Below are 55961 nucleotides of genomic sequence, written 5' to 3' on the forward strand. Positions count from 1 at the left end.
GACCTCGATCTCCAGCCAGTCGCCGTCGTGGCCGATCACGACGGAGGCCGCCGCGCCGGACGCGTGCTTGAGCGTGTTGGTCAGGGCCTCCTGTACGACGCGGTAGGCGGCCAGGTCTACCCCGGGAGACAGCGGGCCGGGCGGCGGCGACAGGGTGACGTCCACCGGTGTCCCGGCGGCCCGGATCCGCTCCACCAGGGTGTCGAGCTGGTCGAGTCCCGGCTGCGGTTCGAGTCCGTCGTCGACGGCGTCGTAACGTCCGCTGTCCGGGCCCGAGAGCAGGCCCATGACATGGCGCAGCTCGGCCAGGGCGGTCCGGCCGCTGGCCTCGATCGCGAGCAGGGCCTCCTCCGACAGCTTCGGGTCCGCCTCCATCACCTTGCGCGCCGCACCGGCCTGGATCACCATCACACTCACATTGTGGGTCACCACGTCGTGCAGCTCCCCGGCGATCCGGGCGCGCTCCGCCTCGACGGCCCTGCGCGTGGCCTCCTCCTGGGTCCGTCGCAGCTCGTCGAGCCGACGCCGGCTCGCCCGGAGACGCCGCTGCCAGAAGTGGACGAGGCTCGCGGAGACCCCGGCGCCGAGCAGTACGACGAAGGGGCCCAGCCAGCTCGGCAGCTGCGGGGTGACGTCCCGGAAGGCGGCCCCGGCCAGTACGGCGGCGAGCAGGAGACCTGCCAGCGCCGGTATCCGGTTACGGCTGTGCGCGACGGCGCTGTAGGCGGCGACGGCGCAGGCCAGCACGGTGATCCAGGTCACGCCCTCGCGTGTGACCAGCGCCGCGGCCAGCACCGTCCAGAAGACGGCGAGGGGATAACGGCGCCTGACCGCCAGCGGCAGTGCCGTCAGTAGCACCAGGAAAATGGACGGCTCGTAGGTCCCGGGAACGAGGGGTTCGGCCGGAGGGGGGACGGGGAGCGGCCCCTCATCGGAAACAGGGAGTGGCTCCGCGCCGGAAACAGGGAGTGGCTCCGCGCCGGGAACAGAAGGCGGAACGGGGAGCGGCTCCGCGCCAGGGACCCGGGGCGGAACAGGGAGTGGCTCCGCGTCGGGAGCCGGGGGCGGAACGGGGCGGACGGTCGTCTCAGGGGGCCAGACGTCGAGGCCCGTGGGCAGGGCGGGGTGCAGCCGCAGGGCTTCGAGCAGGGACTGCGGCCGCTTGTGGTCGCCATGGTCCGCGCCGGGGAAGTTCATCGACGCGACCACCGCGACGACGGCCAGCACGACCGCCAGCAGTACGTCGGCGGCGACCGCCCTCCGGGACGGCCGGACGGGTTCTCCGGCCGGACGCAGCGCGTCTCGCAGGTATCGCCGCCACAACCGCCGTCCATAAGCCGCCACCGGCACATTGTCGCCCCCGAGCGCTTCGCCCCACATCCGCCGTGAAGACCACGGCCTGGTCCCCGGGGAGTACATCGCGGGGATGACGGCACGGCCCGATCGTTCTCCGGAGCCACCGGATGTCGGTGCGACGGCCGACGCGTGCGGACACCGGCCGCGCCTACCTTCGTTCCCGCCAGCGGGCCGTTCACGGGAGCCTTCCGTCAGGGCGGCCCTCTCGACCGAGCAGGACGGACATTCCATGAACCACGTGATCGAACCGGGAAACGCGGCTGGGTGGTACGGCGGTGCCGCCGCCATGGCACCCGCGTCCGGGTACGGCGGGGCGACGCGCCCGAGCGGGGAAAGACCGAGAGCACGCGGCCTGATCCTCCGGGGCGGCCTGGCCGCCGCCGTCGGCCTGCTCGCCCTCGCCGCCTTCGCCTTGCCCGCCTCCGCCTCTCCCGCGTCGGCGTCTTACGCCTCCCCGTCCGCGGCCCCGTCCCCGCAGTCCCCACCTTCCCCGTCGCCCTCGGCCTCTCCGACCTCCACGCCGAACGGCACGTCGTCCCTGCCCCAGCCGACCGGCTCCCACCCGGTCGGCACCACGACCCTGTACCTGAAGGACACCTCCCGCCCCGACCCCTGGGTCCCGGCCGTGAAAGCCCGGGAGCTGATGGTCTCCCTGTGGTACCCGGCCAGGCCGGCGGGCGGGCGGCGGGCGCAGTACATGACGCCGCAGGAGTCGGAGGCCCTCCTCAAGGGGGAGGGGATCGGCACTCTGCCGCTCGACGTCCTCAGCAGGACGCGGACCAACGCCGTCCTCGACGCGAAACCGGCGGGCCGCAAGAACAGCCTGCCCCTGGTGGTGCTCTCCCCGGGCTTCACCAAGTCCCGTAAGACGCTCACGGGCCTCGCCGAGGAACTGGCGAGCCAGGGCTACGTGGTGGTCGGAATCGACCACACGTATGAGGCCCGCGGTACGAGCTTCCCCGGCGGGCGGCTCGCCACCTGTGCCGCGTGCGAGATCGACCACGTGCCGGGCTTCTGGGAGAAGGCGGTGGCCGGACGGGCGGCTGACGTCTCCTTCGTACTCGACGAGCTGACCGGGCGGCACCCGAAGTGGAAGGGCGCCTCCCTGATCGACACGTCCAAGGTCGGAATGTCGGGCCAGTCCCTGGGCGGCGCGAGCTCCATCGCGGCCATGCTGAAGGATGAGCGGATCCGCGCCGGGATCAACACGGACGGCAGCACGTACGCCACCATCCCTCCGGGCGGGCTGGCCCGGCCGTTCATGTTCGTGGGCTCGTCGCCGCACACCCCGGGAGGCGGAAGCCCCTCGTGGGAGCGCGACTGGGAGCTCCTGACCGGCTGGAAGCGCTGGCTCGTGGTGGCCGGGACGCAGCACGCGTCCTTCACCGACCTCGTCCTGCTGGCCGACCAGCTCGGTGTCCCGCGTGACGCCGAGGTGACCGGTGCCCGCTCCCTGGAGATCACCCGCAGGTACGTCCGCGCCTTCTTCGACCAGCACCTGCGCAAGCGGCCGCAACCCCTGCTGGACGGCACCTCGACCCGCTACCCCGAGGTCAAGCACTGCTCGGTGGACGCGAAGACCTGCGCGTAGGCCGTCGCCGGGTACGGCCCGCCCGCTCGGTACCGGCCGGTCCCGCTCGCCCGACACCGGCCGGTACCTCACGATCCCCGGGCACCGGCCGGTACTTCACGATCTCTGAACGCCGGCCGGTTCCCCGCCGTAAACCGGTCTACGGGCGGTGGGCGGTCACCGGCCGAGCAGCCGATCGCGCAGCTGCGTGATCATCTCCTCGTCGGCGCCGAGCAGGTCGGTGGCGTAGTCGCGTACGGAACCGTGGGCGGTGGCCAGGTCGGCCAGGAAAAGCCGCATGACCTCGGCCGGTGCCCGCCCGTAGCCCGGCCAGCGCAAGGTCCGGCCCGGATGGGTGGTGCGCCAGTCGGCCACCAGCCTGTCCGTGGCCAGCTCCGTCAGGGCGAAGTCCTCGACGATCTGGTCCTCGGACACACCGATCAGGGACAGGACGAGGGCGGCCAGGATGCCGGTCCGGTCCTTTCCCGAGGCGCAGTGGAACACGAGTGGGTCGCTGCCGGAGGCGATGACCTCCAGCGACTGCCGTAGCTCCTTGACCCCGTCGAGGGCGACCTCGGCGTACCGGTCGGCGAGGAAGCGCCAGGGATCGACATCCGGATCGATCTCCGCCTGGTCGTAGGGGCGATGTTCGACGCTGAAGTTGTAGTAGGCCATCCCCTCGTTGTGCGGTACTCGGCCCTTCGCCTCGATCTCCACGGGATAACGCAGGTCGATCACGGTGAGAACCCCGAGGGCGAGGAAGCGGTCCCAGTCGTCGCCCGCCAGCTTGGCCAGGGAGTCGGAACGGTACAACCGCCCCCACCGCACAGTACGGCCGTCCTCGGTGGTGTATCCGCCCAGGTCCCGGAAGTTGTGCAGGCGCTCGAATGCGATATGCCTTCTCATGCCCGCCACCTTACGAACCGCCGCCCGTCACCACATGGGCAAGATGGCCGATGACCGGCGATTTCCCGGAAAATGCGGCCCTGTTATGCCAAGCCCACTTTCCAACCGGCACACAGCCGAAACGACGGGCTTCCACCTCGAACCTCAGCCCGGCCGACCTCCGCGCGGATCGTGAACGCAGCGCGGGAACGAGGTGTCGGATTGGGAAGGAGCCTTTCGTTCTCCATGATGGTTTCGTGAGGGATATCTGTCGGTGAACCAGGGAGAGTCGCCGTGTGGATCGTGAACTCGTTGCCATACCTGTCCCCCCGGTCGGAGGGACAGGCGGACGCCTGGTCGGAGGAGGCGGCCCAGGCCGGTCGCGTTGGCACTCAGCGGATTCGCGAGGTCGTCACCTGTGTCCCGCCCGTTGAGGTGGCCTCCGCGCTCGGTCTGAAACCGGATGTCACCGCCGTCGTACGGCGACGGACGATGCTGCTCGACGGTCTGCCGGTCGAGCTGACCGACTCCTGGTATCCCGAACACGTCGCGGCCGGTACGGCGCTCGCCGTGCCGGCGAAGATCAGAGGTGGAGCGGTCACGTTGCTTGCCGGCCTGGGTTATGCCGTGCATGAGGCGAGGGAGGACATCGTCTTTCGCGGCGCCACGGCGGACGAGGCTGCCGGGCTGGAGGTGCCGGAGGGCACTCCGGTGATCGTGCTGTCCCGGACGTGCCTGACCGCTGGCGGGATACCGTTCGAGGCGTCGGTCATGGTGATGGTCGCCGAAGGCCGTCATCTGCGGTACCGGCTGATCGCGGGCTGATCGCGGTCGAGGAAGGTTCGGCCGGTCATCCGCCATCAGGGTGTACAGCTCATGCATGGCGGGCAGGTCGCGGGCCTGCGATGTCGCGTTCGCCATACGGTGCTCCCCCGGACAGGGGCCTTCGGTGGAGCCTCGCGCCTCGATGGTCGATGAGGCATCACGTTTCCATGGCGACGCCAGGACCTGCGCCGTAGCCTGAGGGCGCCGACACTTTCGGAGGGTGGGTCGCATGCACGACGAAGCCACTGTCGGAGCCCGGTTGCGAACATTGCGTCGCTGGCGGCGGATGAGTCTGGCCCAGCTCGCCGGGCAGGCCGGACTGAGTAAGAGTTTCCTCTCGATGGCCGAGCGGGGACAGCGTGCTCTGGACAGACGCTCGCACATCGCCGCGCTCGCCGGGGCGCTTCGTGTCTCCGAGACCGAACTCGTCGGTGGACCGCACCTGAGTGAGGATCCCGTTCAGTCCGCACCGCACACCACGATTCCGGCCATCCGTGAAGCGCTGCTCACGAACACCCTGACCGCACCGGCAGTTGACCACGCACGCCCACTGCCGGATCTGGTAGCCGAAATGACCCGCATCGACCGTAGTGAGGTCAAGTTCGCCGAGGTCGGTGAGCTTCTTCCCAGGGTTATCAACGAGTTGCACGTGCATGCCTGCGCGCCTGCCGATGAACTGGCTCATCGGATCGCGTTGGAGACGCTGATCGAGGCATTTCAGACGGCGACCTTTTCCGCCAAAGACCTGGGATACGCCGACTTGGCGCACATAGCGGCGATGCGCGCCGGGGAGGTGGCGAGCATCCTGGCCGACCCGGTCAGCACGGGTAAGGCGGCCTCCTTGCGGATTCACACCATGCCCGACGCGTCCTGGGCGGTGAGGTACGCCACGGCGAAGAACGCCGCGGAAGCATTGCAGCCGCATGTCCGAAACGATGCCGGGGTCCATGTGCTCGGAATGCTCACCCTGGCTACGGCGCTGACGGCCACGGTGGCGTCGGATCCGGCGAACAGCGATCACTGGTTGGACGAAGCCGCGGAGTTGGCCACCCGAGTTCCGGACACTCCCGGCGAGAACTGGGGGGCGTTCTCGGCGACGAACGTGGCGGTCTGGCGCGTCGGTCTGGCCGTGGAACGCAGTGAGGCCGGTGGAGTCGTCCTCGGTCTGGCCCACCAGGTGGATGAGAGCAGGATCGCCGACAGGCGCGGACGGCACGCCACATTCCTCGCCGACGTCGGCAGGGGACTGGCCCGTGAGGCTCGCATGCGCGAGGAAGCCGTGCGATGGCTTCGCCGCGCCGAAAGCGTCGCTCCGCACAAAATCCGTAATGACACCAAGGCCCGTGAGTCGGTAGCGGTGATGTTGGAACAGGCCAAGTCAGCCTCTCTCGGGCGGGAGCTACGGGGCATGGCCGCCCGTATGGGCATCCCTCACTGACCGCATCCGGCCAATCGGGTGGGTGTTCACAGTGGTGAACTCTCTCCGTGTTTGGATGACTACTTTTCGTGTCCATGGAGACCGATGCCGTCACCGACGCCACCTCCCACCTTGAGCGGCTGCGTGCCGCGCTCCTCGCTCAGGGCTGGACGGCGGAGTTCCGTCATACCGGCGGAAACCCCCTGCTGCATGTGCAGAACCCGGCCGATCCGGCGATGACCGACCAGGTCACCTGTCGGGACGAGATCTTTCGCTGGGTGTGGGGCGGGTTCGTCGGATCGGTCGCCGACACGACGAGGGCGGCCGAACGGATCATGTTCGTGCTCCGGGAGATCGGGTCCTGATCCTCGCCGACACCACTGCAGGCGGACCCGCCCGTCGCGGCGAACGATCGGACGGGTCCTTGACCGGACTCAGGAGGTCCGATCCATGGACGATGGTAGGAGCAGCGTGGCTGAACCGGCGATTCCCGGCTGGCGGGTGATCCTCAGCGACGCGGGACGGCTCTGGGCCTCGCGTGCCGTACCGTTCACCGATGCCGAGATGGGCGTCGGGGCGACACGCACGGTCGACGCCGACAGCTTCGACGACCTGCTGGCCGAGGTGGAGCGGCAGGAGGCGGCGGCCGGGCGGGTGGACACGTGATCCGGCGACGCCCTCCCCGGGGCCCGGGACGCCACCGCGACGGCCTGCCCCGCGCCGCCGTACACCGTCGCCTGTGGGACGGCCCGGCCCGCGCCGAGGCCGAACGCCTCGACCACGCCTGGCCGCGCTGGGCGGTGCTGTACGGCACGGGCAGCCGTCTCTTCTACGCCGTCGCCGCCTGGCCCGCCCCGGAACCCCTGATTCTCCACGACCGTACTCCCGAGGGTCTGGAGGAGCGGATGCGTGCGGCGGAGAACGCGCACGCCACCGGCCCGCTCCCGGCCGCGCCGGAGCGCCAACGGCGGATCGTCCCGGCTCCACACGAACCGGTCCCGTTCCAGCCCGTGCCCGAACCGGTCCCGTTCCGATCCGTGCCCGTCCCGCGTGAGCCGGTCGAGCCCTGACGGCTTCCCCCAAACCGGTACGGCGGCGCCTCTTCCCCGGCGTGCGTCGCCGTACCCCTTCACGTGCCGCCCGGGAGGAGGGCCCGGGCGGCACCCCGTCTCAACCCGCCGTCACCCGGAGCGGAGGTCATGATCGCGGCGAACGTGTGGCGGAACCGCCGGAGCGGACGGTGCTCCGGCCAGGAGGGCGCGTCAGGAGCCCTCGCCGGAGTTCTGGTCGGTGTCGCCGTGGTCTCCATGGCCTCCGTGGCCGCCTCGCGGGCCGTCGAGCAGGCCCGCGCGCTGTGCCTTGAGGACGGCGTCCGCCTCGGCCTGGGTGAGGGTGCCCGCGGAGACGGCCGCCTTGAGTCGCCGGCTCAGAGCTGACTCGGCCTCGGTGGTGCGCTGCTGCCGCAGCGTGTCCAGGGCCGCGGTGACCTTCTCCGCGGTGACGCCGAGCTTGGTCGCCAGGGCCTGGGCCAGTTCCTGCCCGTCTCCTCGCTGCCCTTTTCCGGCCGTACGGATCTCCTCCAGGGCCGCGGTGACCTTCTGCTCGTCGACGCCGAGCAGTTCGGTGAGCTTGGCGGCCATCTGGCCGCGGTCGCCGCCATGCCTGCCATGCCGTCCGTCGGACGGGGCGTCGGTCGAGGTGCCGGGACTGCCGGAGGTGGCCGACGGCGTGGGTGTCGGGTCGGCCCAGGCCACCATCGGGGCGACGAGCCCACCGGCCACGGCGGTACCGATCCCGGCTATGACGGCAAAACGCTTGGTGCGGTTCATGGCGTTCCTTCGGTCGATACGGACGTCGGATCTGCCATCGATGATCATCCGCCCCGATGAGACACTCCTGGCGATGAGCTGAGAATTCGATGAGTAAGCACGCGAGAGCCGACCGTCGCCGTTAGGGAGGATGTCCTCCTGAGCGTGTCGCTCTGCCGCGAGGGCACGGCACCTGTGTGGCAAGGATGAACCTGATGCTCGCTCTGAACAGGCAGGGGTCGATTCCGGCTCCCCCTCGTTGTTGTCGATGCCGTACCTGCGCAGAGCGTCCGGCTATTCCAGCGTGCTCCGAGTGCTCCTGCTTCTCGGCGTAAGGAGGGCGGAGCGTAGCGCGGTTCTTCGTGTGTGAGTGGTCGTCGAATCGACTCGGCGTTGTCGGTCTCGGTGTGGACCGCTCAGGCGACTTTCACGGAATGGTCGCCGAAGTCGGCGACCACGTCCAATGTTCCGCCAAGGGCGACGACGTAGGAGCGCAGTGTGTCAAGGCCGCCGATCTGGCCGTGCTCGATCTGGGACACGCGCGCCTGGGAGATGCCCATGCGTTCGGCGAGGAGCTTCTGGGAGACGCCTAGGCGCTTGCGCATTTCGGCGAGCTGAGTACCGCGTAGCTCTGCCCGCAACTGCTCGCGGCTGGCCTCTCGGGCGGCGACCCGCTCGGGGGAGTCCCAGTCGGGGTCGATCTCACGGATCTTGGTCTTGGTGTCGGACCACTTCACGAACTCGCTCATCACCGTTCCTCCTTGTCCTTCTCGGCACGGTATGCGGCGTAACGTTTCTCTGCCAGAGGGATCGCCGTCCGGTACCACCGATTCCATTCCCCTGCCTTGTCTCCGGCGACCAGCACGATCGCCTCCCGTGTGGGATCAAAGACGAACAACAGGCGGATCTCCGCATCGCCGGGCACCCGGGGTCGTAGCTCTTTGAGGTTGTGCAGGATGCGGGAGTGATGGATTCGATCGACCAGCGGGCGGCCGAGTTTCGGTCCCTGTGAGGCAAGCTCGTCCAGCGCCTCCTCGATCTTCTCTGCTGTGGCGGGGGCGTTCTTGCAGATGTCGAGGAACCAGGTGTTCACTTCGGCGTGCAGCACGATCTCCCAGGCCATGCTGCCAATATAACGGATCCTTATATCATTCTGGCTGGTATGGCGACAGAGGTCCAGCGGGAACACTCGGTATATATGGACCTCGCCAGGCCTCTACGCGGCCCGCGACTTCATTCCCGAGAAGCTCCGGGAACGGATACGTGAGGCGGAGATCGTGCACCCGCGTGTCGGCACGTTCCCTGCCGTGTTGGAGTGTCAACGATCACTGGGTCGGAGGGGTCCCGGTCAGGCGGGGCCGAGGAGGTCCCAGCGGTTGCCGGCGATGTCGAGGAACACGGCGACCCGTCCGTACGGCTCCGCGCGCGGTGAGGTGACGAACTCGACGCCCGCGGCCGTCATTCGCCGGTAGGCGGCGTCGAAGTCGTCCACCCGCAGGAAGAACCCCACCCGCCCGGCGACCTGGTTCCCGACGGCCGTCGCCTGGTGTTCCCCGTCCGCGCGGGCGAGGAGGACGCCCGTCTCGGCGCCCGGCGGACGGACGACGACCCACCGTTTCGGACGGCCGTCGTTCGTCAGGGACGGTGAGTCCTCGGCCAGTTCGAAACCGAGGACGCCGACGAAGAACTCGATGGCCGGGTCGTAGTCGTCCACCACGATCGTGAACAGGTCGATTCGCACGATTCCCGATCATAGGGGCGTCGGTGTCGCGCCCTCGGGACGCGGGAGCCGCATGCCGCGAGACCGGGGGTTCTATGCTGGCGCCCATTCAGGCGGCATCATAATCTGTTTCGTGCAGCTTCTGTGCGCCAAGACGCAGATAATGGCTCATGGGGCTCGGTCTTGGTAGGGAGGCAACGGTGTTGATCCGTTTCCGGGTGGCCAACCACCGGTCCATCCGCAATGAGCATGAGTTGTCGCTGATCGCGACTGAGTTCGACGAGGGGACGGCGCGCGACACCGGTCTCAGACACCGGGGGCGGGAGGTTTCCCTGCAACCCGTGGTGGGGGTGTTCGGCGCCAACGCCTCGGGGAAGTCCAACCTGCTCAGCGCTTTCCGGTTCATGCGTGATGCGGTGGGAACCTCCTTCGCGGACTGGGCCAAGACGCCGGATGTGGTGCCCCGTCAGCCTTTCAAGCTCGACTCCGCGTCTCGTGAGGAGACGACCCTGTTCGAGGTGGATCTCGTGCTGGGGCGGGATCCTGTTCGCTACACATATGGCTTCGAGCTGTCGGATGAGCGGGTGGAGGCGGAGTGGCTTCACGTCTATCCACACGGCCGTCGAAACGTCTGGTTCGACAGGGAGGCGGGCCGTTCCGAGTCGGAGGGAGGGGAGTTCGTCTTCAGGGGAGGGGGGTTCAAAGGGGAGCGGGAAGCCCTCGTCAAGTTGACCCGCCCGAACGCTCTGTTCCTGTCCGTCGGCGCGACTCTCAACGATCCCCAGCTGTCGGCGATACACAGATGGTTCTTCGACACGTGGCCGATGACACCGGAAAGAGAACTCGGCGATCGGGTGGCCTGGACCAGACGGCTTCTGACACACCCGGATCAGGCGGAGGACTATCACCGGTGGATTATGCGGCTGCTGCAGGCGGCCGACCTGGGGGTCAGCCGCTTCGACACCGATCCCAGGAGCGGTGAGATCAGACTGTGGCACCGTACTCCGGACGGAGGCGAGATGCCGTTGGACTTCCACACGGAGGAGTCTTTGGGCACTCACGCGTGGTTCGCCTTCCTGGGGCCCATGCTCACCGTGCTGGACAGGGGATCGGTCCTGCTGGTGGACGAACTGGATTCGAGTCTGCACCCCGCGCTGGCGGCCGAGGTCGTGCGTGTCTTCCAGGATCCCGCCTCCAATCCGCGTGGTGCTCAGTTGATCTTCACCACGCATGACGCGACCCTGCTGGGCAGCGCGGTGCTCGACCGCCCGCTCAATCGCGACCAGGTCTGGATCACGGCGAAGCAGGGCTTGGGGGAAACCGAGCTGTATCCGCTGACAGACGCCAAACCGCGCAAGGAGGAGAGTCTGGAGCGCGGCTACCTGCGTGGTCGTTACGGCGGAGTGCCCCGGTTCGCCGCAGGAAAGATCGTTCGTGAACTCTCCTGGCAGGAATCGGAGGCCACGGCGTGAGCGGGCGGGGAAGAAAGGAGCAGGAGCCGGGGAAACGGCGAAGGCGTGGAGGGCTGGAGGAACGTCCTCTGGTTCGGAGACCCGGCCCGCATTCGCGTGAGGTACGGGTGCTGTATGTGGCCTGCGAGGGAGAATCCACGGAACCCGACTATCTGGACTACCTCAACGAGCGGTTCGGGGATGGCGACGGCCGAGGCAGGCGACCTTTCCGGATCCAGCCGGTCTCCCGTAGAAGCGGCAGGACGCCTTCAGGGATCGTTGAAGCCGCACGCCAGGCCGCAGGTGACGACGAGGCGTGGGCGCTCTTCGATCGTGATCAATGGAACGACATTCCACGGGCGGTCGAGGTTGCGGCCGAGTCCAGAGTTGAGCTTGCGTTCTCGCATCCGTCGTTCGACCTGTGGCTGTTGTTGCACTTCCAGGCGTTCGGAGGGGCGCAGAGCGGCAGTAGCAAGCTCGTGGTCGAGAAGCTACGGCAGGCCAAGGGTGCGGACGCCTTCAAGGACTACGACAGGAAAGGCGACAAGAGCATCAAGGGTGCTCGGCGCGACGCCCTGAAAGAGCGGGAGGGCAGGGCGGTGGAGCATGCTCGAAGCCTGGTGGCCTCCTGTGCCCGGGGGCTCTGCGGTCCTGGCCGGGCGAAGACCGACCCGGTCAACGGAGAAGCCGAACGGGTGTCCCCCCAGGAATGGGCGGCTCGCTCCGGGCATGCCCCGGAGTGCCTGCTCCTCCAGCGTGATCCCTCCACCGACGTATGGCGCCTCCTGGTCACGCTGGGCATTGACGGGCGGAAGACGGGCGCTGCCGAGGAGGCGGTGCCGCGTGATCCTGGTCTCGTGAACAAGGTGGTGCGTGAAGGGCGCCGGTGAGGGCGGCTTCGCCGCGGTGGGGGTGACTTCTCCGAACTCGCTGTGCGGATAGGCGCCCAGGACGCTGCGGGTTACACTTATTGCAGTTATCTTGCAGGAGGTGTTCGTGGCCCGCGCCGGAGTTCTTGCCCATGCCGTCCGTGTCGAAGCCGACAGTGGTGATCGTGAACTGCTGGCCCATCTCGGGGACGTCGCCGAGCACGCGCAACTGGTGCTGCGCGGCCCCGACAGTCGTGACGTCGTGCTGCCCGAGTCGCTTCTTGCTCTCGTACTGGCCGCGGCTCACGACCTCGCGAAGGGCAACGCCGTTCTCGCGCTTCCGATGGAGGCCAGACTGACCCCGAGCGAGGCCGCCCAGGTGCTCGGGCTGTCACGCCCCTTCGTTGCCCGTCTGCTCGATGAGGGAGAGATTCCCTCCCAGCATCTGCCCGGTAGTCGTCATCGCCTGATTCGCCTCACGGATGTCCTGGAGTTCCAGGCTCGCCGTGAGCGGCGCGCGGAAGGTCGGCGCAGGATCATGGAGATCGCCGAAGAGGCTGACCTGCCCTACTGACCTCCCTGGAGACTGGCCGATGGCCCGTGTCTTCATCGTATTTCGTGCCGTGTATGGCCTGTTCTGTAGAGGATTGTTGAAGTGGTTCCGGTTCGGGGTTTGCGGATCACTACGCTGGTCTCTCGTTCAAGATCATGACGGCCGTATGGCCGTACGGGGAGACAGGCACAGCATGGACAAGCAGCACACTCAGCGGCGACGCGTGCTTCTCGCGGGGGCGGGAGCGGGAACGGTCGTCCTCACGGCCGTCGTGGGTGTCGCGGGGGTCGCCACCGCCGCCCCGGTGAAACCGAAACTCGCCGCGCAGCGGCAGCTCGTCGGCGCGGCCAGCGACGAGTTCACCGGCTCCGCCCTCGACACCGCCAAGTGGAAGACGGGCCTGTGGTACGCCAAGTCGGGCGTGGGGGCGTTCACCGACGCGAACGTGGGCGTGGCCGACGGCAACCTGGTGCTCACCGCCAAAAAGGAGGCCTACAACGGTTCTCCGTACACCTTCGGAGCCGTCGAGTCGAAGTTCGACGTGCCCGGTGACAGCTACGTGGAGGTGCGCGCCAAGGTTCTCGACTCCCGGGCGAACGTGCTCAGCGCCATCTGGCTGCAGTCCTCCCCGCTGTCGGTGCAGAACAACCCGAACCCCGAGATCGACATCCACGAGACGTTCAGCTATCGGCGGATGGTGTCCACCCTGCACCGGTGGGTCTGGCCGTACTCGGACAAGTCCCACCTGGTCGACGGTGACAAGCGCTTCGACTTCGGGGTCACGGACACCAGTACCGGTTATCACGTGTACGGCCTGGAGCGCAGGAACGGCAGGCTGCGCTTCTACGCCGACGGCCGGCTCGGCTGGGACGTGGCCGCGCCGGACCCGTCGTACGTCAACATGGCGCGGCACATGGTGCTGAGCCTGGAGGGTCACCTCGGGCAGCCGAACGACGCCTACCTGCCGTCGACGTTCCTGATCGACTACGTCCGGACCTACGGCTACACCGGGGGCGCCGGGGTCAAGGGTGTCCGGCCGTCCGTCCCCACCCCGTCGGCGACGTCGCGCTGATCGCGGCGAACGCGGGCGACCCGTCCCGCAAAAGTGGAGATTTGTTGGGGATTCGTCCAGTATCCCGGGTGTGACCTGGAACGTTGAGGAGTTCGTGAGCGCCGCGGGCGTGACCGTCGAGCAACTGGCCGCCTACGTGGACGGCAGCCAGCGGGGCCTGTCGCCCGTCGTCGGCCGGCGTCCGCCGCGCGAACTGGCCGAGCGGCTCGGGCTCGTACGGTGGATCCGCGAGGGCGGGATGACCTCGGAGACGTACGCGGAGTTCCTGGCGACCTACCTGGACGAGGGCACCAGGTTCCACCACCCCGGCTACCTCGGCCACCAGATCGCCGCCCCCGACTTCCCCGCCGCGCTCGCCGACTTCGTGCACGGCGCCGCCAACAACCCGATGGCCGTCTACGAGATGGGCGCCGCGGCGGCGACCGTCGAGTTCGAGGTCCTGCGCTGGATGCTGGACAAGGCCGGGTACGGCGAGGCCGGCGGCGGCGTGCTCACCCACGGGGGATCGCTGGCCAACCTCACCGCCCTGCTGGCCGCGAGGGCGGCGGTCGCACCCGAGGCGTGGACCGACGGGGTCCCCGGCGACCTCGCCCTGCTGGCGCCGGAGTCGGCGCACTACTCGCTCACCCGTGCCGCCGCGATCCTCGGCCTGGGGGAGCGGGCGGTCATGCCGCTGGACGTCGACCCTCTCGGCCGGATCGACGTCGCGCGGCTGTCGGCCGCCCTGGACCGGGTACGGCGGGCCGGACGGCGGCCGATGGCCCTGGTCGCCGCGGCCTGCGCCACGGGCACCGGGCTCTACGACGACCTGCGGGGGATCGGAGAGTTCTGCGCGGACAACGGCGTCTGGTTTCACGTGGACGGCGCCCACGGGGCCTCGGCACTGCTCGCCGACGGGCACCGGCACCTGATGGACGGGGTCGAGCTGGCCGACTCGCTGATCTGGGACGCGCACAAGATGCTGCGGACCTCCAGTTTGGCGGCGGCCGTACTGACCCGGCGCGAGGGCGACCTGGACGCGGCCTTCCGGCAGCGGGCGAGCTACCTGTTCTACGGTGACCAGGGTTTCGACCTGATCGGCAGGACCGTCGAGTGCAGCAAGGCGGAGCTGGGCCTGAAGATCTTCCTCAACCTGGCCTGGCGGGGCGAGCGCGGCCTGGGCGACCACGTCGCGCGGCGGTACGCCACCGCGCGCCGCCTGTGGGAGCTGGGCTCACGGCGGCCGGGCTTCGACTTCCCCTACGAGCCGGAGAGCAACATCGTCTGCTTCCGGTACGGCACCGGCGACCAGGCCGCGATCAGGGAGCGGCTGACGGCCGACGGTGACTTCCACCTGACCTCCGCCGAGATCGGCGGCGTCCGTCACCTGCGCGTCACCGTGATGGCCCCGGCGACGGACGACAAGACGCTGGAGGCGCTGCTCGACCGGATCGGCGAGCCTGGCCGTATTCGGTCAGTTCTCTAAGATCGTCGGTCGGTCGCCTGATATAGCGTCGAACCCATGACCGAACTCGACAGCCGCCTGCGCGCGGTGTGCGATCTGGCCATCTCCCAGGTCCGGGAGATGGCGGGCAGGCACGAGTACGACGGCCGGATCCAGGATCTCTCACCCGAGGGCGTGCGGGCGGGCCTGGCCGCGCTCGGCGAGGGAGAGCTGCCCGAGGACCCCCACGACGCGGCGCACCTGCAGACCTTCGAGGAGGACGCGCGGGTCCGGTTCGGCGAGCTGGAGCTGTACCGGCGCAGCCCGTTCCTCCACATGGAGAACCTCGACCTGTCCCCCTACGACAGGGAGTACGCTCCCGCCGCCGAGCGGACCGCGGCCAGGAACGCCCACCTCGCCCTCTGGCCCGAGGCCGTGGACCAGGCGGTCACCGTCCTCGACCGGCTCAGCGCCCCCGTCGCCTCCGCGCTGCTCGGCGCCGTACGCGGCCTGTCGGCCGGGGTGCCCGCCGACGCCGACGAGTCCGTGCGCGAGGCGGCGCTGAAGGCCCACGCCCGCCTGGTCGAGCACGTCGAGGAGGCCTCGCGCTCCGGTGACCCGGACGCCTCCCTGGGGGCGGCGGGGCTGGCCAGGCTGATGGGGGCGGGCGACGGGCTCTCCGTCGACCTCGGAGCGCTCGCCCGGCGCGCCGACGCCGAACGCGACCGGCTGCTGGCCAGGCTGGCCGAGTCCTGCGACCGGCTCGGTCACGCGGGCAGGCCGCCGCTGGAGGTCGCCCGCGAGCTGGTCAAGGACCACCCGGGGATCGACGGTGTGCTCGACGCCGCCAGGGTGGGCACCGAGCGGGCGATCGCGTTCACCCGCGAGAAGGACCTGGTCCCCTACCACGACGGCGAGTGCCTGGTCGGGATCGCGCCCGAGTCGCGCAGGTGGGGAACGGCGATGATGAGCTGGGCGGCGCCCGGCGAGCCCGAGGCCCCCTCGTGGTACCACGTCACCCCGCCCGACCCGTCGTGGCCCGAGCGTGACATCGAGGAGTGGCTGGAGCTCTTCAGCGCGACCACGCTTCCGGCGATCAACGTGCACGAGGTCGCCCCCGGGCACTTCTCCCACGGCCGCGCCCTGCGCCACGCCCCCTCGCCGGTGCGCCGCACGCTGATGTCGCTGGCCTTCGCCGAGGGCTGGGCCCACTACGCCGAGGAGCTCTGCGTCGAGGAGGGCTACGCCCCCGAGGACCCGCGCTTCGAGATCGGGGTGTGGCTGGAGGCGTTGATCCGGGTGACCCGGCTGGCCTGCGCCGTCGGCGTTCACAGCGGCGCGATGACCGTCGAGGACGCCACCCGCCGCTTCGAGGCCGACACCCACCTCGCCGGTCCCGCCGCGCTGTCGGAGGCCGCACGGGCCACCTTCGACCCGACCTACGGCCGCTACACCTGGGGAAAGCTGGAGATCCTCGCGCTGCGCGAGCGGGCCAGAGCCGAGTGGGGCGCCGGGTTCACCCTCAAGCGCTTCCACACCGCCATGCTCGACCTGGGCTCCCCGCCCCTCGGCCTGCTCGACGCCGCCCTGCGCGCCTAGCGCTGTGGCCGGGAACGTTCACCGGGGCGAACGCCGTTCATCGGCGCCGATCGGCTCCGCTCCACCGCCCGCCGTACCGGCGCCCGGACGGTCACGAACACGGTGAAGCGATGTGGGCATCGCGCCGGTCGCGTCCGGGCGGCGTGCGTTCGTGGACGGTGGGGTGGAGGTCAGCGGTCGACGGCGGTCGCGCCGCCGTCGACGACCAGGTGGGCGCCCGTGACGAAGGACGCCTCGTCGCCCATCAGGAACCGTACGGCCGCCGCGACCTCCTCCGGGCGGCCGAGCCGGCCGAACGGCGACTTCCGCTCGAAGGACTCCCGGGCCCCGGGGTCGGTGGCCTCGGCGAGCATGGGGGTGTCGATGTAGCCGGGACAGACCGCGTTCACCCGGATCGGCGCCAGCTCGTGCGCCATGGACCGGGTGAGGCCGAGCAGGCCCGCCTTCGACGAGCAGTAGGCGGGGATGAGCGCCTGCCCCACCAGGCCCTCGATCGACGAGACGCCCACGATCGCCGAGCCCTCGTGCCGCCGCAGGTCCTCCAGGAGCGCCCGGGCCAGCAGGGCGCAGGCGCGCAGGTTGACGTCGAGCACGGCGTCCCAGGCCGCCTCGGTGAGGTCGGCGATCGCGGTCGGGGCGACGATCCCGGCCGCGTGCACCAGGCCGCCGATCGAGCCGAGGACGTCACGGGTCCTGGTGATCGCGGCGGCGAAGGCGGAGCCGTCGGTGACGTCGACGCCCACGCCGACCGAGGTCGCGCCGTTCATGGCCGCGAAGGACGCGGTCTTCTTCGCGCCCGCCTCGTCACGGTCCCAGATCGCGACGGGACGTCCGGTCTCGGCCAGGGCCAGCGCGCAGGCCCGTCCTATCCCGGACGCGCCGCCCGTGACGATGACTCCCGTATCCGGCATGACCGACCTCCGTGCTCGTGTCGCGTGGCGTGCCTCACGCGGGCGCGCCGCCAACCGGTCCCGGCGGGGCGCCGTCGGCTGTTTCCGGCGGGGCGCCGTCAACTGCTTTCGGCGGGGCGCCGCCGACCGGTCCCGGCGGGGCGCCGGGGGCCGGGAACGGCGCGACGCGTGAGCCCTCCGGGCCCGGTGGTGCGCGCGTGAGTTCTCCGGCGGCCCGGCGGTGTGACGCCTGAGCCCTCAGGGGAACCGGCGGGCGATCGGGCCCGTGGGAAACCGTCAGGCGGTCTGTCCCCGTTTTTCGGCGGTGCGTAACCGCGCTGACGGGCGCCGATAGACTGAGAAAACCGCTGTGTTTCCTTTGGGGGTCTTGTGTCTGAGTTCGACACGGTCCTCGTCGTCGACTTCGGTGCGCAGTACGCGCAGCTGATCGCGCGACGGGTGCGTGAATGCCACGTCTACTCCGAGATCGTCCCTTCGACGATGCCGGTCGAGGAGATGATGGCCAAGAAGCCCAAGGCCATCATCCTGTCCGGCGGCCCCTCTTCGGTTTACGCCGAGGGTGCCCCCGCCGCTCCCGAGGGCCTGTTCGAGACCGGGGTGCCCACCTTCGGCATCTGCTACGGCTTCCAGGTCATGGCCCAGACGCTCGGTGGCCAGGTGGCCAGGACCGGCGTCGCGGAGTACGGCGGGACCGGGCTCGACGTGACCCAGGAGGGCGTCCTCTTCGCCGGGCTGCCCGCCAGGCAGTCGGTCTGGATGTCCCACGGAGACAGCGTCGCCACCGCTCCCGAGGGCTTCCTCGTCACCGCCATGACCGCCGAGACGCCGGTCGCCGCCTTCGAGCACCCCGAGCGGGGCCTGTACGGCGTGCAGTTCCACCCCGAGGTCCTCCACTCCGACCACGGCCAGGCCGTCCTGAAGCACTTCCTCGACGCGGCGGGCTGCCGCCCCTCCTGGACGATGCTCAACATCGTCGAGGACGCCGTCGAGGCGGTCCGCGCCCAGATCGGCCCCGAGGGGCGCGCCATCTGCGCCCTGTCCGGGGGCGTGGACTCCGCGGTCGCGGCCGCCATGGTGCAGCGGGCCATCGGTGACCGTCTGACCTGTGTGTTCGTCGACCACGGGCTGCTGCGCAAGGGTGAGGCCGAGCAGGTCGAGCGCGACTTCGTGGACGTCACCGGGGTCAAGCTTCGTGTGGTGGACGCCCAGGAGCGCTTCCTCAAGGCGCTCGACGGCGTCACCGACCCGGAGGAGAAGCGCAAGATCATCGGGCGCGAGTTCATCCGGGTCTTCGAGGACGAGCAGCGCGCGATCCTCGCCGACGGCCCGGTCGACTTCCTCGTCCAGGGCACGCTCTACCCCGACGTCGTCGAGTCCGGCGGCGGCACCGGCACCGCCAACATCAAGTCCCACCACAACGTCGGCGGCCTTCCCGACGACCTGCGGTTCACGCTGGTCGAGCCGCTCCGCGCGCTGTTCAAGGACGAGGTCCGCCGCGCGGGCGAGGAGCTCGGCCTGCCCGCCGCGATGGTCTGGCGTCAGCCGTTCCCCGGCCCCGGCCTGGGCATCCGCATCGTCGGTGCGGTCACCCGCGAGCGCCTGGAGATCCTCCGCGACGCGGACGCCATCGCCCGCGAGGAGCTCTCCCGGGCCGGTCTCGACCGTGAGATCTGGCAGTGCCCGGTCGTGCTGCTCGCCGACGTCCGCTCGGTCGGCGTCCAGGGCGACGGCCGCACCTACGGTCACCCGATCGTCCTGCGCCCCGTCTCCAGCGAGGACGCCATGACCGCCGACTGGTCCCGCGTCCCCTACGACGTGCTGGCCCGCATCTCCACCCGGATCACCAACGAGGTCCGCGAGGTCAACCGCGTGGTCCTCGACGTGACCAGCAAGCCCCCGGGCACCATCGAGTGGGAGTAGAACCCCCTGGCACGACACAGCACGACACGGCGCGGCCCCCGGAGAGAACTCCGGGGGCCGCGCCCTTTTCTCCGCCCGCCGTTCTCACCTGCCCCCGCGAAGGCCGAGACACTGCAGGGCGGCGAAGCCGCCGACGACGACCGCCTGCATGACGACCCAGACGGCGCCGGCGACGGTGACCTGCAGACCACCCAGCGCCAGCTCGGCGACGCTCAGCACGGTCCACAGGACGTTGACGGTGATGATCGCGAGGACGGCGGCCCGGTTGACGGCGGCGGGTCTGGCCAGCAGCCAGACCGCGACGCCGTAGACGGCCAGGAACGCGCCGATCCCGCGCTGGAGGGGGACCGGCAGGCCGAGCAGGCCGTTGATCGGCCCCGCGAACAGCAGGTAGACCAGGCCGTTGCCACCGGTGACGACGGCGTCGAGGCGCAGGGCCAGACGCAGGAGTCTGCCGGTTTCCACGGTGGCCGGAGTGGACGCCGGGGTGATGGAGGTCATGTCGGAGGCCTTTCTGGTCCGGAGGGCGGATGGGAGCGGGGGAGAGGGAAGAGCACCCGGCAGGGGAGCGGATGGGAGCCGGAAGAGTGCCCGGCAGGGGAGCGGGAAGAGCGCCCGGCCGGGGAGGAGGGAACCCGGCCGGGCGAGGAGTCCCGCCAGGTCAGGCGGTGGGGACCCGGTCGAGGAAGCCGTGGACGGTCCTGATCCGGCCGTCCTCGGTCAGCACCGCGACGTCGAAGCCGACCACGATCGCCTCTCCGCCTTCCGGCCCCAGGTTCCAGGTGAAGCGGGCCAGGTCGTGGTGGGCGTCGACGTCGTCACCCGGGGTGAAGACCAGTCCGGGGAACTGCTGCTGGACGGCGGCGATGGTCGCGTCGATCGCGTCGCGCCCCGTGACGTCGACGAGGGGGTCGACATAGCGGGCGTCCTCGGTCCAGACGGCGTCGATATCGGCGCGGCGCTCCGCGGCGTCGGTGATGTTCCAGATGGCGATGTATCGCTCGACCAGCTTGGCGGTGTCGCTCATGTCAGGGTCTCCTTGTCGCCTGCAGTGTTTTCCGCTGTCGTTCTCGCAGGTCACAAAGCTACGGAGATCCGCCGACCGAGGAATCGGTCATCCACCAGTACTTCCGCCGCCCGCTATCCGTCATCGCGGGCGGACGGGTGACGAGGCCGGAGCCCGCGAATACCGGCCGTGACGCTCGGTGATGTCGAGAGCACGCAATATCGTGAGCCGTCGTGAGCCCCGGGTCGCCGGAGGAGGGGGGCGCCATGTCGAGGGGGCTGAATTATCGGAGTGCGGTGTGAGCGTTAATCCTGTTTAGGAGGTAATGGGAAGGTAAGTTGGGGCGAGTGGTCACCCCCGCCGTTGTCTCCTCGCCCGCCCGACCCGTAGCCGGTGCGCGACTGGCCTGGCTGGACGCGCTCCGCGGGCTCGCCTCCGTCGCGGTGTTCCTGGAGCACCTGCTGCCCTGGTTCATGCCCGCGCTGCGGCCGTACTGGTTCAACCTCGGCATGTACGGCGTGCTGGTGTTCTTCCTGGTCAGCGGCTACATCATCCCGACATCCCTGGAAGGGCGCGGGGACGTAGGGGCCTTCTGGATCGGCAGGGTGTTCCGGCTCTACCCGATCTACCTGCTGGTCGTGGCGCTCGTCCTGGTCATGGCGTTCTGGCTGCCGGTGCGCGAGCAGGTGCCCCGTGACCTGTCGGCCGTCGCGGGGCACGTCACGATGCTGCTGGACGTTGTCCACGTGGGCGGGGTGGCCGACACGATGTGGACGCTCTCCTACGAGATGGTCTTCTACCTGCTGGTGACCGCGCTGTTCGTGGGCGGCCTGCACCGCAGGAGCGGAGTCTTCGCCGTGGCGTTCGGCGTCGTGGGGATCGGGGCGGGGCTGGTGCTGTCCGCGCCGCCGCTCGGCGGCCCCTGGCCCGCCTACGTGGCGGGGGCGGTCTTCTGCGTGGGCATGGTGTGCCTGGTCACCGGCAGGTTCCGGGCCGCGGCGGCCTACGTCCTGGGCGTGATGGCCGTCGCGCTGACGCTTCTGGCGGGGTTCACGCCGTGGCTGGGGGCGACGATCCTGGCGGTGATGTTCACCGGGACCGCGATCCGCCGATGGGAGCAGGGCGAGGGCGGTCTCGTCCCGGTGGTCGTCGCGACCGCGCTCGTGGCGCTCGCCCCGGTGTGGTCGATCCAGGCGGGCTGGTGGTGGGTCCAGCCCGGCGTGTGGATGACCACGATGGCGCTCGCGGGGGCGACGTTCGCCGGGGCCATGGCCCTGCGCGGACGCCGCCTCCCCCGCTTCCTCGTGTGGCTCGGCCTGATCAGCTACTCGCTCTACCTGCTGCACCACCCGCTGCTGAAGCTCGTGCCCGCCATCGTGGGGGACGTGCGGTTCATGCCGCCGGTGGCGCAGGTGTCGCTGTCGGTGGCCTGTGTCGCCGTGGTGCTGTGCCTGAGCTGGCTGACCTACCGCTACGTCGAGCTACCCATGCAGCGGCTGGGCCGGAGGGTGGCTCAGGGAGCCTCGGCGGGCGACTCGGCCGCGAGGTTCTCGTCCTCGGTGCCCACCGGGTAGATGTCGCCCGGCTGCAGGTCGCCGGCGCCGCGCAGCGAGGAGACCGACACGACGTGGTAGCCCTGCTTCTGCAGCGTGGTGAGCAGCTTGGGCATCACCTTGACGGTCTGCTCGACCCAGTCGTGCATCAGGATGACCCCGTCACGCTTGGCGTTCTTGAGCACCTCGTCGTAGATGGCCTTCTCGTTCCTGGTGGCCCAGTCGCGGGAGCCGCCGTTCCACAGCACGATCGGCATGCCCATCTCCGTCGCGATCGCCTGGACCCTGTCGTCCAGCTCGCCGTACGGCGGCCGCAGCATGGTCGGAGCCTTGCCGGTGGCCTGCTTGGCGATGTCCTGGGTCCGGGTCAGTTCCTCGCGGATCCTGTCATCGCTCAGCTCACGCAGGTGGGCGTGGGTGTAGCTGTGGTTGCCCAGCTCGTGACCCTCGTCCGCCATCCGCTTGGCGAAGGCCGGGCGGGACTTCACGTACTGCCCTTCGAGGAAGAACGTGGCCTTGGACTTGTACTTCTTGAGGGTGTCGAGCAACTTGTCGGCATACCTGCCGGGGCCGTCGTCGAACGTCAGCGCGATGCACTTGACCTTCGTGCAGTCCACTGAGTTGGTCTTGTCCGCTTTCTTGTCGGCACTCCACGCGGCGGTGGGCGCGGACAGCAGGGCCGCAGCGCACGAGGCGGCCAGAAGCAGTCGGGCGGGAGACTTCATGAGGGGAGCTTCCGGGTCGAGTGATTTCAGGAGAAGTTGAATCTTATCGAGGCGATCTGATGCTCTTGGGGGGCATGTGTCACGATGTCCTGTGAAAAGCGAAGATCAATTGCTCCGGTGTGGCCTGAAAGGGGCCGGTGCCGCCGGATGACGCTGCCGGTCAAGAACCGGTATGGAGATCCTCTCTTGGCGCCAGACTGTCAGCATGCGATCACTTTCGGTGGTCATGCTGGAAGGCATGAGGGCCTATTCGTTGAACGACGTTCACGCGACCCGGAAGCGAAAAGACTCCTGGTGGACAGTCTTCCTGGTCGACCCGGTGGCGTGCAGGCTGACGCTTCTCGTCGCCAACCGCACCGACGTCACGCCGAACGGGCTCACCCGTCTTTCGCTGTTCCTCGGACTGGGGTCGGCGACCTGTTTCGCGTTCGGGCAGCTCGTGGCGGGGGCCGCGCTGTTCTACGTGAGCTTCATGGTCGACTGCATGGACGGGAAGATCGCCCGGCTCAAGGCGACGGGAACCCCGTTCGGTCTCTGGCTCGACTACGTGGGCGACCGCGTCCGCGTGGTCTGCTGCGCGACAGGCCTGGCGTTCGGTCAGTACACGGCGACCGGGGACATCTCGTATGTCCTGCTGGGCGCGGGGGTCGCCGTGCTCGACCTGTTCCGCTACGTGAACGCGCCGCAGATGAAGCGCGTCCGCGAGACGGTCAGGGAGAACCGGCCGGAGCGCCCGGCGAAAGAGCGCACCGGCGACTACCGGCCGCCGAGGCCGCGGAGCCTGCGCCGTAGGATCGTCCGCTTCCTGGCCTCCCACCGGGTGCGGAGCCACCTGATCAGCGGGATCGAGTTCCACGCCGCGGTCTTCGTCGTCGGCCCGCTGATCGGAACGGTGGCGCTCGTGCCCATCGCGACCGTGGCGGGGTCGCTGCTCCTGCTGAACGAAATCTTTCTGATCTATCGCATGTGGCTGTTCACCCGGTCCGCGCCCCCGGTGCCGAACCCGGAGAACGCGCAGCACGTACCTGTTTGACCATTTTCTACGGGGGTTCGTTGTCATGCAGTCCGACCGACCGATCTTCGTGATCGGCTGTCCGCGTTCAGGCACCACCATGCTGCAGCTCATGCTGCACTCCCACCCACGCATCGCGGTACCGCCCGAGACACGGTTCGTCGTGCCCGGCTACTACCGCAGGCGCGCCTTCGGCGACCTGCGCGACCAGGGGAACCGGCGCAGACTGGGCCGGTGGATCGTCAGCGACAAGGACACCAAGTTCAAGGAGCTCAGGCTCGACGGGGAGAAGCTGGTCGAGGACATCGTCGCCGGGCCGCCGACCCTGGGCTCGGCGATGGGGATCGCCTTCCGCTCCTACGCCGAGCAGTACAGCAAGTCCCGCTGGGGCGACAAGCGGCCGAGCTACTTCCACCACGTCGACCTGCTGCTGCGGCTCTTCCCCGACGCGCAGTTCGTCCACCTGATCAGGGACGGCCGCGACTGCGTGGCCTCGCTGAAGGAGATGCCCTGGTACACCAAGGACGTCTTCCACGCGGTGACCAACTGGGCCGAGGCGATCGACTACGGCCGCAGGCACGCCAAGTCCCTCCCGGCGGACAGCTACTACGAACTGCGCTACGAGGACCTGACGGCCTACCCGGAGACCGAGCTGAGCAAGCTGTGCGACTTCCTCGGTGAGGACTACGACCCGGCGATGAGCGAGCCGTACCACGTGGGCCGGATGGCGATCCCGCAGCACAAGGTCTGGCACAGCAACACCCACGGCGACGTGACCACCGCCAGGTCCGGTTCCTGGAAGGTCAGGCTGGAGCCGTGGGAGGTCTCGGTCTGCGAGAGCGTGCTGGCGGAGCGGCTGACCGCCAACGGCTACGAGTTGAGCGGCGCCGCCAAGGCCCCCAAGACCCACGTCGAGGCGTGCGCCAGGGCCGCGTCCAAGCGGAGCTGGGCGCGCAGGCGTAAGGAGTTCCGAGACCGTCTCAACCGGTTCCGCGAGCCGAGCCCGCTGGCCGCGCAGCTCACCACCCGGCAGCTGGGCGAGCTGGCGAAGGTCTGAGAACGATGCAGTCGGATCGACCGATCTTCATCGTGGGGTGTCCCCGGTCGGGGACGACGCTGCTGCAGCTCATGCTGCACTCCCACCCACGCATCGCGATTCCCCCGGAGACCCGGTTCATGGTCGCCGCCTACCAGCGGCGGCTGCAGTTCGGCGATCTGAACGATCCGTCGCACAGGCGTGAACTGGCCGAATGGGTGGTCAACCGCCGCCAGTCGCGCTTCCACGAGCTGCGCCTGGACGGAGAGGAAGTGATCAGGCAGATCGTCGCGGGGCCGCCGACGCTCGGCTCGGCGCTGGGCATCGTGCTGCGCTTCTACGCGACCCACCACGGCAAGCCGCGCTGGGGGGACAAGCGGCCCTCCTACTTCCAGAACGTCGACGTGCTGCTGCGGCTCTTCCCCGACGCGCAGTTCGTTCACCTGATCAGGGACGGCCGTGACTGCGTGGCCTCTCTGAAGGAGATGCCCTGGTACAAGGGGAGCGCCTACAGCGCGGTCTCCGCCTGGGCCGAGGCGATCGACTTCGCCAGGCACGGCGCGCCGAAGCTCCCCGAGGGCAGCTACCACGAGCTGCGCTACGAGGACCTGACGACGGAGCCCGAGGCCCATCTGCGCAGGCTGTGCGACTTCGTCGGGGAGGAGTTCGACCCCGCGATGTGCGAGCCGCGGCTGATGGCGGGCGTCGCCGTACCCGAGCACAAGTCCTGGCACGCGCGTACCCACGGCGAGGTGACCACCTCGCGGTCGGGCACGTGGCGCGACAGGCTGGACCCGTGGGAGGTCTCGCTGTGCGAGAGCGTCCTCGGTGACCGGCTGGAGGCCTACGGCTACGAGCTCAGCGGGGCGCCGAAGGCCGAGACCTCCCGGATGGTCGCCTACGAGCGGACCGCGGCCAAACGGAAACTGGCCCGGGTCAAACGGTTCGCCTTCGACCGGCTGGTACGGCTTCGCGAGCCCAACCCGCTGGGCGCCCGGCTGACCTCGGGACAGCTCGTGCTCGCCGGGGTTCCCCTGCCGCGCAACGAGCCGGCCACGGTCACCGGCTGACCCGCCGGGGCGGGGTCAGCGGAGCACCTGCTCGAACAGGGTCTCCCACCGGTCCAGGACCCGGTCCAGCCGGAACGCCTCGACGTGGACGCGAGCGGCGGTGCCCAGCCGCCGCCGCTCCCGCTCCGAGGCCATCAGGCCGGCCAGCGCGGACGCGAGGGCGGGCACGTCGGCCGGGGGCGCCAGCAGTCCGGTCCTTCCGTCGAGGACCAGTGACCGCACCCCGCGGGAGACGTCGAAGGCCACGCACGGCACCCCGTACGACGCGGCCTCGCCCAGCACCAGGGGGAGCCCCTCGTGCTCGCTGGACAGCGCCAGCACCGACCCGGCGAGATACTCGCGCCCCATCTCCGCGGCGGGCACCGCGCCCCGGAACACCACCCGGTCCGCCACCCCGCACGCCCGCGCGTGCGCCCCGAGCCTGCCGAGCTCGGAGCCCTCGCCGATCAGGTGCAGTTCCCAGTCCCCGGCCGGGTGTACGGTGCGGCGGGCCTCGGCGAAGGCCGAGATCAGCCGGTCGAACCGCTTGACCCCCTCCAGCCTGCCGACCCCGAGCACACGGAGGCCCGTCAGCGTGGCGGTCCGTGCCGGCCAGACGGGCAGCGGGTTCGGGATCACCCAGGTGTTGGGGAGCAGCGCGTTCTCGGAGAACAGCCGTGCGTCCTCCTCGCTGAGGAACACCGCCTTCTCCAACTCGCCGTAGTGGCGGCGGACCGAGCCGAGGTGCCAGGACCCGCGCGCGTGCTCGTACGACCCGTGGTACTGACCGATGGGCAGCAGCCGCCGGGGGAGCAGCCCCAGCAGCCGGGACACCACGCCCGGTGAGGTGAGAACCGCGAAACCGGGCCCCAGCTCCCGCAGCAGCCGGCCGAGCCGGCGGCGTTCCCGCAGCCCGTCCGGCCAGGAGAGCCCGCCCACCGGGGTGCGGTGGATCACGTGGTGCCGGTAGCCGGGCCGCTCCACGTAACGGACCGGGGATCCGGCCCGGTGCAGCCCGACCACGTGCACGTCGTATCCCCGTTCGGCCAGGCCTTGAGCCACGGTGTGGGTGACCCGCTGGATTCCGCCGAGCGTGTCGGCGTCCAGACAGGCGAACAGGACGGACCTGCCCTTTCGCCTCCCGATCATCCCCTTCCACCTTCCACTCACCGCGACCGTCCCGCTCCCGCCCCGTTCACCGCGACCGTCCCGTTCCCGCTCCCATTTCCGCTCCCGTTTCCGTTCCCGTTCACCGTGACCATCCCGGCAGCAGTAGCCGGGCCGCCCGCCGCGCGGCGAGTCCGGGCGTCCCGCGCCGCGCCGAAGCCCCGCGGAGCAGCGGGGTTTCGGCGGCGCCGGACCTCGCGGGCCCGAAGAAGGCGTCGACCACCCTCGCGGCAGCGTGCCCTCTCTCGTCCGCGCACCACGTCTCCCGGAAGTCGGCGTATTTCCCGGCGAACGACGCGGCCACGCCGTCGAGGTCGCGCAACGCCCGGATCAGCTCCTCGGTGCGGGTCAGGCAGGGGCCGGGGGCGATCGCGGGCAGGTCGTGGTTGACGCCCCGCTCGACGCGCCGGTACTCGTCCCAGTCGTCGATCAGGAAGAGCATCGGCCTTCCGGTCACCGCGTAGTCGCACATCAGCGACGAGTAGTCGGTCAGCAGCGCGTCCGAGGCCAGCATCAGGTCGTTGACCTCGGGATACGACCCGGCGGGACGGACGAAGTGCCGCAGGTGCTCCGGCACCACGCAGCGTTCGACCGGGTGGGTGCGCAGGATCACCACCCATTCGCCGGCCAGCGCCTCGGCCATCATGGCCAGGTCGGCCCTGACCGACCGCCCGGAGAACTTGGCCCGGTCCCGGTAGGTGGGCGCGTACAGCAGCACCCTGCGGTCCCGGGGGAGCTCCAGCGCGTCGCGTGCCCGCCGTACGGCCTCCTCGTCGCCGTGTACGAGCACGTCGCAGCGGGGCGAGCCGTACCGCAGCACCGGCCCGCCGTACTCGTTGGACGAGACGAAGATCCGCTCGAACTCCGCGCTCGGCATGACGAGCGCGTCCCACCGCGCGACGGCCGCCCGCCAGCGCGCCCGGGGTTCGGCGAAGTCGGCGCGCAGGTCGGGCGCGTCGAAGCCGACGGTCTTGACGCCCTGGCCGTGCCAGGTCTGCAGGTAGCGGGTCCGGGCGGGCTTGGGATAGGCCAGCGGCAGCCCGTGGCTGTCGACCCAGTGACCCGCCCTGGCCATGGTCCACAGGTAGCGCCAGCTCATCCGCCGCACCAGCCGGACGTCGCGGGGGAAGTTCCGCCGGTTTCTCGCGACCGACCAGACCATGTCGAGCGGCGCCCCCCGCCGTCTCAGCTCCTCGTAGACGTAGCGCGGGTTCCCGGTGTATCCGGCGCCCACGTCGGACTCGAAGAGGACCAGGTCCCGGCGGGGCGGGACGACCCTGATCAGCTTCCGGTAGACCCGGAGCTTGAGGCCGGATCTCTCCACCCGCCGGAACAGTCCGGCACGGGCCCTGCCCAGCGTCGGGGCCACCCGGCGGAGCAGGCCCGTGCGCCGCCACCACACCCGCAGGGCCGCCGCCTGCCCCTCGGCTCCGACCGTGACCTCGTGCCAGGGCACGGTGAGCCTGATCGGCTCGGCGGCCGGGTCGACGAGCAGCCGGTCCGAGGTGGTCCGGCCGTCGGGATGGACGATCGAGACCTTCGGGTCGTAGTGGCTGTCATGGCCGGCGCGCCCGTGTCTCACCGCGGCGAGGTCGACGCTCACCTCGCTCAGGTGGCTGCCGTCGTCCAGCGCGCGGGGTGCCAGCTTCATCTGCCGGTCTCCGAACCGGAGGAACGCGCTCCAGCCCGGAGTGGCGGCCAGCACCCCGAACGGATCGTAGGTCCTGATCGTCAGCTTGACCCGTGTCCCCCCGCCTGTTCCCTCATCCGTCCCCCCGCCTGTTTCCTCGCCTGGCACTTCACCTGTCGTTTCGCCTGTTCCCTCGCCTGTCGTGTCGCCGCGCAGGGTCGCCTCGTGGCGCAGCCGCGCCGCGGTGAAGGGCAACTCGGCCATCCGGAGCGAGGTGATCTCCAGCCCCTCCGCCGGGACGGTGCCCCAGTAGGTCCGCCCTCCCTCCCGTACGGCGAAGCGCGGCGCGGCCTTCGGCCCGTTCAACGACCGGGCCGCGACCACGAGGTCCTCGGCCCGGCCGTCGAGGATGAGGTGGCAGCAGACCCGGACCACCGGGTCGGCCCGCTCGAACACCGCCGGATCCAGCTCCGCCAGGTAGGGGCGGACCAGCGAGACGAACTCCTCGACCCACGCCCGGTCACGCGAAGGCAGCGGATCGAGGTAGACCCGCAGGTCCTGCCGGACGAACCGGTGCTGCCGTTCCACCACCAGCCCCGCCAGGCCGTTGTCACGCAGGATGCCGTCGCTCAGCCAGGCGGCCCTGATCCGGTGCCGGGCGTTGTCGATCTCCCTGAGGTTCAGCGAGATCGACGGCCGCGTCCCGTTCTCCTCCGCCGCCCGGTGCCAGAGGTAGACGACCCACGGGACCACGGCGAACCGCCGTGTCGCGCAGTGGAGCTCGGTGGTGAAGACGTGGTCTTCGTAGTGGAGGTCCTCCCTGAACGGTAGCCGCCTGAGCGTCCCGATCCGGTAGAGCTTGTTGGTGCTGAAGGAGTCGAGGAACATCTCGGGTTCCGCGGCGATCCCCTCCACGACCCTGCGCCGGGTGAACAGCTCCGGGTAGTACCGCCGGGTCCTGCCGTTCCACTCGTAGAGCCGGGAGATCTGCCCCGTCACGAAGTCGGCGCCGGTCCGCTCCAGCTCCAGCAGCATGCTCTTGCAGGCGTGCCGGGTCAGCTCGTCGTCACTGTCGAGAAACATGACGTACGGCGCGCGGGCTGCCGCGACCCCGTCGTTCCTGGGGGCTCCGCAACCGCCGCTGTTGACGTCCCGGCGCAGGTAGCGGACCCGGGGATCCTTCCGGCAGAGCTCGCGCGCGACGCGTTCGGTGCCGTCGGTGCCGCCGTCGTCGACGATGATCACTTCGAGGTTCCGCAGCGACTGGCCGAGGACGGACCGCACGGCCCTGGGCAGCCGGGCGGCGTCGTTGTAGGTGATGACGACCACGCTGCAGTCCGGGGCATTGATCACGCTATGTGGTATTCCCGCGACTAAAGGGAATGTCGTCCTACTTATGATCTTATGAAGTTGTTTTTACGGCTTCCCGAGGCGGTGGCTACGCGGTGGCCAGCCGTACGCGCGGAAAACCGCGGAAGGATGCCCGGAGTACGGGCAACAAGAGGTGTCTTGTCCTTCCGGCAAGGGAGTCCCTTGCATGTTCGCTGTTTCCGAGCCCGCCCCGGCCGTCGATTCCGAATGGTTCGGTGTCGTCTTCGACGCGCACTACGAGGAGATCCGCCGCTATATCGGACGGCGCCTCGATCTCGACACCGCCGAGGACCTCGCCGCCGAGACCTTCCTGGTCGCCTTCCGGCGGCGCGACCGGTTCGACGCCGCGCGGGGCGGTGTCCGCCCCTGGCTGTACGGCATCGCCACCAACCTGATCGGCCGCCACCGCAGGGCCGAGTCGCGCCGTTACCGGGCGATGGCCCGGACGGGGCCGCCACCCGACGACGACGGTCATGACCAGCGGGTCGTCGACCGGGTCACGGCGGGGGTGACGGTGGCCGGGCTCTCGAGGGCGCTGGCCGGTCTGTCACAGGGAGAACGGGACGTGGTGCTGCTCGTCGCCTACGGCGGGCTCACCTACGACGAGGTCGCCGAGGCGCTCGGGGTCGCCAACGGGACCGTGGCCTCCCGGCTCAGCCGGGCCAGGGCCAAGCTGCACAGGTCACTGGGAACGGAGGTCCGATGAACGAGTTCAGGCTCATCGACGCGGTGATGCCGGATGTTCCACCCCCCGGCCCCGGCGAGGTCGCCGACGTCAGGCGCCGGATACTGGACGGCCGGCGTCACCGGCGGGCTCCCCTCGGGGTGCTCTCCTCCGGGTGGGGCCGGGGGCTGGTGATCGCGGCCGCCACGGTCGCGGTGATCGGTGTGGCCGTGGTCGTTCCCCACACGGGGGGAGGAACGATCACGACGGTGACGCGTACCGACGCGGAGGTGCTCGACGCCGCCGCCGACCGGCTGGCCCAGCGGCGGGAGAGCGAGGGGCGCTACTGGCGCAGGGAGATGGAACAGGTGTACCGGCAGCGGCTCGGCTCGGAAAGCAGTGGCTATTTCATCGAGAACCGGACCAGGGACGTCCTGTGGGAGGGAGAGGGCCTGCGAAGGGTCACCGAGGTCCGCGACCTCGGGACCCGGCCCCTGACCGACACGGACGCGGAGCGCTGGCGGGAGGTGGGCTCGCCCAGGCTCTGCCGGGCCGACACCGACTGCGCCAACGACATGCCTCCTTCGGGCAAGACCCTGTACAGCCCCGACGCACCCGGGGTTTTCGAGCAGGCGCCCATGAAGCTGGGGGTGAAGGAGATTCGCGAACTGCCGCGAGACACCGAGGAACTGAAGACGAGGTTGCTGTCGTACTGGCCTGCGGTGCAGGCGGAGATGCAGGAGAGGGCGGAGCGCACCTGGGACCAGGAACGGCTTCCCAGCCGGGACAACTGGCTGTGGGGGGTCGGGCAACGGCTTCTCCTGGACGCCCCGACCACTCCGGGCACCCGGGCGGCGCTGTACCGCATGCTCGCCGGGCTGCCGGGTGCCCGCGTCGTCGACGGGATCCGGGACGCCGAGGGCAGGACGGGGGTGGCCGTCCTGTGGGCGGAGAAGGGGAGCGCGGAGTCACAGCTCGTCATCGACCGGGCCACCGGCGAACTGCTGGCGGTCCAGAACGTGCTGCCGACCTTCGTGCCCGGCGCGCCGGAGATCCCCCGGGGGATCGCGTACCACTCCATGCTGGTCAAGAAGGCGGGCTGGACCTCCGACGAACCCGCGGTGCCCAAGGGGTGCGCCCCCCAGACCATCGAGAAGTGCCTGCGCTGAGGTGTGTCCCCTGCAGCGGGACCGGGCCGTGATCTCTCCCTCCGTGTGACGGAGCGTCCGCCGTCCTGTCATGGCCATCCCGTCACGGTCGTCCCGCGACGGTCGTCCCGTCACGAAGACCCATCATGGTCGTTCCGTCATGGAGAAGGGCGTGCCCCGGAGCGGGTCGGCGGCGAGGCGCCGGTCAGCGGCGGGTGGTCGCTCTCCGGCGGCGCAGGGCCCGGCTGATCAGCCAGCCCGCCAGGACGGCCCCGGCCAGGGCGCCCGCCAGCGGGGCCGCACGTCTGAGCAGGGGGATTCCGGCGATCTCCAGGAGGTCGAGGGCTTCCTCGTCGGGAGTTCGGGAGGTCCGCGAGGTGCCCGTGGGGTGGAGGTCGTGTCTGCGGGCGTTCTCGGAGGTGGGGGTCTCGCGGACCGGGGGGACGGCGCTGAGGCGACGGCGCGGCACCGCCCGCCGGAACCGGCTCTCCGCGGGGACCGGCTCGGCCGTCCCCCCGGCCGGGCCCTCCCCGGAGGCCGTACCGGCCGGGGCCGAGGACTCCGCCGAGGACTCCACCGAGGCCGATGCCTCCACGGGGCGCGGGGTCTCCTCCGGGCTCGGGGCCTCCGCCTGAGCCGGGACCTCCGCGTGAGTCGGGGCCTCCGCCTGAGCCGGGGGCTTCGCCGGGCTCTCCGAGGGGGGCGCGGAGGTCTCCGCACCGCTCGCGCCCGGCTCGGCCGTCTCCGGAGAGGGAACCGGCGCGGTGGGGGGCGCTTCCCGGCCGCCTTCCAGCAGGGCGGACAGGTTCGCCGCGAACCTGTCGATCAGTTTGGCGCCGACCTCGTTCATCACGCCCCTGCCGAACTGGGCGGGGCGGCCGGTCACGGTGAAGGAGGTCTCGACGGTCACCCGGGTGCCGGAGTCGCCGGGGCCCTCAGCGCCTCCCTCGGTGCCTCCCTCACTGCCTCCCTCGGTGTCCTTGGGACGCAGCCGCGCCACCACCGTGGCCGAGGCCGTGCCCGGGCCGCGTGACTCCTTGCCGGACGCCCTGAGGGTCAGCGTCCGGGCCTGCTCGTCCACGTCGTCGAAGGTGGCCTCGCCCCGGTAGGTGAGCGTGATCGGTCCGACCTTCACCTTCATCCGCCCGGTCAGCCTGTCGCCCTCGGTCGTCTCAAGAGCCGCCCCGGGCAGGCAGGGAGCGACCCGCTCGGCGTCGAGCAGCGCCGACCACGCCTGCTCGACCGGTACCGGAACCGTGAACTCGTGCTCGAATCGCATCGCCATCGTTGCGCTCCTTGTCGATCCACCACCCGCGCGGCGTCACCACTGCGCGCGGTGGCACTACCAGTCTGCCTGTCCTACCGCCGGATACGCGAGCTTTCCGGACAATCCAGACACTTCACCCTCGTGTCCTGCCGGGGGAACCGTTCCGGGCCGATACGGAGACCCGGCCGGGACGGACCCGGCCGGGTCTTCGGGGAACACGGCTCAGCCGCTCGCCGCCCTGACCGCCCGGTAGGTCAGCACCCTGGCCAGATGGCGGCGGTAGCCGGGGCCGCCGTGCAGGTCGGTCGGGGGTGCGGACTCCTCGTCGGCCTGCTCGCAGGCCTGTCTGAGCGGGTCCGGGGCGCCGTTCGAACCGGAGGGTGCGGGGTTCACGCCGCGCAGGGCGGTCTCGGCCGCCCGTGCCCGCACCGGCGTCGGCCCCATGTTGGTCAGCGCGATCCGCGCCTCCTCGATGGCCCCCTCGCCCAGCCGTACGGCCGCCGCCACGCCCACCGTCGCCCAGGACTGCGCGGTCCGGTGGAATTTCTCGTAGTGGAAGCCCCAGCCGGGGCCGAGCTTGGGCACCCGGACGCCGACCAGCACCTCGCCGGGCTGGAGTGCCGACTCCAGGTAGTCGACGAAGAACTCGGCGGCCGGGATCTCCCGCTCGCCCTCCCGCGACCTGACGACGAACACGCAGTCCAGCGCCAGGGCGACGGCGGGCAGGTCTCCGGCGGGGTCGGCGTGGGCCAGGGACCCGCCGAACGTGCCGCGGTGCCGTACGGCGGGGTCGGCCACGGTGGCGGTGGCCAGCGCGACCAGCGGGATCAGCTCCCTGACCACGCCGGAGCGCATCACCTCGTCATGCGTGGTGAGCGCGCCGACGAACACGTGGTCGCCCCTGTCCTCCACGCCGCGCAGCTCGGGCAGCCGCCCGACGTCCACCAGCGCGGCCGGGTAGGCGAGCCGCAGGCGCAGCAGCGGCAGCAGCGACTGGCCTCCGGCCAGCACCTTGACGTCGTCGCCCGCGGAATCGGCCTCGCCGAGCACACGGCAGGCCTCGTCGAGGGAGGAGGGCCGGATGTAGTCGAACGGCGCGGGGATCATCGGACACCTTCCTCGGAGCCGGAGCCGGAGCCGGAAGCGGGGGCGGAACCGGAGCCGGACGCGGAGCCGGGGGCGGACGCGGCCCCGCCCGGCTCGGGGGAGCCCGGGGAGCCGGGAGGTCGCGCCTCGGCGATCGTCCGCCAGACCCGTTCCGGCGTGCACGGCATCCGCACGTCGTGCACGCCGTACGGGCGCAGCGCGTCCACGATCGCGTTGACGACGGCCGGGGTCGAGGCGATCGTGCCCGCCTCGCCGACGCCCTTGACCCCCAGCGGGTTGCTGGTCGCGGGAGTCTCGGTCCGGTCGGTGACGAACTCCGGCAGGTCGGCGGCGGACGGGATCAGATAGTCCGACATCGTCGTGGTGAGCAGGTTGCCCTCCGCGTCGTGCACCGCTTCCTCGAACAGCGCCTGCCCGATGCCCTGCGCGATGCCGCCGTGCACCTGGCCCTCGACGATCAGCGGGTTCACCACCGAGCCCACGTCGTCGACGGCGACGTAGGACCGGATCCTGGTCTCGCCGGTCTCGGTGTCGACCTCGACCGCGCACAGGTGGGTGCCGTGCGGGAAGGAGAAGTTGTCGGGGTCGAAGGTCGACTCGGCGTCGAGCCGGGGCTCGAAGCCGTCGGGCAGGTCGTGCGCGGCGAAGGCGGCCAGCGCGAGCTCCTGGATGGTCCTTCCCTCCGCGGTCCCGCGCACCTTGAACGAGCCGTCGCTGAACTCGATGTCGTCGGCCGAGGCCTCCAGCATGTGGGCGGCGAGCTCCTTCGCCCTGTCCTTGACCTTCTCGCAGGCGGCCAGTACGGCGACGCCGCCCACGACCAGCGAGCGGGAGCCGTAGGTGTCCATGCCCTTGTGCGAGATCGCGGTGTCGCCGTGCAGTACCGAGACGTCCTCGAACGGCACGCCCAGCGCGTCGGCCGTGATCTGGCTCCAGGACGTCTCGTGCCCCTGGCCGTGCGGGCTCGTCCCGGTGACCACCTCGACCTTGCCGGTCGGCAGCATCCGGACCGTGGCGTGCTCCCAGCCGCCCGCGCCGTAGCTGAGCGAGCCCAGCACGCGCGAGGGCGCCAGCCCGCACATCTCGGTGTAGGTCGACACGCCGATGCCGAGCTGGACCGGGTCGTGCCGGGCCCGCCGCTCCGCCTGCTCGGCCCTGAGCGCGTCGTAGTCGAACAGCGCGAGCGCCCGCTCCGTCGCCGCCTCGTAGTTGCCCGAGTCGTAGGTCAGGCCGCAGATCGTGGTGTAGGGGAACTCGTCATGGGCGATCCAGTTGCGGCGCCGTACCTCGACGGGGTCCAGGTCCAGCTCGTGCGCGAGCGCGTCGACGGCCCGCTCGATGGCGAACGTGGCCTCGGGACGCCCCGCGCCCCGGTAGGCGTCGGTCGGCATCTTGGTCGTGAAGACGCCAGTGCAGGTGAAGTCGTAGGCGTCCATCTTGTAGATGCCGCTGTACATGAACGCCCCCAGCAGCGGAATGCCCGGCGTGACCAGCATCAGGTAGGCGCCCATGTCGGCCAGCAGGTCCACCTGGACGCCCCTGATGCGCCCGTCCCGCTCGGCCGCGACGCGGATCCGCTGGAGCTGGTCGCGGCCGTGGTGCACGGTCAGGTTGCCCTCGGAGCGGGACTCGGTCCACTTCACCGGCCTGCCGAGCCGTCTGGTCAGCAGGAGCGCGAGCACCTCCTCCGCGGTGACCTGGAGCTTGGAGCCGAAGCCGCCGCCCACGTCGGGGGCGATCACCCGCAGCCGGTGCTCGGGGATGCCGGTGGTCATGGCCAGCATCACGCGCAGCACGTGCGGGATCTGGGTCGAGGAGTACAGGGTGAAGGTCTCGCCGTCGGTGGTGGCCACGACCGCCCTGGGCTCCATCGCGGTCGGGATCAGCCGCTGCTGGACGTACTCGCGCTCGATCACCACGGGCGCGTCGTGGAAGGCCGCGTCGATGTCGCCCCCGGCGAACTTCCAGGTGAAGGCCCGGTTGCCCGCCCCGTGGACCTTCGGGGCGCCCTCGGCGAGCGCCTCGGTCATGTCGACCACCGCCTCCAGCGGCTCGTAGTCGACCTCGATCGCCTCCAGGGCGTCGGCGGCGGCGTATCGGTCGGTCGCGACCACGCAGGCGACCGCCTCGCCGACGTAGCGGACCTCGTCCACCGCCATGGGAGGGTGGTCGGGGATGACGATGTCCTCGGTGACCGGCCAGGCGCACGGCAGGCTGCCCTGCTCGCCGGCCAGGTCCCGGCCGCTGTAGGCGGCGACCACGCCGGGCTGGGTCCTCGCGGCCGAGACGTCGGCCCGCGTGATCCGGGCATGCGCCATCGGGCTGCGCAGGAACGCCACGTACAGCATGCCCGGGAGCTGGATGTTGTCGGTCCAGGTGGTCCGCCCCGTGACCAGCCGGGCGTCCTCCTTGCGCGTACGGGCCCTGCCGACCTCGTGACCGTCGGACGGGCGGCCGAGCCTGCCGCTCTCGGCGATCCGCTCGGCGACCAGGCCCGCGTCGAGTTGCTCGGTCATGACGTCGCCGCCTCCTGGCGCGCCTGCCGGCGTGCCATCTCCTGGGCGCCGCGCCGTACGGCCCTGACGATGTTGGAGTATCCCGTGCATCGGCACAGGTTGCCCTCAAGGCCCTGGCGGACGGCCTCCTCGGACGGGTCCGGATCGTCCTTCAGCAGGTCGAGCGCGGCCATGATCATGCCGGGGGTGCAGTATCCGCACTGCAGGGCGTGCTCGGCGTGGAAGGCCTCCTGCATGGGGTGCCACTGCTGCCCGTCGGCCAGGCCCTCGATCGTGACGACCTCGCTTCCGTCCGCCTGTACGGCGAGCACCGAGCAGCTCTTGGCGCTCCTGCCGTCGAGCGTCACGGTGCAGGCGCCGCAGTTGCCGGTGTCGCAGCCGATCGGGGTGCCGGTCTTGCCGAGGCGATCTCGCAGCAGGTGAACGAGGAGGAGACGTGGCTCGACCTCCTGTTCGTAGGTGACTCCGTCCACACTGACGGTGATTCGAGGCATACGTCCTCCCGGTGCACCTGTGACGGCTCGGAAAGGAGCCGACAGAAGTGAACGTACGCCCCTGTCGTGCCCGGTCAAGGCCCCCCTCAAGCCCGTTCCCGCCCCCCGTGCGCGGGCCGTTCCCGGCGTTCGCGCAGGTGGGACGGAGGGCGGAACGACCCTCAGGCCAGCGGGAGGTCCCCGGCCGGATCATCCGGGGTGCGGGGGCCCAGGATGCGGCGGTCGGCCTCGTCGATCCGGACGTCGTTGATGCTCGCCTCGCGCCGCCGCATCAGCCCGTCGTCGGCGAACTCCCACAGCTCGTTGCCGTAGCTGCGCCACCACTGGCCGTCCGCGTCGTGGCACTCGTACTGGAACCGTACGGCGATGCGGTTCCCGCCGAACGTCCACAGGTTCTTGCGGAGCGCGTACCGCAGTTCCCTGGCCCACTTGCGGGTGAGGAACTCCCTGATCTCGTCTCGCCCGACGACGAACTCGTCCCGGTTGCGCCAGACCGAGTCGGGTGTGTAGGCGAGGGAGACCCGCTCGGGATCACGGGTGTTCCAGGCGTCCTCGGCGGCCCGCACCTTGGCTCTGGCCGTCTCCTCGGTGAAGTTCATGATTCCTCCAGGTGTGTCGTCCGGACAGGGTGGCTCCGCGCGGTCTCCGCGACGGCGCCGGCCGGCCCGGTGACCCCGGTGACAGGGACCGGCCGGCCGTCTTCCGCCCACCCGGGTCAGGTGATCCGCACGGATGCCGTGACCGGTGGGTTGAAGGGGGAATACCCGTCGAACGTCCAGCGGAGCGGGCTCGCCCGCCGGACGTGGACGACCCGGTCCACCTCGAACTCCACGAGACGCTGCGCGCCCGGGACGTCGCCCGGATCCCAGTCGACCCGTGCCCGCCCCGACAGGTGCAGCGCGTCGCCGTTCTCCCAGTCGAGGAAGAGCAGGCCGCAGGCGTCGTCCAGCTCCAGGTTCCCGAGCGTCATGAACATGAGGTTGCCGCCGTAGTCCGGCCAGACCAGCCGCCGCTCGTCGACCACCCGCACGAACCCGGGATCGCCGCCCCGGTGCGACACGTCGGCGCCGAGGCCGGGGGCGTGGGTGGCGACGAAGAAGGTGTCGGCGCCCCCGATCCACGCCCGCTGCGCGCCGGTGAGCGCCTCGGTGACCGAGACGTCCCCGGGCGGGCCCCCGTCCTCCCCGGTCTCCCCGGTCTCCCCGGAGAGCTCTCGGGCCTGGATGTACTTCGGGCAGTTGGCGTACGTCTGCTCGGTGCGCACGACCAGCCGCCCGTCCTCCTCGTGGACCGTGCCGTTGACCCGCATCCTGCGCCTGGTCCCGGGCTCGATCGCCAGCATCCCGATCTCTCCCCCGTCCAGCCCGGCCAGCGGGTCGTGCTCGCCGGGCACCGCCGCGACCACCAGCGTCCGCTCGTCCACGGCCTCGGCGAACCCCTCACTCCCCGTCAGCACGGTCGCCCACAGCCGCCCGTCCCGGTCCTCGGCCCCGATCACCAGCATCCGCTGCCGCCGCAGGAACTCGGCGGCGACCGCCGGGATCTCCGGTCTGGTCCTCGCGGAGCCCAGCTCCTTCCCACGCACCCCGGCGCGCCGCTGCACCGCGAGCTCTCCCGGATGTCTCATGGCCGTTCCCCCCCGTTGTCTCCGGCCGTTTCAGAAGAAGCCGCAGGTGGGGGCGTCCGCGGCCGGGGCGGGACGCTCGTCGGCGCCGCTGGGCGCGTAGATCTCCAGCCGGATCCCGTCCGGGTCCTCGAAGAACAGGCCTCCCGACGAGGCGCCCTCGCGGTGCGGCACGATGCCGTCGTGGTGGAGGACGGCCCCGATCCCGCGGATCACGGTCTCGGCCCTGCGGACCGTCTCGATGTCCGGCACCTTGAAGGACAGGTGGTGCAGACCGGGCAGCCCCGTGGCGAAGCGGCCCTCGCTCTGCTGCCAGAGGGTCAGCAGGAGCTCGCCGTCGAGGCCGAGGAAGGCGTGGCGGCGGTCCGCCCGGTGGGACTCGCCGAGGACCTCGAAGCCGAAGACCTTCACGTAGAAGTCCCTGGACCTGTCGAGGTCGGAGACGTTGAGGCCGACATGGCCGGTCTGGAAGGACATCGCCGTTCTCCTCTCACAACTTCTAACGGTTAATTCCGTTAGAAGGCATGTAGCAAATATAACGGCATTCGATGATTTTTCACGTTATAGAAATGTGACGTGAATCACACTTGTCTGATGGTGTCGTGAAGGGCGGCATCCAGGTCGCGGGGGTCGCGGGGGTCGCGGGGGTCGCGGGGGTCGCGGGGGTCGCGGGGGTCGCGGGGGTCGCAGGGGTCACGGAACGGTGCGGCGGCCGGTCGCGGGCGCGGCTCGCCGTGGCGGGGGCGGTCTCGCCGTACGGCGTGACCGGAGGGGAGGGCCGCGCGGGGCGACCGGGAGAGGCGTGGCCGGAGGCGAGGGGCCGGAAGGTCAGTGGGCCTTGTGGCGGAGGTAGTGGCGGGCGGCGCGGGCCCGGTTGCCGCACGAGACCGAGCACCACTCCTGGCGAGGGTGCTCCTTGACGAAATACCGCACGCAGGGCGGGGCCAGGCAGGAACGCAGCCGCTCGCGGTCCGGGCCGGCCAGGAACTCGATCGCGGCCCCCGCCAGCACCGCGCGGACGCGCGCGGACTCCTCCGCCTCGCCCGCGGGGACGTTCGCGGTGACCGGGACGCCGTCGTCGGGCCACTCCAGCCGGGGGGCCATCGGCACGGCCAGCGCCGCGGCGTTGACGAGGCCGAGCGCCGCGGCGAACCCCGGCAGCCGGCCGGCGTCCGCGCGGCTCGCCGGGCCCGGGGCGACGGCCCTGGCGAACAGCGCCCGTACGGCCTGCCGCAGCTCGACCACCTCGCGCCGCAGCTCCTCCGAGGCGGTGAAGTCAGAGGGGAGCCCGAGCTCCGCCGCGTGCGACCGGCACCAGGCGGTCGTGCCCTCGGTGTCCGAGAGCCCGTCGACCGGCCCGGACCGCGTCGCGCGGACCGTGCTCACGAACTCCAGGACCAGCATCTTCGCAGTCTAACGCCTTTCAGGGCCTCCACCCGTGAGAGTCCCGTTCGCTCCGCGACGCCGCCGGGCGTCGCGGAGATCAACGCCTTCTGACCACCTTGCCGAGGATGGCGACCAGCCCCGCCAGGCCCAGGCCGCCCAGGAGGACGGGAAGCATGATCGTCGCTTCGACGTCGGGGACGCTGACGAAGATGATGCCGGAGACGAGGAACAACAGGCCGCTGAACAGGGCCATCCAGTCGGTTCGGTGCCCACGCGCGCGCCGTGCCCGGTCGTTCTCAGGCACCACGCCGTACCTCCACGTCTCCGATGCCCGCCTTGACGTGCAGGACGATGGTCGCGACCTCCCCCTTCGGGGGAACCTCGGGCTCCAGGACCTTGTTGTGCTGGACGTCGGCCCCGCCCTCGACCGAGTGGTCGATCTTGACGTCGCCGAACTTGGTGTATCCGTTGACCTCGACCCTGGCCGTCGGAGGCAGGATCACCTTGATCTGGCCCACCGAGACGGACGCCTCGAAGACGGTCCGGGACCCCGGCGGCAGCGGCAGCTCGCTCAGGTTCAGGGTGCCCTCGCCGACCCCGATCGCGTAGTCGCGGGCGACCTCGGACATGCTGGTCGGCTCCCAGCGGTAGCTGCCGAACCTCCTGGGCATGTCGGTGAACATCGACCCCGCGACCAGGGCGAGCGAGACGACGGTGCCGGCCGCGACCAGGGCGGCGCCCCGGCCGAACCAGGTGGCGACCAGGAGGCCGACGCCGATGGTGATGAGCACGGCGCCGCCGACGACCGTCGGGTTGACCGATCCGGACGTGGACTGGAGCGCCACGACGATTCCTCCGACGATCACGGCTAGGAGCAGGGTGACGCCCCCGACGAACGATCTGGGCCGCTTCGGCCTGGGGACGGTCACGGGTGGCGGCGGGCCGTACCCGGACGGGGGGTAAGGGGTGTGGAGCCCGCGCCTGCGGGGATCCAGGGGCCGGTAGGGGCCGTAGGGCGAGAACGGCTCCCCGGAGGAGTCGAACGTCGTGTTCCCGGCGGGAAACGGGCTCGACGGCGCGCTCCCGGTCCGTGTCGCGGCCGTCGGCGGCCACGGGGGTTCGGGGGCCCGCGGAGGCTCGGGCGCCCGCGGGGGTTCGGGAGAGGTCTGGGGCTCGGGCGCCGAGGGCGGGTCGGGAGGCGCGGCGGCGAACGCTTCGGTCCGCTCTCGCACGCCGGGGTGAGGGTCGGCCTGGGCGTACGGCCGAGCCTGCGCCGCCGGGTGCGGCTCCGTGACCGGATGCGGATGTGTGGCCGGGTACGGCTGCGCGACGGGCGGCTCGCCGGGTGAGGCCGGAACGGCGGTGGAATGGGGCGCGGCCGGGGCCGGGGGCGGAGCCGGCCACTCGGGCTGCGCCTGGGGACCCCGGCGGCCGCGGAGCCGGTCGGGCAGGGAACGGGCCAGGGCGAGCAGGTCGACGCCCCGTGAGTGGGCGGTGAGCAGCGCGATGACGAGCAGCGTGCCGACCACGACGGTGCCGGTGCCGATGCCGTCCGACGACACGTTGACGATCAGGCCGAAGGCGAAGACGCCGGCCAGCAGGGCCAGCACCGTCTCGCTGTCGAAGGTCCTGCGGGTCCACTGCTCCATGTAGCCCGGGCCGCCGTTGGTCTCCCGCATGAGCAGGAACGCCGCTATGTAGAGCATGACGCCGATCCCGGAGCCCAGCACCAGCATGGCGAAGCCGACGCGGAACACCACGGGGTCGATCCCGGAGTAGCGGCCGAGACCCGCGCAGACGCCGGTGAGCATCCGGCCCTCGTCGCTGCGCCCGAGCGTCCTGTTCTCGTCTGGGGGCGAGACGGGCGGCGAGTCGGACAGGGTGCTCGCCGGGTCCTGTGCGTTCCCGGTGTCGTTCATAGTCCTATCGTGGTCCTTGGCGGATCTCGATCGCATCCGGGAGACCCCTGAGTCACCCCGGAGTGATCGGACCGCTCTCAGGGGTTCATCAGGGGAAGGCCTGATGCGACGACAGGTCCCGACGTGTGACGATGCTGATGATATGGCTGACCGGAAGACAATTCGTGACACGGCGCCCGCGCCCTCGGAGGAACGCGCCTTTCCCCGGCTGATGAGGCCGGTCGAGGGGCGCCTCGTCGCCGGGGTCGCCCAGGGCGCCGCGGCCCAGCTCGGGCTCGACCCCGTGGTGCTGCGGCTGGCCTTCGTGCTGCTCACCGTCCTGGACGGGATCGGCGCTGTGGCCTACGCCGCGCTGTGGATGTTCACCCCGCGCGAGCCGTACGAGGGCAAGGAGCCCGCCAGGGACTGGAGCCAGCTCGCCGCCTACGGGGCGATCGGGCTGGCGCTGCTGGCCCTCGGCTGGCTCACCGGCGCCGCGACCGGAGGGATCGGCGCGTGGCCGGTCGCGGTCGGCGGGGTCGGCTCGCTGATCCTGTGGCAGCAGGCCGACCCGGACCGGCGGCAGCGCTGGATGACCCACACGGTCGGCCAGGTGCGCCAGAACCGGGTCCGCACGGTCATCGGCCTGGTGCTCGTCGTCATCGGCGCGATCGGCTTCCTGGCGGCGAACAACGAGCTGGGCAAGGCCCGTCCCGGCATCGTGTTCACGCTGGTGGTCGTGGGAGGCGTCGCGCTCATCGCCGCCCCCTGGCTGGCGGCGCTGTGGAAGGAGCTCCAGCGGGAGCGGCGCGAGCGCATCCGGCAGGAGGAGCGGGCCGAGTTCGCCGCGCACGTCCACGACTCCGTGCTGCACACGCTGACGCTGATCCAGCGCAACGCCCATGACGCGCGCGAGGTGATGCGGCTGGCCCGTTCCCAGGAGCGTGAGCTGCGCAACTGGCTCTACCAGCCCAAACAGGACGCCGACGTGTCGGTGGCCGCGGCTGTGCGGCGGGTGGCCGCCGAGGAGGAGGACGCGCACGGCGTGCCCATCGAGGTCGTCTGCGTGGGCGACTGCCCGCTGACCCCGGAGCTGTCGGCGATGATGCAGGCGGCCAGGCAGGCCATGGTCAACGCGGCGAAATACTCTGAGTCGTCGGTCATCTCCGTCTACGCCGAGGCGGAGCCGGACGAGGTCACCATCTTCGTCCGGGACCGGGGCGTCGGGTTCGACATGGCGGAGGTGCCCGAGGACCGGATGGGCATCCGCCAGTCGATCATCGGCAGGATGGAACGGCACGGTGGCAGCGCCCGGGTGCGGACCGAACCGGGCGAGGGTACCGAGGTAATGTTGACCATGAAGCTGGAGAAGGTCTGAGCGAGCCGGGCATGTGGCACGGCGAGCGGCGGACGCGACCGGCGAGGGAGTTTGCATGAGCACCGTCAGGGTTCTGATCGTCGACGACCACCGGCTCTTCCGCTCGGGCGTGCGCGCCGAGCTGGGTGATTCGGTCGAGGTGGTCGGCGAGGCCGAGGACGTGGAGTCCGCGGTCAAGGCGATCGCCGAGCTGCAGCCGGACGTGGTGCTGCTCGACGTGCACATGCCCGGCGGCGGTGGCCAGGAGGTGTTGCGGCGCGTCCTCGGCTCGGGTTCGCAGGTCCGTTTCCTCGCGCTGTCGGTCTCCGACGCGGCCGAGGACGTCATCGGTGTGATCCGCGGCGGCGCCCGGGGATACGTCACCAAGACCATCAGCGGCCGTGAGCTCACCGACGCGATCCGCCGGGTGGCCGACGGCGACGCGGTCTTCTCACCGAGGCTGGCCGGGTTCGTGCTGGACGCCTTCGCCTCCAGCGAGGCCCCGCCGATCGATCCCGAGCTCGACTCGCTGACCCAGCGCGAGCGCGAGGTGTTGCGTTTGATCGCCCGCGGCTACGCTTACAAGGAGATCGCCAAGGAGTTGTTCATTTCGGTCAAGACCGTGGAGACGCACGTCTCCTCCGTCCTGCGGAAGCTTCAGCTCTCCAACCGTCACGAGCTCTCACGCTGGGCTACTGCACGACGTTTGGTGTGATCTGTACTACAGATAGCTGATCTGTACTACCTGTGGCATATGTGCGAATCTGCGAAGTATGGGGCGCGACGTACCTGCCATGGTGTTCAGCCGGGAGGACCGGCGGCGATATCGCGACAAGATTCGCCGGTCTCTCGACGCTCTCGCGCGGATGCTGCGCGAGCTGACATTCGAGTCCGACCACCCTCGGGCCGGGCTGGAGATCGAACTCAACCTCGTCGACGAACGCGGCGAACCCGCGATGAAGAACGCCGAGGTGCTGGCCGCGATCGCCCGGCCCGACTGGGCGACCGAGCTCGGCCAGTTCAACATCGAGATCAACGTCCTGCCGGAGCCGCTCGAAGGAGAAGGCGCCCTACGGCTGGAACAGGCGGTCAGGGACCGTCTCAACCACGCCGAGGAACGGGCCCACACGGTCGGCGGCCATCTGGTGATGATCGGCATCCTGCCCACGCTGCGGGAGGAGGATGTGCACGAGGGCACGCTGTCCGCCAACTCCCGCTACAAGCTGCTCAACGAACAGATCTTCGCGGCCAGGGGCGAGGACCTGCACCTGTCGATCGAGGGTGACGAGATCCTCGACACCTACGCCGACAGCATCACCCCCGAGGCCGCCTGCACCAGCCTCCAGCTCCATCTCCAGGTCAGTCCCGAGACGTTCGCCGCCAACTGGAACGCCGCCCAGGCCATCGCCGGGCCCCAGGTGGCGCTGGCGGCCAACTCGCCGTTCCTGTTCGGCAGGCGGTTGTGGCACGAGACCAGGATCCCGCTGTTCCAGCAGGCGACCGACACCCGCCCGGCGGAGCTGAAGGCCCAGGGGGTACGGCCGCGCGTGTGGTTCGGCGAGCGGTGGATCACCTCGGTCTTCGACCTGTTCGAGGAGAACGCGCGTTACTTCCCGCCGCTGCTGCCCCTGTGCGACGAGGCCGACCCGCAGGAGGAACTGTCCCGCGGCCTGCCTCCCACACTGGGCGAGCTGACCCTGCACAACGGCACCGTCTACCGGTGGAACCGGCCGGTCTACGCGGTCGTGGACGGCATCCCGCACCTGCGGGTGGAGAACCGGGTGCTGCCCGCGGGTCCCACGGTGGCCGACGTCGCGGCCAACGCGGCGTTCTACTACGGCCTCATGCGGGTGCTGCCCTACGCCGAGCGCCCGGTGTGGACGCGCATGTCCTTCGCCGCCGCCGAGGACAACCTGTACACCGCCGCCCGGCACGGCCTCGGCGCCCGCCTCTACTGGCCGGGACTGGGGGAGGCGTCCGTCTCCGAGCTGATCCTGCGCCGCCTGCTGCCCCTGGCCCACGAGGGACTCGAACTGCGGGGGGTCGGCGCAGAGGTGCGGGACCGGCTGCTCACGATCATCGAGCGGCGGTGCGTGACGGGCAGGAACGGCGCGACGTGGCAGATCGAGGCCGTGGACGCGCTGGCCGGCCTCGACAGGCACGAGGCGCTGCGCCGGATGACCCTGCGTTACATCGAGCACATGCACACCAACCAGCCGGTGCACACCTGGCCGTCCATGTGACGCTCCCGCCCGTACGGCCGGGCCGTGCGGGCGCGGCGGGGGACCGTGCGGAGGGTTCCCTCGCGTCGGGCGCCCTTCGCGAAGGGCCGCGACGGGGCCCGACGCCTGCTGGGGAACACCGGGGCGGTGGGACACATCGTCGTTTTCACCGGGAAACCCGGATACATCGTTGTACCCGCAGGGAAATCCGCCGGGAGACTGATGCCGGGCCACGGTGATCCGCCTACCCTGAGGACCGATGAACCACCAGGGGGGGTGATGTCATGCGGAAGATGGTCCGCGAGATCGGCTGGGCCGTACGGGGTGCCTGCCGCGCGAGCGACCCCGAGCTGTTCTTCCCGCTGGCGCAGTCGGTCGAGCAGGAGGCACGGGCGAAGGCGGTCTGCGAGGGATGTTCGGTGCTGGCCGACTGCCGGGCCTACGCCCTGCGGGCGGGCGAGCCGGAGGGGATCTGGGGCGGTCTCACCGTCCAGGAACGGCGTGGCCTGCGGCTCCCGGCCGGATGGCGGCGGCCGGCCGCGGGATGACCGCCCACCGCGTAGCCTCGACGCGGGCCATGGGAGCCGTCGAGGTGCGAAAGGCGTGACTGTGAGGGCGAAGCGGAGGGCCGGGGACACCGGGGACACCGGGGACGCCTGGGACATCGGGGACACCGGGGGCGCGGTCACGCGGGTACGGCGGAGGGCCGGGGCGAGGGAGGCCGCCGGGACGGCCGAGTGGCGGGTCACGCTCGCGGGCGCGGTGACCGTCCTGGCGGCGGCCAACGTGCTCAACAACCGGATCGCGCCGCGCCTGGCCCCGCTGACCTCCGCCGCCACCACCGGCGCGCTGCTCCTGCTGGCCCGCCGTTCCGGGCTGTCGTGGTCCGAGATGGGGTTCGGCGACCGCGCGCGCGGCCTGCGGATCGGCGGCGCTCTCGCCTCGGCCGTCGCCGCGGTCTACGGCGTGGGCGTCGCCGTCCCGGCCACCCGCCGGTTCTTCCACGACGAGCGGGCACTGGGACTGTCCCGCGCCCGCGTGATCGAGGAGGCCCTGCTCCAGGTCCCGGTCGGCACCGTACTGCTGGAGGAGGTCGGCTTCCGCGGGGTGCTCCACGCCCTGGTCGCCCGCTCCCACGGGAACGTCACGGCCACCGCGCTCTCCTCGGCCCTGTTCGGCCTGTGGCACGTACTGCCCGCGATCGACATGATGGCCGCGAACCCGGCGCTGAGCCGTCTGGCGGCGGGGGAGGCGCCGGGGAACGGGGACGGGAAGCCGTCCGGAAGCGGAGGCCGGGAGAGGCCCGGGATCGGGGACGGGAGAACGTCCACGCGCGAGACCCTGCGGGGGGTGGCCGGCTCGGTGGTCACGACGGGGGTCGCCGGGGTGTTCTTCTGCGAGCTGAGGCGCAGGGGAGGCCTGCTCGCGCCCTCGCTGTTCCACGTGGCGACCAACTCGCTGGGCTACCTGTTCGCGCGCCTGGCCGGGGCGTCCGCCCGGCCGCTCACCGCCGCCGCACCGGGAAACGGCCCCGTGCCGCCAGCTCGATCGTGACGAGCACGGCCACCGCCTCCGCCGCCAGCAGCGCGACCAGCACGACGAGCTGAACCGCCCCGGCCTGGAGGGGGGTCGCCCCGCCCAGCAGCATTCCCACGAAGGCCCCGGGAAGCGTGACCAGCCCCACGGTCGAGGTCTGGTCCAGGGCGGGCACCAGCGCCTGGGCCGCCGCCGGGCGGCAGATCTCCAGGGCCGCGTCCCGCTCGGAGAGGCCCAGCGCGAGCGCCGCCTCGACCTCGCCGTGCCGGTGGGTCAGCTCGTCGACCGCCCGCCGACCGGCGAGCGCCGTGGCCGTCAGGCATCCGCCGAGCAGGATGCCCGCCACCGGGATCAGCGTGATGCCCCGGAGCGGGACGGTGCCGGTGCCGACCAGCAGCGCGAGCACCGGCAGGGTTCCCGCGGCGATGGGAACGGCCGCCCACCGGACCGCGGGCCCGGTGGTGATCCTGCGGCCCGCGGTCAGGCTCGCCACGCCGTACATGACCACGATGAACGCCGCCACCGCCGCGGACCGCTGGACGGCCCACACGATGATCAGCGCGACCGCGCCGAGCTGGACGGTGGCGCGCAGGCAGGCGACGAGTACGGCGCGCTCGTGTCCGAGGTGGCCGAGCCGGGCGACGGCGGCGCCCGCCAGGGCGAGGAGGGCGACGACGGCGGCGGTGAGGGGGGTCAGGCCGATGGTGCTCATGGAAGTAAGGCTTCCCCGGGGACAAGGCTTCCCTTACCGGTGCTTCCGAGATGGTTTGCCGGAACCGGGGTTTTCGCGGCCCCTTCTCGCGCGCCGTTCGCGGGACGGGCAGGCCCGTGCCCGTCCTCCCGGAACCCCTTCGGGAGGACGGGCACATGGCTCGTCCGGATCGGCGGCGGGCGCCGACGGGACGGTCAGTGGGAGTCGCGGTGCTCGGACAGGCCCTCGCGCTGGATCTTCTTCCAGGACTTCGGCTCCTGGAGCTTGCCGGTCGGGGCGGCGCTCCTGGCGTTCGACGCCTGCGGGGCGGAGGCGGGCTTGCCCGAGGTGAACAGCCAGGTCTGGAAGAGCGCGCCGAGGGACCTGCCGGAGACGCGCTCGGCGTAGGCGACGAAGTCCTCGATGGCGGCGTTGCCGTACCGGTGGACCGTGGGCCAGCCCTTCAGGATCGTGAAGAAGGTCTGGTCGCCGACCTCGGCGCGAAGCGCCTGCAGGGCGACCGCGCCGCGGTTGTACACCGCTCCGTGGAACTGGTTCTCCGGTCCGGGGTCACCCGGCTTGACCTGCCAGAACGGGTCGCCGGACGGGTAGAGGGAGTAGATGTAGGCGGCCAGCTCCGCGGTCGTGCCCTCGCCCTCCTTCTCCGACCAGAGCCACTCGGCGTAGCGCGCGAAGCCCTCGTTGAGCCAGATGTTGCGCCAGTTCTTGAGCGACACGTCGCCGCCGAACCACTGGTGCGCCTGCTCGTGCACCACGACGTAGGGGTTGGCCCCGTTGCGGAAGTGGCGCGGGCTGTAGAAGGGCCGGGTCTGGGTCTCCAGCGCGTAGCTGGTGGGCACGTTGGGGACGTAGCCGCCGATCGCGTCGAACGGGTAGGGGCCGAAGACCCCGCTCTCCCAGTCGATGATCTCCGCGGCGCGCCCGACGCTCGCCTTGGCCGCGCCCTCGTCGGCGCCGAGATCCCTGCTGTAGGCGCTGAAGACCGGCAGCCCGCTCTCGCTGGTGTCGGTGACGATCTCGAACTTGCCGACCGCGAGCGTGGCCAGGTAGGTCGTCTGGGGCTTGGCGGAGCGCCAGTTGTAACGGGTCCAGCCCAGGCGGGAGACGGTCGACTGCAGGGTGCCGTTGCTGATGGCCTGGGTGCCGTCGGGGACGAGGACGGAGACGTCGTAGGTCGCCTTGTCGGAGGGGTGGTCGTTGCTCGGGAACCACCACCAGGCGGACTCCGGCTCACCGGCGGCCACACCGCCGTCCGGGGTGCGCAGCCAGGGGTTGTAGCCGTTGACCGACACCTGGGACGGCGTGCCCGAATATTTGACCACCACGGTGATGGGCTGGTTCCTGCGCAGGGGCTGCGACGGGGTGATCTCCAGTTCGTGGGCGCCGGAACGCGTGAAGGAGGCCTTGCGGCTGTTGACGAGGATCTCGGAGGCGGTCAGCGCGAAGTCAAGGTTGAAACGGCTCAGATCCTGGGTCGCGGTGGCCGTGATGGTGGCCGTGCCCTCCAGGTGGTCGTCGGCCGGCTGGTACTTCAGCCGTAAGTCGTAGTGGGCGACGTCGTAGCCGCCGTTGCCGTAGTCGGGGTAGTACGGGTCGCCGACACCGGGCGTCCCCTGTCCCGGGGCGGCGACGGCGGGCACGGTCGTGAGCACGCCTGCGAGGGCGACGGCTGCGGTGGCGAGCACTCTCTTGCGCACGTTTTCTCCGATCCGATGGCCAAACATGCATTACCTACCTGAAGACTAGGTAATGCAGGCAAAGCTTACAAGAGATGTGCGGGATCTTTGTTTCAGGCGGTCAGGACACGCTGGAAGGCTTCGGCGTAGCGGCCCTCACCGAGACCGGCCTCGGCCGCGATCTGGGCGAAACGCCCTCGCACGAAGGCCTCGGGGTTCTCCAGGTGGCTCACCTGGCTGGTGTGGGCGCGCAACGCGCTGATCTTGCGGTCGATGGTGCCGGTGATGTCGACGTAGTGGTCGGGGGTCTGGCCGCCGTTGAGCCAGACCTCCCGGACCGTCCAGGCCTCAAGGCCCTCCTCCAGCAGCAGCGAGGGGAAGGCGTAGGGGTTGCGCGCGTCGGGGTAGACGGCGTCCAGCGTGGCGCCGCCGACCGCCCGGTGGTCGGGATGACTGGGGGCGACGAACCTGTAGTTGCGCTCGGGCGTGTGGGTGATCACCAGGTCGGGCCTGACCTGGCGGATGACCCGCGCGATGTCGCGCCGCAGGTCCAGGCTCGGCACCACGGTCCCGTCCCGGTGGCCCAGGAAGCGGACGTCGGTCACGCCGACGGCCTTGGCCGCGTTGACCTGCTCGGAACGGCGGAGCTCGGCCATGCCGTCGTTGTCGAGCGTGCGGTCGAAGCCCCCCGCGTCGCCGTCGGTGACGACGCAGTACGTCACCTCGGTGCCCTGGTCGGTGAACCGTGCGATCGAGCCCGCCGCGGCGAAGTCGACGTCATCCGGGTGAGCGGTCACCACGAGTACCCGGCTGATCTCGTTCTCGGACAGCATGCGAAGCCCTTCTCTTTCCCACACGTCTTTTTCCGCGCATCGACGAACTCTCATAACCACCGGAGAGTCCACCGGCATTCCTGATTCCCGGCCGTCGTCGGCCCCGGTTGTCGGCGGGTCGCCTTACCCTAGGGACGTGTCGATCCCAGCCGCTTCCCTGACCCACCCGTTGCTCGACGGGCTCAACCCCCAGCAGCGCGAGGCCGTCGTGCACCACGGCAGCCCGCTGCTCATCGTCGCGGGCGCGGGTTCCGGAAAGACGCGGGTCCTGACCCATCGCATCGCCTACCTCCTGGCCGAGCGCGACGTGCAGCCGCAGGAGATTCTGGCGATCACCTTCACCAACAAGGCCGCCAAGGAGATGAAGGAGCGGGTCGACAACCTCATCGGCCCGCGCTCGGCGGCGATGTGGGTGATGACCTTCCACAGCGCGTGCGTGCGGATCCTGCGCCGGGAGGCCAAGCGCCTGGGCTTTCCCGGCGGCTTCTCCATCTACGACCAGGCCGACTCCCAGCGGCTGATGGCGATGGTCTGCAGGGAGATGGACCTCGACCCCAAGCGTTACCCGCCGCGCTCCTTCTCCGCGCAGGTCAGCAACTTCAAGAACGAGCTGATCGACTACGAGACGGCTGCCGGGCAGGCGGGGACCCACCTGGAGCGCACGCTCGCCGAGGCCTACCGCAACTACCAGCGGAGGCTGACCGAGGCGGGCGCGATGGACTTCGACGACCTGATCATGCTGACGGTCACGCTGCTGCAGATCTTCCCCGACGTCGCCGAGCACTACCGGCGCCGCTGGAGGCACGTCATGGTCGACGAGTACCAGGACACCAACCACGCGCAGTACACCCTGATCCGCGAGCTCGTCGGCGCTCCCGAACTGCGCACCGCCGACGGCGAGCTGGTCAGGGAGGGTGCCGTCGCCCCCGCCGAGCTGTGCGTGGTCGGTGACGCCGACCAGTCGATCTACGCCTTCCGGGGCGCGACGATCCGCAACATCCTGGAGTTCGAGCGCGACTACCCCAACGCCAGGACGATCCTGCTGGAGCAGAACTACCGCTCGACCCAGACGATCCTGACCGCGGCCAACGCGGTGATCTCCCGCAACGAGAGCCGCAAGCCGAAGAACCTCTGGTCCGACCAGGGGGCCGGGCCGAAGATCGTCGGCTACGTCGCCGACAACGAGCACGACGAGGCCATGTTCGTCGCGCAGGAGGTCGACAAGCTCACCGACGACGAGGGGGTCGTGCCCGGCCAGGTGGCCGTGTTCTACCGGACCAACGCGGCCTCCCGGGTGTTCGAGGAGATCTTCATCCGGACCGGCCTGCCGTACAAGGTGGTCGGCGGGGTGCGCTTCTACGAGCGCAAGGAGGTCCGCGACCTGCTCGCCTACCTGCGGGTGCTGGCCAACCCGAGCGACGTGGTCTCGCTGCGCCGCATCCTCAACGTGCCCAAGCGCGGCATCGGGGAGCGGGCCGAGGCGATGGTCGAGGCGTTCGCCTCGCGCGAGCGGATCCCGTTCTGGGAGGGGCTCCGCCGGGCGGACGAGGCGCCCGGCATGGCCACCCGGTCGCTCAACGCGATCAAGGAGTTCGTCGCGCTGCTGGACGACCTGATCGCCAAGGCCGGGAGCGTGTCCCCCTCCGAGCTGGCCCAGGAGGTGCTGGAGGCCACCGGTTACCGTGCCGAGCTCGCCGCCTCCGACGACCCGCAGGACGAGAGCCGCCTGGAGAACCTCGACGAGATGGTCTCGGTGGCCTCCGAGTTCGAGGAGGCCAACCCCGAGGGCACGCTGGTGGAGTTCCTGGAGCAGGTCTCGCTGGTGGCCGACGCCGACCAGATCCCGGCCGGCGACGGCGGTCAGGGGGTGGTCACGCTGATGACGCTGCACACGGCCAAGGGGCTGGAGTTCCCGGTGGTCTTCCTCACCGGCATGGAAGACGGCGTGTTCCCGCACATGCGCTCACTGGGCGAGCCCAAGGAGCTGGAGGAGGAGCGTCGCCTGGCCTACGTCGGCATCACTCGGGCCGAGCGGCGCCTCTACATCTCCAGGGCGGCCGTCCGCAGTTCCTGGGGAGCGCCCGCGTTCAACCCGGCCTCCCGGTTCGTCGCGGAGATCCCCGGCGACCTGGTCGACTGGCGCGGCGACCCCGGCAAGAGCGCCTGGGGCGCCGCCACCACGCGCCGCGAGTCCCGGCCCGCCCCGGCCAGGAAGCCCGGCGGCCGGCAGATCCCCAGCCTGAGCCCCGGAGACCGGGTCACCCACGACCAGTTCGGCCTGGGCACGGTCGTGTCGGTGGACGGCCTGGCCGAGAAGACCAAGGTGAAGATCGATTTCGGCAGCGACGGGGAGAAGACCCTGCTGCTGGCCTACGCACCGCTGGAGAAGCTCTGACCCCCTGACACACCACCCCGGTGGGCGGTGGCCCGGCGAGTGGTCGGCTCGCCGGGCCGGGTGGGGCCGTTCCGGGGCGGATCAGTTCTTGAAGAGTTCGATGTAGGCGTCCTTGTTCGCCTCTTCGCCGATCTTCAGCTCGTCGAAGTCGGCCACCTGGGAGGCGGGCGGCGCCTTGATGGCGGACCTCATCCCCCAGTCGCTGTAGCGGCTGTCGTTGAGGTAGGTGATGTCGACGCTGGTCAGTCCCCGTATGGACTGGGTGTACGACGAGATGGCCCGCCGTACGAGCTGGTCGGAGCCGATGTAGAGCTGCCAGGTCACCACGAGCGGGGCGGACTTCGCAGAGGGCTTGGCGCCCAGCAGCGTGCGGACCGTGGGGGAGATCCGGTACAGCTCGCCCAGCGTCATGCTGCCCGAGTGGACGACGGTCCGGGTGCCGTCCCACGTTCCGCCGGGACGCTTGGCCGTCGTGTGGGCCAGGGCCGCCTTCAGCGTCGCGGGCTCCAGGGGGTTGAGCAGCTTCTGCGTCGGGTTGGCCAGGGCGAGCGCGATCTCCTTGCTGCCGCGCAGCCACTTCTTGCCTTCGGGGAGGATGTCGCCGAAGGCGCCGCCCGAGGTGTAGGAGGTGCCCTTCACCGTGATCGTGCGGGAGGGGGCGAACATGTTCTTGGTCTTGCTGTCGTCCACGGGCAGCTGGAACCTGCTGTTCAGGTCCGACGCCGCCACCCCGTTTCCGGCGAACTCCAGCACGCCCTCGCTGTGGGCGAGGATGCCTCGCTGCTGTTTGCCCTCGCCGATGATCTTGGCGTCCTCGGTGAGCCGCACACCGTGGTGCGTCCGGAACTGGCGCTTGAGCGCGGATACGGGGTCGGTCTTGCCGGTCGCTCCGGCGCTCCGGGAAGTCGCCTGCCCACTCGCGGCGTTCGCGGGGGCGGCGGCCACGAGCGCGGGGACGACCAGTGCCGTCACGGCGGCGCCGGCCAGGGCGGCGGTCATTCGCCTCATCGGGGGAGTCCTCCTGATAGGTCCTCGCATCGTCGCGGGGAGATCGTCAGGATTCTTCCGCAAACCAGGGATGCCGCGCTGGCGTCATCTGCCGGTCACCGCGGTCTCACAGGGCATGCCGGCCCCACGGGCCCCGGCCCCATGGACGACGACGCCCGGCGGGCGGTGCCCGCCGGGCGTCGTGGCCGGGGCGGCCGGTCGAGATCGGCCGCCCCGGGATCCCCGGTCGGAGACGGGTCAGTTGCCGCCGAGGAGCGGGATCGGGGTGGTGCTGGTGTCGGCGCCCTTGCCCAGGTCACCCGGCTTGGCGATCTGGTCGGCGGGCGGAGCCTTGACCGTGACCGGCGAGCCCCAGCCGGTGTAGCGGGTGTCGAACGTGACGGTCGAGTCGCCGTTGGCGTAGGTGGTGGTCAGCCGCTGGGCGAGCTGGTCGGAGCCGACGAACAGCTTCCAGTTCAGCACGCTTTTGGCGGTCTTGGCGGACGGCTTGATCATCGTCGTGGCGCGGTACCACGGTGAGATCTTGTAGAGCTCACCCTCGGTGATCTTGCCGGCGTAGAGCCCGGGGCGCTTGGTGGTCGCGTGCGTCAGCAGCGCCTGGAGCGTCGCCGGCTCGGCGGGGCTGATCGGCTGGCTGAGTGTGCCGATCAGGCCGAGGTTGGCGCCGGGGAGGCGGAGCCAGGTCTTGTCCTCGGGGAGGTACTCCCCGAAGTAACCACCGAAGATGTAGCTGACGTTGCCGATGCGGACGACCCGCTCGGGCTTGGCCAGTCCGCGCAGTCCCTTGCTCTCCTCGTCGTCCGAGTCTCCGACGATCGCCTCGATGTCGCTCGCCTTGAGGCGGAGCTTCCCGGTCTGGTCCGACGCCTTGATTCCGACGGCGCCGAACTGGAGCGAGCCCTCACGGCTGGCGAAGACCTGGCTCCCGATGGAGGACTGCACCTTTGTGACGTCGGCGTACTTCACGCCACGCCCGTTGCGGAACTGCTTCTTCAGGGCGCCCACCGGGTCGGCGGCCTGAGGCCGCGCGGTTGCGGCCCCGGGGGCCTGGGCGTGTGCGGTCGACGCCAGTGCGGGAGCGCTCAGCACGGCCGTGGCCACGCATGCGAGACCCGCGATGTATCGCTTCAAGGGGGAATTCCTCCTGATATACCCTCCACCCCGTGTGGGAGGGATCGTGACAGTATTACCAGACAAGATCACACTGAAATCTCATATTCGGGGAGAAAGACCGAATTAAGTGTGGATATTTTGTGCAGACGGTTGCCCGCTGCTTTCTGTGCGAGGCGTCGCGGTATTCGTGACCGGGCGGAAGGTCGTGGGGCGCCGATTCTCGGCGGCCTCCCGCCCGCTGACCGGGGCGCTCGCGTGCTTCGACCGGGCCGTGGGCGTGGTGCGGACCCGGGGGATCTCGCCGGTTTCCCCGGTGTGGACGGGCCGGTGAAGAAGGGGGTCCGGTCGCTGATCTTCCCGGACGCCCGCAGCCACTTCTTGCCCTTGGGGAGGCTGGAGTCGATCACTCCGCAGTTCAGGTGGATGTTCGAGCCGACGGCGAGGTCGCGCGTCGGCTTGCCGCCCCTTTCGAACTGTGCCCTCAGCGCGGCGATCGGATCGGCGGGCCGGGTTTCGGCGCTCGCGGAAACAACGGCCGTGGGTACGGCGGCCACCGGCACGATCAGCGTGACGGCCACCGCGACAATCCGGCCCTTCACCGGGATCTCCCTTCTTGAGATGGAAGATAAGTGACTTTAGGGCACGGGGTGGCAAAGTGTCGAAATGTTTTTATAAGTACGACAAAGGTTGCTTTTGGAAAAAGGAAGAGTGAATTCCCGGGTTTCGGTGGCCGAAACCCGGGGGTGATCAGCTTTCCGAGGCGCCGTGAATCGTGGTGTCGAGAGGGGGCTGCGGATCGGCGTCCTTGCCGCCGAAAATCCGCTCGGCGGGCGAGGCGACGTCGGCGGGGGAGCCCCAGCCGGTGTAGCGGGTGTCGACCACCAGTTTCGCCGCCTTGCCCTTGCCGCCGAGGTCGGCGGCGGTCTCGGTCGTCAGACGGTTCGGCAGGCCGCTGTCGTCGACCCAGAGCCGCCACCTGACCTCCGTACGGCCGGCGTCGCCGACCGGCCTCGACCTCCACAGGCCGCGGAAGGAGGGGGAGATCCCGTACAGCTGGGCCCAGGTGGTCACGCCCCG

General features: G+C 70.5%; 54 protein-coding genes (2 of these 54 cut by a window edge). 26 read left to right on the plus strand and 28 right to left on the minus strand.

Annotated elements, in window-relative coordinates; genetic code table 11:
* Positions 1–1344: the 5' portion of a histidine kinase gene (locus AB0N02_RS03600; RefSeq protein WP_363942200.1), read on the minus strand. It extends 207 nt beyond the left edge of the window; 1344 of the gene's 1551 nt are visible here — the first part of the coding sequence; the start codon lies at positions 1342–1344; its stop codon lies off the left edge, out of view.
* A 241-nt stretch (positions 1345–1585) separates the two neighbouring features.
* Between AB0N02_RS03600 and AB0N02_RS03605 the strand changes: the two genes are divergently transcribed.
* Positions 1586–2947 (plus strand): alpha/beta hydrolase, encoded by a 1362-nt coding sequence (locus AB0N02_RS03605; RefSeq protein WP_363942203.1) that lies wholly within the window; start codon positions 1586–1588, stop codon positions 2945–2947.
* A 156-nt stretch (positions 2948–3103) separates the two neighbouring features.
* Here AB0N02_RS03605 and AB0N02_RS03610 read toward each other — a convergent pair whose 3' ends face one another.
* Positions 3104–3832: a tyrosine-protein phosphatase gene (locus tag AB0N02_RS03610; protein ID WP_363942205.1), complete on the minus strand. Its 729-nt coding sequence runs from the start codon at positions 3830–3832 to the stop codon at positions 3104–3106.
* 282 nt (positions 3833–4114) lie between these two features.
* Between AB0N02_RS03610 and AB0N02_RS03615 the strand changes: the two genes are divergently transcribed.
* The 5 genes from AB0N02_RS03615 to AB0N02_RS03635 all read left to right on the plus strand — a co-directional run bounded on the left by AB0N02_RS03615 (position 4115) and on the right by AB0N02_RS03635 (position 7123).
* Entirely contained in the window at positions 4115–4636 is a 522-nt protein-coding gene (locus AB0N02_RS03615; RefSeq protein WP_363942208.1) for a UTRA domain-containing protein, read from the plus strand.
* A 229-nt stretch (positions 4637–4865) separates the two neighbouring features.
* Complete coding sequence (locus tag AB0N02_RS03620) at positions 4866–6074, plus strand: helix-turn-helix domain-containing protein (RefSeq protein ID WP_363942211.1); 1209 nt, start codon at positions 4866–4868, stop codon at positions 6072–6074.
* Between the two features lie 74 nt (positions 6075–6148).
* Positions 6149–6418 carry a hypothetical protein gene (locus AB0N02_RS03625; protein WP_363942214.1) on the plus strand — a complete coding sequence of 90 codons (270 nt, stop codon included), beginning with the start codon at positions 6149–6151 and terminating at the stop codon, positions 6416–6418.
* Between the two features lie 106 nt (positions 6419–6524).
* Positions 6525–6719, plus strand: coding sequence for a hypothetical protein (locus tag AB0N02_RS03630; RefSeq protein ID WP_363942216.1), 195 nt, complete (start codon positions 6525–6527; stop codon positions 6717–6719).
* Positions 6716–7123, plus strand: a complete 408-nt coding sequence (locus AB0N02_RS03635; protein WP_363942218.1) for a hypothetical protein — start codon at positions 6716–6718, stop codon at positions 7121–7123. The genes AB0N02_RS03630 and AB0N02_RS03635 overlap by 4 nt, the downstream gene beginning before the upstream one ends.
* 192 nt (positions 7124–7315) lie before the next feature.
* Here the strand turns inward: AB0N02_RS03635 and AB0N02_RS03640 are convergent, their stop codons facing one another.
* The 4 genes from AB0N02_RS03640 to AB0N02_RS03655 all read right to left on the minus strand — a co-directional run bounded on the left by AB0N02_RS03640 (position 7316) and on the right by AB0N02_RS03655 (position 9602).
* Positions 7316–7882: a hypothetical protein gene (locus tag AB0N02_RS03640; protein ID WP_363942221.1), complete on the minus strand. Its 567-nt coding sequence runs from the start codon at positions 7880–7882 to the stop codon at positions 7316–7318.
* 395 nt (positions 7883–8277) lie between these two features.
* Entirely contained in the window at positions 8278–8610 is a 333-nt protein-coding gene (locus AB0N02_RS03645; RefSeq protein ID WP_363942222.1) for a helix-turn-helix domain-containing protein, read from the minus strand.
* Positions 8610–8984, minus strand: coding sequence for a type II toxin-antitoxin system RelE/ParE family toxin (locus AB0N02_RS03650; RefSeq protein ID WP_363942225.1), 375 nt, complete (start codon positions 8982–8984; stop codon positions 8610–8612). Before AB0N02_RS03650 ends, AB0N02_RS03645 begins: the two co-directional genes overlap by 1 nt.
* Positions 8985–9209: 225 nt before the next feature.
* Positions 9210–9602 carry a VOC family protein gene (locus tag AB0N02_RS03655; protein ID WP_363942227.1) on the minus strand — a complete coding sequence of 131 codons (393 nt, stop codon included), beginning with the start codon at positions 9600–9602 and terminating at the stop codon, positions 9210–9212.
* A 179-nt stretch (positions 9603–9781) separates the two neighbouring features.
* Here AB0N02_RS03655 and AB0N02_RS03660 point away from each other — a divergent pair, with 179 nt between their 5' ends.
* The 6 genes from AB0N02_RS03660 (at position 9782) to AB0N02_RS03685 (ending at position 16548) form a co-directional block, all read left to right on the plus strand.
* The gene (locus AB0N02_RS03660) at positions 9782–11053 is read left to right on the plus strand and encodes an ATP-binding protein (RefSeq protein WP_363942512.1); all 1272 of its coding nucleotides are present in this window, start codon (positions 9782–9784) and stop codon (positions 11051–11053) included.
* A gap of 107 nt (positions 11054–11160) precedes the next feature.
* Positions 11161–11922, plus strand: a complete 762-nt coding sequence (locus tag AB0N02_RS03665; protein ID WP_363942229.1) for an RloB family protein — start codon at positions 11161–11163, stop codon at positions 11920–11922.
* Between the two features lie 100 nt (positions 11923–12022).
* Complete coding sequence (locus AB0N02_RS03670) at positions 12023–12475, plus strand: excisionase family DNA-binding protein (protein ID WP_363942515.1); 453 nt, start codon at positions 12023–12025, stop codon at positions 12473–12475.
* A gap of 172 nt (positions 12476–12647) precedes the next feature.
* Complete coding sequence (locus AB0N02_RS03675; protein WP_363942231.1) at positions 12648–13526, plus strand: glycoside hydrolase family 16 protein; 879 nt, start codon at positions 12648–12650, stop codon at positions 13524–13526.
* Positions 13527–13596: 70 nt separating this feature from the next.
* The gene (locus AB0N02_RS03680; protein WP_363942233.1) at positions 13597–14991 is read left to right on the plus strand and encodes a pyridoxal-dependent decarboxylase; all 1395 of its coding nucleotides are present in this window, start codon (positions 13597–13599) and stop codon (positions 14989–14991) included.
* A 36-nt stretch (positions 14992–15027) separates the two neighbouring features.
* A complete protein-coding gene (locus AB0N02_RS03685) occupies positions 15028–16548 on the plus strand; it encodes a DUF885 family protein (protein ID WP_363942237.1) in 1521 nt (506 codons plus the stop codon).
* 170 nt (positions 16549–16718) lie between these two features.
* On the opposite strand, the gene AB0N02_RS03690 is transcribed toward AB0N02_RS03685, so the two are convergent.
* Positions 16719–17459 (minus strand): SDR family NAD(P)-dependent oxidoreductase, encoded by a 741-nt coding sequence (locus AB0N02_RS03690; protein ID WP_363942239.1) that lies wholly within the window; start codon positions 17457–17459, stop codon positions 16719–16721.
* A 369-nt stretch (positions 17460–17828) separates the two neighbouring features.
* Here AB0N02_RS03690 and guaA point away from each other — a divergent pair, with 369 nt between their 5' ends.
* The gene (guaA, locus tag AB0N02_RS03695; protein ID WP_363942241.1) at positions 17829–19379 is read left to right on the plus strand and encodes a glutamine-hydrolyzing GMP synthase; all 1551 of its coding nucleotides are present in this window, start codon (positions 17829–17831) and stop codon (positions 19377–19379) included.
* An 84-nt stretch (positions 19380–19463) separates the two neighbouring features.
* Here guaA and AB0N02_RS03700 read toward each other — a convergent pair whose 3' ends face one another.
* Both AB0N02_RS03700 and AB0N02_RS03705 read right to left on the minus strand, forming a co-directional pair.
* Positions 19464–19880: a hypothetical protein gene (locus tag AB0N02_RS03700; RefSeq protein ID WP_363942244.1), complete on the minus strand. Its 417-nt coding sequence runs from the start codon at positions 19878–19880 to the stop codon at positions 19464–19466.
* Positions 19881–20040: 160 nt separating this feature from the next.
* Positions 20041–20406 (minus strand): nuclear transport factor 2 family protein, encoded by a 366-nt coding sequence (locus tag AB0N02_RS03705; protein WP_363942247.1) that lies wholly within the window; start codon positions 20404–20406, stop codon positions 20041–20043.
* A gap of 326 nt (positions 20407–20732) precedes the next feature.
* Here AB0N02_RS03705 and AB0N02_RS03710 point away from each other — a divergent pair, with 326 nt between their 5' ends.
* Positions 20733–21959, plus strand: a complete 1227-nt coding sequence (locus AB0N02_RS03710) for an acyltransferase (RefSeq protein WP_363942250.1) — start codon at positions 20733–20735, stop codon at positions 21957–21959.
* Here AB0N02_RS03710 and AB0N02_RS03715 read toward each other — a convergent pair.
* Positions 21899–22663, minus strand: a complete 765-nt coding sequence (locus tag AB0N02_RS03715; RefSeq protein ID WP_363942252.1) for a polysaccharide deacetylase family protein — start codon at positions 22661–22663, stop codon at positions 21899–21901. The genes AB0N02_RS03710 and AB0N02_RS03715 overlap by 61 nt on opposite strands.
* Before the next feature lie 205 nt (positions 22664–22868).
* On the opposite strand from AB0N02_RS03715, the gene AB0N02_RS03720 reads away from it, so the two are divergent.
* The 3 genes from AB0N02_RS03720 to AB0N02_RS03730 are packed head-to-tail and all read left to right on the plus strand — an operon-like array spanning position 22869 to position 25781.
* On the plus strand, positions 22869–23696 hold the full coding sequence (locus AB0N02_RS03720) for a CDP-alcohol phosphatidyltransferase family protein (RefSeq protein WP_363942254.1): 828 nt from the start codon (positions 22869–22871) through the stop codon (positions 23694–23696).
* Positions 23697–23721: 25 nt separating this feature from the next.
* Positions 23722–24732, plus strand: a complete 1011-nt coding sequence (locus AB0N02_RS03725; protein WP_363942256.1) for a sulfotransferase — start codon at positions 23722–23724, stop codon at positions 24730–24732.
* A gap of 5 nt (positions 24733–24737) precedes the next feature.
* Positions 24738–25781, plus strand: coding sequence for a sulfotransferase (locus AB0N02_RS03730; RefSeq protein ID WP_363942258.1), 1044 nt, complete (start codon positions 24738–24740; stop codon positions 25779–25781).
* 15 nt (positions 25782–25796) lie between these two features.
* Here AB0N02_RS03730 and AB0N02_RS03735 read toward each other — a convergent pair whose 3' ends face one another.
* Both AB0N02_RS03735 and AB0N02_RS03740 read right to left on the minus strand, forming a co-directional pair.
* Complete coding sequence (locus tag AB0N02_RS03735) at positions 25797–26909, minus strand: glycosyltransferase (RefSeq protein WP_363942260.1); 1113 nt, start codon at positions 26907–26909, stop codon at positions 25797–25799.
* Positions 26910–27009: 100 nt separating this feature from the next.
* A complete protein-coding gene (locus tag AB0N02_RS03740) occupies positions 27010–29910 on the minus strand; it encodes a CDP-glycerol glycerophosphotransferase family protein (RefSeq protein WP_363942262.1) in 2901 nt (966 codons plus the stop codon).
* 184 nt (positions 29911–30094) lie between these two features.
* Between AB0N02_RS03740 and AB0N02_RS03745 the strand changes: the two genes are divergently transcribed.
* Complete coding sequence (locus AB0N02_RS03745) at positions 30095–30634, plus strand: RNA polymerase sigma factor (RefSeq protein WP_363942265.1); 540 nt, start codon at positions 30095–30097, stop codon at positions 30632–30634.
* On the plus strand, positions 30631–31761 hold the full coding sequence (locus tag AB0N02_RS03750; protein ID WP_363942266.1) for a CU044_5270 family protein: 1131 nt from the start codon (positions 30631–30633) through the stop codon (positions 31759–31761). Before AB0N02_RS03745 ends, AB0N02_RS03750 begins: the two co-directional genes overlap by 4 nt.
* A gap of 184 nt (positions 31762–31945) precedes the next feature.
* On the opposite strand, the gene AB0N02_RS03755 is transcribed toward AB0N02_RS03750, so the two are convergent.
* The 10 genes from AB0N02_RS03755 to AB0N02_RS03800 form a co-directional block, all read right to left on the minus strand.
* Positions 31946–33025, minus strand: coding sequence for an SRPBCC domain-containing protein (locus AB0N02_RS03755; RefSeq protein WP_363942268.1), 1080 nt, complete (start codon positions 33023–33025; stop codon positions 31946–31948).
* A 204-nt stretch (positions 33026–33229) separates the two neighbouring features.
* Positions 33230–34114: a xanthine dehydrogenase family protein subunit M gene (locus AB0N02_RS03760; protein WP_363942270.1), complete on the minus strand. Its 885-nt coding sequence runs from the start codon at positions 34112–34114 to the stop codon at positions 33230–33232.
* A complete protein-coding gene (locus AB0N02_RS03765) occupies positions 34111–36630 on the minus strand; it encodes a xanthine dehydrogenase family protein molybdopterin-binding subunit (RefSeq protein ID WP_363942272.1) in 2520 nt (839 codons plus the stop codon). Before AB0N02_RS03765 ends, AB0N02_RS03760 begins: the two co-directional genes overlap by 4 nt.
* Entirely contained in the window at positions 36627–37124 is a 498-nt protein-coding gene (locus AB0N02_RS03770; RefSeq protein ID WP_363942273.1) for a (2Fe-2S)-binding protein, read from the minus strand. Before AB0N02_RS03770 ends, AB0N02_RS03765 begins: the two co-directional genes overlap by 4 nt.
* A 161-nt stretch (positions 37125–37285) precedes the next feature.
* Entirely contained in the window at positions 37286–37723 is a 438-nt protein-coding gene (locus AB0N02_RS03775) for a nuclear transport factor 2 family protein (RefSeq protein WP_363942275.1), read from the minus strand.
* Positions 37724–37839: 116 nt separating this feature from the next.
* Positions 37840–38751: a pyridoxamine 5'-phosphate oxidase family protein gene (locus AB0N02_RS03780; protein ID WP_363942278.1), complete on the minus strand. Its 912-nt coding sequence runs from the start codon at positions 38749–38751 to the stop codon at positions 37840–37842.
* 30 nt (positions 38752–38781) lie between these two features.
* The gene (locus AB0N02_RS03785) at positions 38782–39225 is read right to left on the minus strand and encodes a VOC family protein (protein WP_363942281.1); all 444 of its coding nucleotides are present in this window, start codon (positions 39223–39225) and stop codon (positions 38782–38784) included.
* Positions 39226–39576: 351 nt separating this feature from the next.
* On the minus strand, positions 39577–40152 hold the full coding sequence (locus AB0N02_RS03790) for an ABATE domain-containing protein (RefSeq protein WP_363942283.1): 576 nt from the start codon (positions 40150–40152) through the stop codon (positions 39577–39579).
* Positions 40153–40231: 79 nt separating this feature from the next.
* Positions 40232–40438, minus strand: a complete 207-nt coding sequence (locus AB0N02_RS03795; protein ID WP_363942286.1) for a hypothetical protein — start codon at positions 40436–40438, stop codon at positions 40232–40234.
* Positions 40431–42053 (minus strand): PspC domain-containing protein, encoded by a 1623-nt coding sequence (locus AB0N02_RS03800; protein WP_363942289.1) that lies wholly within the window; start codon positions 42051–42053, stop codon positions 40431–40433. The genes AB0N02_RS03795 and AB0N02_RS03800 overlap by 8 nt, the downstream gene beginning before the upstream one ends.
* A 142-nt stretch (positions 42054–42195) precedes the next feature.
* Here AB0N02_RS03800 and AB0N02_RS03805 point away from each other — a divergent pair, with 142 nt between their 5' ends.
* The 5 genes from AB0N02_RS03805 to AB0N02_RS03825 all read left to right on the plus strand — a co-directional run bounded on the left by AB0N02_RS03805 (position 42196) and on the right by AB0N02_RS03825 (position 47165).
* Positions 42196–43410, plus strand: a complete 1215-nt coding sequence (locus AB0N02_RS03805) for a PspC domain-containing protein (RefSeq protein ID WP_363942291.1) — start codon at positions 42196–42198, stop codon at positions 43408–43410.
* A 55-nt stretch (positions 43411–43465) separates the two neighbouring features.
* Positions 43466–44104, plus strand: a complete 639-nt coding sequence (locus AB0N02_RS03810) for a response regulator transcription factor (protein WP_363942293.1) — start codon at positions 43466–43468, stop codon at positions 44102–44104.
* 58 nt (positions 44105–44162) lie between these two features.
* On the plus strand, positions 44163–45632 hold the full coding sequence (locus AB0N02_RS03815) for a glutamate--cysteine ligase (RefSeq protein ID WP_363942295.1): 1470 nt from the start codon (positions 44163–44165) through the stop codon (positions 45630–45632).
* A 263-nt stretch (positions 45633–45895) separates the two neighbouring features.
* Positions 45896–46159 carry a WhiB family transcriptional regulator gene (locus tag AB0N02_RS03820; protein ID WP_363942297.1) on the plus strand — a complete coding sequence of 88 codons (264 nt, stop codon included), beginning with the start codon at positions 45896–45898 and terminating at the stop codon, positions 46157–46159.
* A 55-nt stretch (positions 46160–46214) separates the two neighbouring features.
* Positions 46215–47165, plus strand: a complete 951-nt coding sequence (locus tag AB0N02_RS03825; protein ID WP_363942299.1) for a type II CAAX endopeptidase family protein — start codon at positions 46215–46217, stop codon at positions 47163–47165.
* On the opposite strand, the gene AB0N02_RS03830 is transcribed toward AB0N02_RS03825, so the two are convergent.
* The 3 genes from AB0N02_RS03830 to AB0N02_RS03840 all read right to left on the minus strand — a co-directional run bounded on the left by AB0N02_RS03830 (position 47116) and on the right by AB0N02_RS03840 (position 50368).
* Complete coding sequence (locus tag AB0N02_RS03830) at positions 47116–47859, minus strand: ABC transporter permease (RefSeq protein WP_363942302.1); 744 nt, start codon at positions 47857–47859, stop codon at positions 47116–47118. The genes AB0N02_RS03825 and AB0N02_RS03830 overlap by 50 nt on opposite strands.
* 194 nt (positions 47860–48053) lie before the next feature.
* Positions 48054–49556 carry a M1 family metallopeptidase gene (locus AB0N02_RS03835; RefSeq protein ID WP_363942303.1) on the minus strand — a complete coding sequence of 501 codons (1503 nt, stop codon included), beginning with the start codon at positions 49554–49556 and terminating at the stop codon, positions 48054–48056.
* A gap of 92 nt (positions 49557–49648) precedes the next feature.
* Positions 49649–50368, minus strand: coding sequence for a PIG-L deacetylase family protein (locus AB0N02_RS03840; protein WP_363942305.1), 720 nt, complete (start codon positions 50366–50368; stop codon positions 49649–49651).
* Positions 50369–50537: 169 nt separating this feature from the next.
* Between AB0N02_RS03840 and pcrA the strand changes: the two genes are divergently transcribed.
* Positions 50538–52763 carry a DNA helicase PcrA gene (pcrA, locus tag AB0N02_RS03845; protein ID WP_363942517.1) on the plus strand — a complete coding sequence of 742 codons (2226 nt, stop codon included), beginning with the start codon at positions 50538–50540 and terminating at the stop codon, positions 52761–52763.
* An 81-nt stretch (positions 52764–52844) separates the two neighbouring features.
* On the opposite strand, the gene AB0N02_RS03850 is transcribed toward pcrA, so the two are convergent.
* Together AB0N02_RS03850 and AB0N02_RS03855 are read right to left on the minus strand one after the other, a co-directional pair.
* Complete coding sequence (locus AB0N02_RS03850; protein WP_363942307.1) at positions 52845–53771, minus strand: hypothetical protein; 927 nt, start codon at positions 53769–53771, stop codon at positions 52845–52847.
* 237 nt (positions 53772–54008) lie between these two features.
* Positions 54009–54902, minus strand: a complete 894-nt coding sequence (locus AB0N02_RS03855; RefSeq protein WP_363942309.1) for a hypothetical protein — start codon at positions 54900–54902, stop codon at positions 54009–54011.
* 309 nt (positions 54903–55211) lie between these two features.
* On the opposite strand from AB0N02_RS03855, the gene AB0N02_RS03860 reads away from it, so the two are divergent.
* Entirely contained in the window at positions 55212–55517 is a 306-nt protein-coding gene (locus tag AB0N02_RS03860; protein ID WP_363942311.1) for a hypothetical protein, read from the plus strand.
* A 114-nt stretch (positions 55518–55631) separates the two neighbouring features.
* On the opposite strand, the gene AB0N02_RS03865 is transcribed toward AB0N02_RS03860, so the two are convergent.
* Positions 55632–55961: the 3' end of a hypothetical protein gene (locus tag AB0N02_RS03865; RefSeq protein WP_363942313.1), read on the minus strand. 495 nt of this gene lie beyond the right edge of the window; the window shows 330 of its 825 coding nt (coding positions 496–825); the start codon falls outside the window, past its right edge; the stop codon is at positions 55632–55634.

The sequence above is a fragment of the Streptosporangium sp. NPDC051022 genome (assembly GCF_040683035.1).
Lineage (GTDB): Bacteria > Actinomycetota > Actinomycetes > Streptosporangiales > Streptosporangiaceae > Streptosporangium.

Bases quoted from the DNA above. Each gene is read 5' to 3' on its own strand.
- AB0N02_RS03605 (WP_363942203.1), top strand. From the start codon at position 1,586: ATGAACCACGTGATCGAACCGGGAAACGCGGCTGGGTGGTACGGCGGT.
- AB0N02_RS03610 (WP_363942205.1), bottom strand. From the start codon at position 3,832: ATGAGAAGGCATATCGCATTCGAGCGCCTGCACAACTTCCGGGACCTG.
- AB0N02_RS03620 (WP_363942211.1), top strand. From the start codon at position 4,866: ATGCACGACGAAGCCACTGTCGGAGCCCGGTTGCGAACATTGCGTCGC.
- AB0N02_RS03625 (WP_363942214.1), top strand. From the start codon at position 6,149: ATGGAGACCGATGCCGTCACCGACGCCACCTCCCACCTTGAGCGGCTG.
- AB0N02_RS03640 (WP_363942221.1), bottom strand. From the start codon at position 7,882: ATGAACCGCACCAAGCGTTTTGCCGTCATAGCCGGGATCGGTACCGCC.
- AB0N02_RS03645 (WP_363942222.1), bottom strand. From the start codon at position 8,610: ATGAGCGAGTTCGTGAAGTGGTCCGACACCAAGACCAAGATCCGTGAG.
- AB0N02_RS03650 (WP_363942225.1), bottom strand. From the start codon at position 8,984: ATGGCCTGGGAGATCGTGCTGCACGCCGAAGTGAACACCTGGTTCCTC.
- AB0N02_RS03675 (WP_363942231.1), top strand. From the start codon at position 12,648: ATGGACAAGCAGCACACTCAGCGGCGACGCGTGCTTCTCGCGGGGGCG.
- AB0N02_RS03685 (WP_363942237.1), top strand. From the start codon at position 15,028: ATGACCGAACTCGACAGCCGCCTGCGCGCGGTGTGCGATCTGGCCATC.
- AB0N02_RS03690 (WP_363942239.1), bottom strand. From the start codon at position 17,459: ATGCCGGATACGGGAGTCATCGTCACGGGCGGCGCGTCCGGGATAGGA.
- AB0N02_RS03700 (WP_363942244.1), bottom strand. From the start codon at position 19,880: ATGACCTCCATCACCCCGGCGTCCACTCCGGCCACCGTGGAAACCGGC.
- AB0N02_RS03705 (WP_363942247.1), bottom strand. From the start codon at position 20,406: ATGAGCGACACCGCCAAGCTGGTCGAGCGATACATCGCCATCTGGAAC.
- AB0N02_RS03715 (WP_363942252.1), bottom strand. From the start codon at position 22,663: ATGAAGTCTCCCGCCCGACTGCTTCTGGCCGCCTCGTGCGCTGCGGCC.
- AB0N02_RS03720 (WP_363942254.1), top strand. From the start codon at position 22,869: ATGCGATCACTTTCGGTGGTCATGCTGGAAGGCATGAGGGCCTATTCG.
- AB0N02_RS03725 (WP_363942256.1), top strand. From the start codon at position 23,722: ATGCAGTCCGACCGACCGATCTTCGTGATCGGCTGTCCGCGTTCAGGC.
- AB0N02_RS03730 (WP_363942258.1), top strand. From the start codon at position 24,738: ATGCAGTCGGATCGACCGATCTTCATCGTGGGGTGTCCCCGGTCGGGG.
- AB0N02_RS03735 (WP_363942260.1), bottom strand. From the start codon at position 26,909: ATGATCGGGAGGCGAAAGGGCAGGTCCGTCCTGTTCGCCTGTCTGGAC.
- AB0N02_RS03745 (WP_363942265.1), top strand. From the start codon at position 30,095: ATGTTCGCTGTTTCCGAGCCCGCCCCGGCCGTCGATTCCGAATGGTTC.
- AB0N02_RS03750 (WP_363942266.1), top strand. From the start codon at position 30,631: ATGAACGAGTTCAGGCTCATCGACGCGGTGATGCCGGATGTTCCACCC.
- AB0N02_RS03755 (WP_363942268.1), bottom strand. From the start codon at position 33,025: ATGGCGATGCGATTCGAGCACGAGTTCACGGTTCCGGTACCGGTCGAG.
- AB0N02_RS03760 (WP_363942270.1), bottom strand. From the start codon at position 34,114: ATGATCCCCGCGCCGTTCGACTACATCCGGCCCTCCTCCCTCGACGAG.
- AB0N02_RS03765 (WP_363942272.1), bottom strand. From the start codon at position 36,630: ATGACCGAGCAACTCGACGCGGGCCTGGTCGCCGAGCGGATCGCCGAG.
- AB0N02_RS03770 (WP_363942273.1), bottom strand. From the start codon at position 37,124: ATGCCTCGAATCACCGTCAGTGTGGACGGAGTCACCTACGAACAGGAG.
- AB0N02_RS03775 (WP_363942275.1), bottom strand. From the start codon at position 37,723: ATGAACTTCACCGAGGAGACGGCCAGAGCCAAGGTGCGGGCCGCCGAG.
- AB0N02_RS03780 (WP_363942278.1), bottom strand. From the start codon at position 38,751: ATGAGACATCCGGGAGAGCTCGCGGTGCAGCGGCGCGCCGGGGTGCGT.
- AB0N02_RS03785 (WP_363942281.1), bottom strand. From the start codon at position 39,225: ATGTCCTTCCAGACCGGCCATGTCGGCCTCAACGTCTCCGACCTCGAC.
- AB0N02_RS03790 (WP_363942283.1), bottom strand. From the start codon at position 40,152: ATGCTGGTCCTGGAGTTCGTGAGCACGGTCCGCGCGACGCGGTCCGGG.
- AB0N02_RS03800 (WP_363942289.1), bottom strand. From the start codon at position 42,053: ATGAACGACACCGGGAACGCACAGGACCCGGCGAGCACCCTGTCCGAC.
- AB0N02_RS03805 (WP_363942291.1), top strand. From the start codon at position 42,196: ATGGCTGACCGGAAGACAATTCGTGACACGGCGCCCGCGCCCTCGGAG.
- AB0N02_RS03810 (WP_363942293.1), top strand. From the start codon at position 43,466: ATGAGCACCGTCAGGGTTCTGATCGTCGACGACCACCGGCTCTTCCGC.
- AB0N02_RS03815 (WP_363942295.1), top strand. From the start codon at position 44,163: ATGGGGCGCGACGTACCTGCCATGGTGTTCAGCCGGGAGGACCGGCGG.
- AB0N02_RS03820 (WP_363942297.1), top strand. From the start codon at position 45,896: ATGCGGAAGATGGTCCGCGAGATCGGCTGGGCCGTACGGGGTGCCTGC.
- AB0N02_RS03830 (WP_363942302.1), bottom strand. From the start codon at position 47,859: ATGAGCACCATCGGCCTGACCCCCCTCACCGCCGCCGTCGTCGCCCTC.
- AB0N02_RS03840 (WP_363942305.1), bottom strand. From the start codon at position 50,368: ATGCTGTCCGAGAACGAGATCAGCCGGGTACTCGTGGTGACCGCTCAC.
- AB0N02_RS03850 (WP_363942307.1), bottom strand. From the start codon at position 53,771: ATGAGGCGAATGACCGCCGCCCTGGCCGGCGCCGCCGTGACGGCACTG.